Genomic DNA, 57,125 nt, shown 5'->3' on the forward strand with positions numbered 1-57,125 from the left:
GATGTTGGAGGATTTGCAGGAAATGATACTATCTATGGTAATGAAGGTAATGACACTCTGCGAGGTTTCAGAGGAGATGATTATATTGATGGTGGAGAGGGCGATGATTCTATTCTTGGAGGGGGAGATAATGACATTATTTTGGGTGGTGATGGAAATGATACCATTCAAGGGAATGATGACAATGATCTGATTTTCGGTGGTGATGGAAATGATTTAATTTATGGTGATTATGCTAGTGGTCCGAGAGATACCGATGGCAATGACACTATTTTCGGTGGTCAAGGAAATGACACTATTTTTGGGGGTCAAGGAAATGATATTATCGATGGTGGCACTGGACAAGATCTTTTATACGGTGATCAAGGAAATGATATTCTTTCTGGTTTAACAGGAAATGATACTATTTATGGTGGTGATGGTAATGACATCATTGATGGTGGTACTGAAAACGATCTCTTATACGGTGAGGTTGGAAATGACTTTATTTCTGGTGGTTTAACAGGAAATGATACTATCTATGGAGGTATCGGTAATGACACTTTAATCGGTGTTTCAGGAAACAACTTAATTTTCGGTGAGGGGGATGACGACAGCATCTGGGGTGGTATTGGTAATGATACTATTTTTGGAGGCGCGGGTAATGATTTTATCTATGGCGATAGCCCATTACCATTATTAGGAGGTGCGGATATCATTGACGGTGGTAATGGCGACGATACTATCATCGGTGGTGTTGGTAACGACTCTATTTTGGGAGGTGTTGGTAACGACTCTATTTTAGGTGGTAATGGCAATGATACTATTCTTGGTAATAATGGTGACGATTACATAGAAGGTGGTAATGGGGACGATTCCATTGTTGGAGATAATGGAGGATTTTTAGGCAAAGATACTATTTTAGGTGGTAATGGCAATGATACTATTCGGGGTTTCCGAGGAGATGATTTAATCTACGGTGGTAATGGTACTGACTCCATTCTTGGTGGTGGTGATAACGACACCATTTTTGGAGAGAGTGGTAACGATACTCTCTTTGGCAATGACAATGACGACTATATCGAAGGCGGTAATGGTAACGATCTGATCTACGGGGATTATTCCACTGGTCCAAGAGATACGGATGGTAATGACACCATTTTGGGAGGCAATGGCAATGACACCATTTTTGGTGGACAAGGTGACGACTCAATCTTGGGCGGTGACGACAACGATCTTCTAAGCGGAGGAACTGGGAATGATACGATCGATGGTGGTGTCGGTAATGATACGATCGATGGTGGCAATGGCAATAATTTCCTTGACGGTGGTGATGATAATGACATCATTAGCTTTGGTGATGGTAACAATATTGTACTAGGTGGAGCTGGTAACGATACCATTGACGGCGGTAACGGTAATAACCTCATTAGTGGCAATGACGGAAATGATATTATTGTCGCTGGTTTGGGACGGGATACTATTACTGGGGGAGTTGGTGCTGATTTGATTAGTTTAGCCACTAATAATCTGGAAGATGTTGTAGTCTATAATCTCGGTGATGGTGGAGATACTATCTTTGGTTTTGAAACCGCCTTTGATAAGTTAGAATTTGTTGGTATTACTAATGTTTTTGCGTCAAGCTTTGGTGGTATTACCAACATCTATGAAGGTACGAACAATACTGGCGAACTATTTGCTACTTTATTGGGTGCTTCAGGTTTGACTCAGGCAAATATCATCGGTGGTGCTATCCTTAACACCTAATTTCTCTAAGGCGTTTTCTAAGAAAGAATTTATCAATCTTCTTTATAATTCCCCCTTTAGTTAAGGGGGGTTAGGGGGGATCATTCAGGTATATTTATTAATAGAAATCATCTAAGAATTAGGAATTGTCTATAACTACATTTTTTCTCTGGTAATTCAGGTTTTACCCTTGATTGCCAGAGAAAATTTTTGCTCAAAATCTGCTACAATACCTTTCGATAATTTCCTGATGATCGATCAAAATCTTAAATTCTGTGGCTGTAAAAACTAACTTATTAATCGCCGCCAGTGGCACTGGAGGGCATTTATTTCCTGCTTTAGCTGTTGCGCAACAACTACCCGATTACAATATTTGTTGGTTAGGAGTGCCTCATCGTCTCGAAACTACCTTAGTGCCTAAGTCTTTCCCTCTTTTAACGGTTAATATTGACGGTTTTCAAACCAGTTTCGGCATTAAAACCATTATTGTTATGGTGAAGATGATTAAAGCTATCTTTCAAACCTATCGATCGATCAAAAGCAGAAAAATTGATATAGTGTTTACAACGGGGGGATATATCGCCGCCCCTGCTATCATTGCTGGAAAATTAGCCAAAATTCCCGTTATTTTGCACGAATCCAACTACATACCGGGTAAAGTGACTAAACTATTGGGAGGATGGTGCAACGTTGTCGCTATTGGTTTTACAGGCACAAGTCAATATTTACCGAAGGCAAAAACTCAATGGGTAAGCACCCCCGTCAGAGATGAATTTTTATCACCCCAACCTTTAAACTTAGACATCCCAGAGGATAAGCCCTTAATCGTTGCTATGGGTGGCTCTCAAGGGGCTGTAGGGCTTAACAAATTAGTTAGACAATCAGCACCTCGTTTACTGGAAACAGGAGCTTATATCGTCCATTTAACGGGAAATCAGGACGAAGAAATTGGTACATTTAAACATGATCGATACTTAGAGATGCCTTTTTATGATAACATGGCAGGGTTACTACAAAGAGCCGATTTAGCCATCAGTCGATCGGGTGCAGGTGCATTAACAGAATTAGCAATTACAAAAACACCATCAATACTTATACCTTATCCTTTCGCAGCCGAAGATCATCAATTTTACAATGCGCTAGAATTTGCTAATGCCGAGGCTTCCGAATTATTTAGACAACCTGAATTAACCTCAGATTTATTAACTAAAACTGTCTTAAACTTGTTAAATAATCCCGATAAATTAAAAGATATGGCAGAAAAAGCAGGAAATCTCGCCCTCAAAGATAGTGCTAAAATCCTAGCAAAAATGATTAGGGAAATTCAATAAATGAAGTTTTTTTGTTAATTGACAATAATATCTAATATTAGATTTGATTAAATAATGATAATAAAATCTCACGCAAAGACGCAAAAACGCCAAGATACAAAGTTTTATTATAAGTAATTATCCAACGAAAATGAATAAAAAAATAGAATAATCGAGACTTAAATTTATCAATATACCCATCAGGAATCATTTATGAGAAATTTAAACTAGATTCCCCCTTTATTTAAGCAGGGCTTTTTCATTCTCAAAATTTGATTTAATTAGAAACTATAATTGACAAGAAATGTAGCCTTTTTTTCTGATTAGAAAATCAATTATTATTAAAAATCATGATATTTTGGTAAAAATTAAGTTCAATTTATTGAACGGCATCTATTAGACGTGTAATTTATTACACGTTGGGATAAGGGTTTAGACTCATAACTCGCTGTGTAATAAATTCTACAGCTAACAGTTTTCGTTCCATGAATTGAACTAATAAAAAGCAATTTTACCCCGACTTTGAAAAAACCCTGTTATTTAAGGGGAGTTAGGGGGATCAAATTCTCACAACTCATAACGGAATGCTATAACACGGATTTAATATTTCTACTTTAGACTAATGTTATAGGTAGTGTTTTTTAGCGAAAATTTATCATTTAGATACACTACTGATAGTGTAATTTTTCATTTAGTCTAAAGTACAGTAATATAGTTTATTTATTGTCATCAAAGGAGATGATTGATTAGAATAGGTCAATCTTTGAATTAAGAAAAATATGATGGTAAAAAATTCTTTAATAATGCAATCCCTAAAGTTAATTCCCTCTCTATCTATGGGGGTGATGATTGCCTTTTTTGGTTTTAATCAACCTGTCAAAGCGGAAGTTACGGAAGTCAAAATCAATGCTTTTGTGGATGCTTTGAAATTATCAGCACCCCCTAATCGCCCTAATGATGGAATGTATAGCGCTTGGCAAATTTTACCCTCTATTATACCTAGTTGGACAAAACAATGTCTAGGCAAAGAGTTAACTCCTACTGCTTTTGATGCGGATGAGGTAGCCGCCCGAAAAACCGTCACTTGTATCGTCAAGAGAGAATTAAATAAGCAATGGCAACAAACTAATAAAAATGAAGCCCAAGCCGTGCGCAATACTGCTTGTTGGTGGATGACTGGTAATTATAATGGTTGTCAAAGTGGCAATACTGCTGAATATGTTAAAAGGGTAGAAAAAAATTACCAAAAATAGTCAGTAAAACGGGCATCTTGCCCGTGTCTAATTATAAATGTTTGTAGTAATTGCTTTAAGGATTTAAAAGACTAACTATAAACAATTTTTATGGGATAGTTATATTTTATTATTCTTATTTATCATTATAAGATATTCAATTTTTAGATTGAAAGAGTTTAAAATTTATGGTAGCTATTATATCAGAATTAGAGTTAAAAGAAATATACGATCGAGACTTTCATCAATGGTTAGAAATAACGGCAAATCTTCTCAAAGAAAAAAAATTTAGTGAGTTAGATTTAGCTAATTTAATTATTGAAATTGAAGCTATGGGAAAAAACAATCAAAGAGAGTTAACGAGTCGTTTAATTATCTTAATAATGCACTTATTAAAATGGAAATATCAACCACAAAAACAATCTAAAAGTAGGTTAAAAACTATCAATGAGCAACGTTTACAACTAGAACTTTTATTAGAGGATAATCCTAGTTTAAAAAATCAAATACTAGATATTAGTGATAAATGTTATAGCAAAGCCAGAAAAATGGCTTCTCAAGAAACCACACTAAATTTAACAGTATTTCCATCAGATAATCCCTTTATTATTACAGAAATTTTAGACTCAGATTTTTTTCCTGAAAATAAACAATAAATTGAGAAAAATTCAAAAATATTTAGATAATTATGGTAGCCATTATCTCAGAATTAGAACTTAAAAAAAAATACGATCGAGACTTTAATCAATGGTTAGAAATAACGGCAAATCTGCTCAAAGAAAAAAAATTTACTGAGTTAGATTTAGCTAATTTAATTATTGAAATTGAGGCGATGGGGAAAAGCAATCAACGAGAATTAAAAAATCGTTTAGTGGTGTTAATAATGCACCTACTAAAATGGAAATATCAACCCAAAAAAAGAACTAATAGTTGGGTTAAAACTATCAATGAACAACGCCGTCAATTATTATTTTTATTAGAAGATAATCCTAGTTTAAATCATAAAATTGAAGATATTATTAATCAATATTATTATCTAGCACGAAAAGAAGCAAGTCAAGAAACTAAATTAAATTTAGCCATATTTCCTCAAGATAATCCCTTTACTTTAAGTCAAGTTTTTGACTCAGATTTTTTCCCAGAAAGTTAATTTCAAAAAGGATAAATTATGCCTAAAATACCATTATTAAATATACCCCAAGGCTATCGATCGCAATCAAGAGATACCAGTAGAGAAATGGACTATTTACAATGCTCTATCTGGCAAAAAATGCCCCTATATCAAAAAGCAGAATTAACTATCGGAATTACGCAAGGTTCAAGAAAATTAACCTTACAAGGAATTAAAAATAAATATCCTCGATCGACTCCTCAAGAACAAAGATTTTTATATAGTAAAATAGTTTTAGGTGATAATGTAAATAATATTATTTCTAATAAAATAGAAGAACCTATTATGATCGGAAATCCCATCGAATTAGCTTTATTAATGGCAGAAATTTTAGACAGTTTAAATATAGTTTATTTTGTCGGTGGTTCGGTTGCTAGTTCTTTATGGGGTGAAACTCGTGCTACTTTAGATATTGATATAGTCGCAGATTTAACATTAGAAAAAATTGAGGATTTTATTACTAAAGTTGAGCCTTTATTTTATGTCAGTGAAGAAGCTATAAAAGAGGCGATTATTTATCAATCTTCTTTTAATTTAATTCATTTTAATACCAGTGAAAAAATTGATATTTTTATCCCTAATCAAAGCTATTTAATTCAAACAGAGATACAACGAAAAATTTTACAGCAAGTAGAAGAAAATGGACGTTTTTTATATTTAGCAACTCCCGAAGATATTATTTTAGAAAAGTTAATTTTGTCTCGGCAGGGCAATAAAATTTCCGAACGTCAATGGAGAGATGTTTTAGGGGTTTTAAAAGTACAGTCAAATAGTTTAGATTTTGATTATTTAACTTATTGGGCAAAGGAAGAAAATTTATCTACTTTATTAAATCAAGCCCTTTTTGAATCTGGTTTATCTAAGTCAATATAAAAATATATGAATAGAATTTTAGTACATTTTTTATGAGCCGTAGGGGTTGAATAACATTCAACCCTTCTCCATCGTTATTTTAATGAATAAAAAGACTTACTTTAGAGTGATAATAATATGGCATAATAGTCATAAAAAATATTAAGAAAAAATATAAATTAATTGTATTTTATTTTTTTTAATTAAATCATTACCATCATAAAAAATATGAATTATTCCACCTTTAATCCCCATCAAATTAGTATCAAAAATAATTGCTTTTTCGGTTTACCAACCTCGATCGAACAGAGTAAAATAGTCTTTTTTAGTGTACCGTGGGATGTCACTGTCTCTTATGGTGAAGGCACATCGGGCGGTGCCCAAGCAATTTTAGAAGCCTCCTATCAACTAGATTGGTATGATTTCGACTTACCCCAAGCGTGGCAAAAGGGTTATGCCACAATCCCTATTGATAACAGTATCAAGATAAAAAATGACTCCATGAGATCGATCGCTCGTAAGGTGATAGATTATTTAGAATCAGGAAATGATCTTAATGATGAAGCTATTGCTCAAGAATTGGCAACTATAAATCAAGCTAGTCGTGATTTGAATGATTGGGTTTATCATCAATGCCACACTTATTTGTCTCAAGGTAAACTTATCGCCTTAATTGGAGGAGATCACAGTAGTCCATTGGGTTACATTAAGGCTTTGACTGAGTATCATCAGGATTTCAGTATTTTACATATCGATGCCCATGCAGATTTACGCAAGGCTTACGAAGGTTTTACTTATTCCCATGCTTCCATTATGTATAATGTGATGGAATTGCCCAATATTAATAAATTAGTGCAAGTAGGAATTAGGGATTTATGTCAAGAAGAAATGGATAAAATTCAAGCAGACGATCGAATTATTTTATTCGATGATTGGCAATTAAAAAATAATATTTATGAAGGAATATCATGGCAAAATCAATGTCAAAATATCATCAAAAATTTATCAGAAAAAGTCTATATTAGCTTCGATATTGACGGTTTAAATCAAACATTTTGCCCGAATACTGGTACACCTGTTGCCGGTGGTTTAGACTTTAATCAGGCTATTTATTTAATGCAAACTTTAGTTAAATCAGGTAGAAAAATTATTGGTTTTGACTTATGTGAAGTTGCCCCCGATAAAGCTAACCCTGATAATCAATGGGATGGAAATATTGGAGCAAGATTGTTATATAAATTAACTAATTTAATGTACCTTTCTAGCTAGGGAATAGTTGATAGTGAATAGTTTTGCCCACTTCTTACTCATTACTCCTTACTCCTTACTCCTTACTCCTTACTCCTTACTCCTTACTCTAACCAATTCTACCTCTTTTTCGTCTCCCGGTTCAAAACGAATAGCTGTACCTGCGGGAATATTTAATCTCATTAAAGTAGCTTTTTCTCGATCGAAATGTAATGCAGAATTAACCTTATGGAAAGGAAAATGTGAACCTACTTGTATAGGACGATCACCTGTATTAGCTACCGTAATTTTGAGAGTTTCTCGCCCCTGATTTAACTCGATTACCCCTTCGGGGGTAAAAATTTCTCCCGGAATCATGACTAATAAAAAATAAAGTGCGCACCCTCGATTATATATTAAAATAATTAGGACTTACGCATTTGTACTAAAAATCAAAGTTATTGAGATTGCTTCAGGTTGCTTCGTTGCCTCGCAACGCTACGCGCCTCACCGCAATGACAGAATATCGTTATGATTGTGTAAGTTTTGATAAATTGAAAATATCAAGGAGAATTTTTGATTTTCTTCTTCATGGAATAACCGATAAGATTATGCAATTATCCCCCCAAGAAAAAGACAAACTATTGATTTTTACTGCTGGTTTATTAGCAGAAAGACGTAAGGCAAAAGGACTCAAATTGAATTATCCAGAATCGATCGCCTACATTTCCTCAGCTATATTAGAAGGTGCAAGGGAAGGGCGCACAGTAGCAGAATTAATGAGTTATGGTACAACCCTATTAACCAAAAATGATGTTATGGAGGGAGTAGCAGAAATGATTGAAGACGTGCAGGTAGAAGCCACTTTTCCCGACGGTACAAAATTAGTTACTGTACATCATCCCATTAGTTAATTAATGTTTAGTAGAAATGATAATTATTTTGACTAAAAAAGTCGTTTTAGAATCTCATCAACCGCCTAATTTAACTCTTTTTTTGACAGCAGAAGAAAGAACAAAAGTCAAGCATTCGATCGAAATTAAAGAACCGAATTATCATAATATTACCTTAGTTAAACTAAATTTAGCAAGAGGTGATTATTTAGAATCAGAAGATATGTTAACCGATGATAACGAGACTTTCTTTGTGAAAATTCAAGCAAAATTAGAGTCTGTTATTACCGTTAAAAGTGAATCAAAATTAGACTTATTAAAAGCCGCTTATCATTTAGGAAATCGTCACGTTAACCTAGAAATAACTGAAAAGTATTTAAGATTTTCCCCTGACAGTGTACTGGAAAATATGCTCATAAAATTAGGTTTAAATATATATGAAGAAAAAGCACCTTTTTTTCCTGAAATTGGAGCTTATAAACACTGATTTTTTTGCTTTTTTACAGTTTGCCTATTACTTATTATCTATTACTTTTCCTAACTTCTTTTATTTACCCCAATAACACTACCTCTAAAGTTATAGTTACTACCATCAAGTTCTAATACTGTACCAATTTTGATTTTTTGATTAGCTAATACCGCACCATCATTTGTCATTTGCCCTTTACCCGTAGTTAACATTAACATATCGGTACTAAATGCTACAATAGGACGGGGATCGGGTAATGCAATAACACTACCATCGGGTTGACTGGCGATAACATAGTTAGGTAATTCTTCCACAGATTCTATATTTAATGTGCCTGATGGTTCATTTCTGACAATGATTTTGACAGTGGTATCTTTTAATGAATTAAGAAATTCGGGGGCGTTTTTGACGCTCAACCCCCTCACTAATACGTTTAGTTCGATCGTATCACTAGCGCCACTACCTACCTGTGCAATCGAACCCGTGGGACCTGGTACAATAAAGATACCAATTAAAACTAGAACAATAACTGTGATCGCACCTAAATCTAAGATATTTACTTTACCGAATAAGCGACCTTTAGAGTCAATAATCTTCATAGAAATTTAATTAGGAATTAAAAACTATTCACTATTCACTATCAACTATACACTATTCACTATACTGTTTCGAGAATTAATTTCGATCGTTTGACATCATCGGGAATATCTATGGGATAATGACCATTAAAACAGGCAGTACAGAAACTCTGAGGATTTTCATTCGTTACTTTTAACATCCCCTCTTGAGATAAATAAGTCAAAGTATCCACTTCGATTTGTTTAGCGATGTCGTCAACAGTTTTCGTAGCGGCGATCAAATGATCTTGACTATCGGTGTCGATACCGTAAAAACAAGGATGAGTCACAGGAGGGGAAGAAATTTTCATGTGTACTTCTTTTGCCCCTGCATCCCTTAAGGCACGAACTATTTTACGACTTGTTGTACCTCGCACGATCGAATCATCGATAATAATAATACGCTTTCCTGCTAAAACGTCCTTGAGAGGGTTAAGTTTCATTTTGATCCCATGTTCTCTCATGTGTTGAGTAGGTTGTATAAAAGTTCTACCCACATAGCGATTTTTGATTAAACCTTCTTGATAAGTAATCCCCGTATAACGAGAGTAACCGATGGCGGCGGGAATACCCGAATCAGGTACACCCATTACCATATCGGCATCAATTAAAGACTCTTTCGCTAATTGTTCACCCAATCTTAAACGATAAGCGTAAAGACTATCATTGCCCATGATACTATCAGGACGGGCAAAATAGATCATCTCGAACACACATAATTTATGTTGTGCTTTTTCTTCCCATTGAATAGAAGATAAGCCTTCTTCGGTAATCCAAACTAATTCCCCCGGTTCAACATCTCGGATATAATCAGCACCAATAATGTCGAGGGCGCAGGTTTCGGAGGCTAAAACGTAGCGAATGGGGTTGCCTTCCTCCTCCATTTTACCAATTACTAAAGGACGAATACCATGAGGATCTCTTGCTCCAATTATACCAATAGGAGTACCAATGACCAAACTATAAGCTCCTTGACACCATTTAAAAGCACTGATGGAGGCTTCTACCCAATCTTTACCCCTATCTACTTCTTTCCCTATCATTAGGGCAATCATTTCTGAGTCAGTAGTAGTGATAAACTCGCATTGACGTTTATTTAATTCTTCTCGTAACTCTACAGTATTAACTAAATTACCGTTGTGAGCAAGAGCCAGTTTTCCTAGTCGTGTGGTGATGACGGCTGGTTGTGCATTTGCTTGTAAACTAGAGCCTGTGGTAGAGTAACGGGTATGCCCTACGGCAATTTTACCCCCTAAATTACTTAAAATAGATTCGTTGAAAACCTGAGACACTAAACCCATATTTTTGTAACAATAACAGGCTTCTCCGTCAAAAGTGGCGATTCCTGCGGATTCTTGCCCTCGATGTTGCAAGGCATATAAAGCAAAATAAGCTAGTTTAGCTACATCTTCTTCGGGCGCATACACTCCAAATACTCCACAGGCTTCTTCGGGCTTGTCTCCTTTGGGGATAGGGAAATTTCGATCGATTACATTGTATTGATTGTCCTTCATATTATGTCCGAGATTTTACTCTACCTGCTCAGAATATTTTTATTTTGCACAAGGTCAATTTTAACAGACTTTAAGGACATTCTTTTTCTTTTTTTAACCAATTCTTAATCATCTCAGTTCGGTTATTACCTAAGAGGGAGAAAATGGGGTATTGGGGTATTGGGGTATTGGGGTATTGGGGAGTAATTGTTGCCTTTCTTAATTCTTAATTCTTAATTCTTATGATTCGATCGAGCAGCGCCGCAGAACAGCGATCGATTTAGTCTAAATTTTATCTCGAACTGAGGTTAATATATAGCAATTTTCGTTATGGTGAGGTACAAAACTTATCGGGAATAGGGAATAGGGAATGGGCAATAGGCAATGGAAAGTTGTATAAAAAACTGTACCTCATCGTTTTAATAAACGCTATATAATAACTCCAAAATTATTACCTATTACCTATTAACTATTACCTACCCTCATCAAAAAACTTTTTCATAACCCCCTAATTATCAATTCAAAAGTACAATAGGAATAACATCTTTTGAATGAGAGAAAATAGTTATGACCCAATCTTCCGAAAGACAGAAAAAACAACCCTTACCCGTACCCCCTTTGATTCCTCAAACGAGACCACAAGGGACTACAAGTATAGATGAAGAAACTAGAGTGAGTGCTAATAGTCCTTTTCCATCGCTACAAAAAGGTAATATTCCTCCTTTGAATAAGGGTTCTGATCCTGTTTTTGATTTACCTGATGTACCTGATTTTGATGATGATGACGATGATGATTTTGAACCCGAAGGAGAAACTCAAATTAATTTAGAAGGTGGGATGCCTCCCCTTGGCAAAATCCCTCCTTTGACTCCTCCTCCTTTAACCACTAAAAAAACCCCTTCACCATCAGCGCCTACAGTACCAATAGGAGCAAAACGAACCCTCACACCTCCCCCTTTAACCCCCAGAGGTAAACCCGGGGAAACAGATGTACGTCGTGGTACTGCTATGGATCGCCCCCCCATCGATCGAGGTACTTCTCCGGGCATCCCCCCCTTAAGAACAGGTCCACAAACCCCTCCTCGTCCTTCTTCTATGCCGGGTAGAGCGGCAGGACAACCCCCCCTCAATGATTTAGTTAAGTTAGCCTATGATAATGGTTATTCTGATGTTCATTTGGGAGTAGGCGAAATACCCCGAATGCGCGATCGAGGTGAGATGATTATTTTAGATCAATATCCCGAAATCGATCTCAATACCTTTATGAGTTGGTTGCGAGAAATTATGCGAGAGGAGGAAATCCAAAAATTCAAGAAAGAATTAGAGTTTGACGGGGCGACTCAATACGACTTTGCGAGGGTTCGGATCAACGTTTTTGATGCTTTAAATGGACCTGCGTTAGTATTGCGGTTAATTCCTATTAAAATCTTAACTATGGAACAGTTACGACTTCCCCCCGTGTTTAAGGATGTGTGTGACGCTCATAAGGGATTGATTTTGGTAACGGGACCCACAGGTTCAGGTAAATCCACCACTTTGGCGGCGATGATTGACTATATCAACAGTGAACAGGCTAAACATATTATCACGATCGAAGACCCTGTCGAATTTGTCCATAAGAGTCGCCGTGCTTTAATTAAACAAAGGGAAGTGGGCATGAATACCCTCAAATTTGACAACGCCCTCAAAGCAGCATTACGGGAAGACCCAGACATCATTCTGGTAGGGGAAATGCGGGATAAGGAAACCGTAAATACTGCCCTCAAAGCGGCTCAAACGGGTCACTTAGTTATGGGTACTCTCCATACAAATAGTGCGATTAAAACCTTAGAGCGTATTTTTACCCTCTATACCGCCGAAGAACAAGTGGCAATTCGATCGGCTTTAGCAGAGTCTTTAGTAGCGATTATCGCTCAAGGATTGTGTCGTACTACTGATGGAAAACGTGCCGCTTACCATGATATTCTAGTGAATACGGAAACAGTAAAAGATTACATTCTCGGCAACAAATACGAAGAAATCGGGATGTTGATGGCTGACGGTGAATTTGACGGTATGATGACCATGAATAAATCTTTATTCAATCTCTATCAAGATGGACGCATTACGGAAGAAACAGCTTTAGAAAGATCACCTACTCGTAATGAAATGGCGATGATGTTAAGAGGGCGAATGTAAGATTTTGCAACAGGTTATGAAGACAAGAGGACAGGTGGACTAGGAGACTAATTAGGATTTGCTGAAAAAGTCTGAGGAAAAGGTAGGGCAATGGGCAAAGGTTTTAATAGTTTTGATTCTTAGAATCAGAGTAAGACTTTCAGTCATTTTTACTGATTTATTTCCACAAACATCTTTTGCCTTAAACACTTGTTGAATACTATGGGTTCTTTCCTCCTATTCGACTTTCCTACCTTGTCCTCCTTGTCTTGTCAACATCAGTTCGTTAAAAAAACCTACCCCTGTGAGCCTCTCTCCACTATTCACTATTCACTATTCACTATTCACTTTTTCATGATTCGTCCTCCATTTTTACAAAAAGGTGATACACTAATTGCGATCGCGCCAAGTGGCACATTAAGAGACAAAGAAAAGCCAAAATTTGAACAGGGAATCGAAATTTGGCGTAAAAACGGTTATAACATTGTTTTAGATGAAAATTATCACGCCCAAGAAGGGTATTTAGCAGGAAAAGATGACATTCGCCGTCAAGCCTTAAAACAAGCATGGCTTAACCCAGAATATAAAGGGATTGTCTGTGTGAGGGGAGGTTATGGCGGTGCAAGATTATTAGAAAATTGGCAATGGGAGGATATTTCACCTCCAAAATGGTTAATTGGTTTTTCCGATGTGACTAGCTTATTATGGAGTTTGTACAATCATAATATTATCAGTATTCATGGAGCGGTGTTAACTACTCTTGTAGAAGAATCAGAATCATCTTTACAGCGATTATTTGACTACCTAGAAGGAAAATCTCTCCCGCCTCTTATGGGTAAAGGTTGGGGTAAAGGTAAAGCGAAGGGAAGACTCTTGGCTGGTAATTTGACTGTTGCCACTAATGTATTAGGCACTCATCTTTGTCCATCATTTGAGAATATTATTTTAGCCTTAGAAGATGTACAAGAAGCACCCTATCGTCTCGATCGAATGTTAACTCAATGGCGTTTAATGGGTATATTCCAACGAGTAAAAGGCATTCTTTTAGGTAGATTTAGCGGTTGTAATCCCCCTGAGAATATTCCTAGTTGGAACGTTGATGAAGTACTGCTCGATCGACTCTCAGATTTTAATATACCTATTATCAGCGATTTGCCTTTTGGTCATGACGGCGTTAATAATTGTTTACCTGTAGGAGAATTTGTGGAAATTGATGGGGATACGGGAGAGGTTTTAATTGGGAATGAGGAATGAGGAATGAGGAATGAGGAATGAGGAATGCAGAATGCAGAATGGATAATATGTCTTTATCTCTAATGTTTGTTGTATCTAATTTTTAATGAAAAATAACTAAAACTAAGTGAATCTATTTGTTTTTTGATTTATTGGCTACATAGGAAAAAAATGACAAGCCACCTCCCCCCTATCTCCCTCTCTCCCCTTCTTACCTTCATCATTTTTCTTATGATTCACTCAGATTCTCAATGAGTAAACTTAGATGCTTTCTAGCTTATAATAGAAAGTTTGTATGACTTTGTTGGTTAGTCGAAAAACTGTATATTAAAGATTGGTATAAAAAATAACTTATTTATGAGAAGTAATTATTGTGGGGAATTACGCCCTAAAGATATTGATAAAATTGTAACTCTTTTTGGTTGGGTCGATCGAAGACGAGATCATGGTGGCGTTATTTTTATTGACTTGCGCGATCGAACTGGAGTAGTACAAATAGTCAGTGATCCGCAACGCACTCCAGAGTCGTATAATAATGCTGAAAGTTTGCGCAGTGAATATGTGGTAAAAATCACGGGGAAAGTGTCTCAACGCCCAAGTGAATCCCTCAATCCCAAGTTACCGACGGGAGAAATTGAGATTTATGCCACAGAGATAACCTTACTTAACGCCGTTGGTAAGCAGTTACCTTTCCAAGTTTCCACCATTGAAGAGGAAAACGTCAGGGAAGATTTAAGACTCAAATATCGTTACCTTGACTTAAGACGTGAGCGCATGAGTCGTAACTTACAATTACGTCATCAAGTGGTTAAGGCAATGCGCCGTTATCTTGAAGATGAACAACATTTCATGGAAATTGAAACACCAGTACTAACTCGATCGACTCCTGAAGGAGCGAGAGATTACCTTGTACCCTCAAGAGTAAATGAAGGGCAATGGTATGCCTTACCCCAATCACCTCAGTTGTTTAAACAGTTATTGATGGTGTCGGGTTTTGATAGATATTATCAAATTGCTCGATGTTTTAGGGATGAAGACTTACGCGCGGATAGACAACCAGAGTTTACTCAACTTGATATGGAAATGAGTTTCATGTCAGAAAATGAAATAATTGAGCTTAACGAGGGCTTAATTTGTCATATCTTCAAAAGTGTCAAAAATATTGATTTACCTTGCCCCTTCCCCCGTATAACCTACGCAGAAGCCATGAATAAGTACGGTTCAGATCGCCCTGATACCCGTTTTGGCTTAGAATTGGTGGATGTGTCGGATATTATGAAGGATTCGGGATTCAAAGTGTTTTCTTCTGCTGTTGCCAATGGAGGAAAAGTCAAGGTTTTACCCATTCCCGAAGGTAACGATAAAATTTCTAACGTGAGAATTAAACCGGGAGGAGACTTATTTACCGAAGCCACCATTGCAGGGGCGAAGGGTATCGCCTATATTAGAGTGAGAGAAAATGGCGAAATTGACACCATCGGTGCGATTAAAGATAACCTTTCTCCTGAGCAAAAACAGACGTTATTAGAGCAAACTGGGGCAAAAGCGGGGCATTTACTGTTATTTAGTGCAGGAGACACCGCCACTGTCAATAAATCTCTCGATCGATTAAGATTAGTCATAGGTGAACAACTAGGGTTAATTGATGAAGATAAAATCAACCTAGTGTGGGTGACAGAATTTCCGATGTTTGAGTGGAATGCCGATGAAAAGCGCCTCGAAGCCTTACACCATCCCTTCACTGCACCGAATCCAGAGGATTTAGAAGATTTAGCCAATGCGCGCGCTTTAGCCTACGATTTAGTGATGAATGGGGTAGAAATTGGCGGCGGTAGTTTAAGAATCTATCAACGGGATGTACAAGAAAAAGTGTTTTCTACCATTGGCTTATCGGAGGAAGAAGCGAAAAACAAATTCGGCTTTTTACTAGAGGCTTTTGAATATGGCACTCCTCCTCACGGCGGTATTGCCTACGGACTCGATCGAATGGTAATGTTGTTAGCTAAAGAGGATTCGATTCGGGATGTTATTGCCTTCCCGAAAACTCAACAAGCCAGTTGTTTACTTACTGAAGCACCCGCAGAAGTTGACATTAAACAATTAAAAGAGTTGCATATTTCTTCCCTCAAAAAAAGTTAAAAATAACTAACCTCCTTTGTTTCAATAGGATTTGCTGAAAAAAATTTTCTAAAACTGCGCACTTTTTTGCAAATGTAGGGGTTGAAAACTGTTCAACCCTTCTAAACCTTTTATTTTATGTCGAACTCAGTTAATATCAATTTGAGTAATGTTTAACTCAATTCTTTTCACTTTTGCCGATGCCCCGATGCCTACTTTCACCTAGAATTTTATATCAAACGGAGGTTAACTTATATCACTCTTTAGGCATAGCGGCAAATATTGCATCAGCATCGATCGTAACTACTATATCACCATTGTCCTTAATCCAATAACCTCTTAAAAAAGGAGCTAAGTCAGGAGTAACCGCCGAAGCAGGAGGAGAGTGCAGTTCATTAGTGTTGCACAATTCAATGTCATTAACATCGCTTACCACTAAACCGACTAAATCTCCTGCGGTTCTATTTTTGCGATCTTGTGTACTAGGGTGAATAACAACGGCTTTATGATGAGAAGCAACCCCAGATTGTTGATACCAAGGGGTAAAACCGAGTAATTGTCCTAAATCAATCATCCAGACGATTTCCCCACGCCAGTTATAAACTCCCATTACCCATGAGGGCATTTCGGGAATGGGGATAATTTGCCCAAAAGGTATTTTTAAGACGGCAGCAATTTCTGAGAGTGAAACCATTAAGTTTGTATCTGGTAAGAGAACAAATCTTAAAAACTGTTGTCTTTCGACTATATTCTTTTTTTGTTGAAATTGAGATAAAGAAAGGGTTGTTTGTTCACTCATAAGAAATGAAGAATGCAGAATGAATAATAAAAAACTATTCACTATTCACTATTCACTATTCACTATTCACTATTCACTATTCACTATTCACTATTCACTATTCACTATTCACTATTCACTATTCACTATTCACTATTTAATGAGCCTTTTTACAGTAGAAAAAAATTCTTCTTTATCAACGGGTTTTGGGATATAAGCGTCTGCACCTTGTTTCATGCCCCAAAATTTGTCCATTTCACTACCTTTTGTGGAACAAATAATAACGGGTACTTTGCCAGTGGCTGTATCAGCTTTGATTTCTCTACATATCTCAAAACCACTTTTACCCGGTAATACGACATCGAGAATAATTATGTCAGGAATACTGCCTTTTAATTTGTCTAAGGCTTCTTCTCCGCTTTCGGCGGTGGTGACGGTAATACCTAATTCTTGTAAGTAACCTAATAAAATTTTTCTTTCTGTAGAAGAATCATCTACAATTAACGCATTTCCCATAATTTTAACCTTTATTTATTTTCTATATTTTCTTAGCAATAGTTATGATATAACAATCTTTTCTTTTATTTTTGACGAATTGTTATTCATTTATATCAATTATTGATTCTTATGATACCGTTAGTTTAAGATGTTTTCTAATAGTTTCTAATACTAATGCTGTGTCCACTGGTTTACTAATAAAATCGGTTGAGCCTACCATTTTCGCTCTCACTCGATCGACCAACCCGTCATTACCCGTTAAAATCACGATGGGGGTATGTTTGAAAAAGGTGAGTTTGCGTAGTTGACTGCAAATTTCATAACCGTTAGCGTTAGGCATAATCAAATCCAAAAAGATTAAATCAGGTTTTTTGGACAATAAAATGGCGATCGCCCTTAAAGCATCATTAATGCCTACAAAATTATAACCTGCGCCACCGATAATTTTTTCCATCGTTTGACAAATTAATGGACTATCATCCACACAGGCGATAGTTATTTTCTGATTATTGATAGCATCACTGTCAAAATCGTTGTTATGAGGTAGTTTAGGCGGATCAATATCGGGAATTTCGATCAAACGCACTAAACCCCTTTGTACATAGGGCAAAAGAGAGCGGGTGACGGTGACAACATCTCGTTTCATTCTGACGGACAAATCTCGGAGGGTTTGTTGTCCATCCAATAACTGACTTAAAGTCTGGTATATTTGAGGGTTAGTTTGTTGTTCTAACTCTTGGGGTTGAGTGATAATCGGTGCCATATCGGGCGATCGATCGGCGATTTTTGCCGCTTGCCACGCTTGCCAGCCTTTTTGAGCTTCTATGATTACTTGTTCAGCATCGATTAATACTAAACGAGTGGAGAAAGGCAAGTTTTTATCTTGTTTCAATTCACAAGTAACCTGCATTGCTTGAGTAACATCAAAGAGTACCTCGACAATATTTTGGCGGATCATTTTTGCCGCTTGTTCGAGGCTAATTTTTTGCTCATCCACCCATAGGCATAATAATTCGTATTCCCAACAGTTATTCTGATCATCAAGTTGTAGTCGATCGACATCTGCTTGGATCGCATTCATGTGAGAAGGAATATTAGACAAATGGGCAACTAAATTACGGCGCCATCTTCTGACAGGATGATTACCCCCAGTAGCATAGACAAGACGACCTAAGTAGAGATAAAATACCCATTTAGTTTTTCTCGGACCAGTTAGTAATAGTTGACCACTAAAACGAGGTTGTTTTAAATTTTCAAAAAACCCTGTTTGTTTTGTCGCTGTAAACTCTTTAAAAGGTATAGGATTTGAGGGATTTTGATTAGAAGTCATGGATTCCTAGTTGATGATATGTACTCACAGCTCAATCTCATTATTTTAGGTTATCACAATTCGAGATAAACCGTTACAATTTTTTAAGAAGCCTTTTTAACAACTAGAACATCACTGAGATGATTGGTAAAATTCAACCCCAATTTATTAGGGAAATAAAGTATAAATACTCTATCCCCTAACAACAAAGAGAAAAAATTAATTAGTATAATTCTTCTTCTTTATGGGTTTCGATTTTACAGTCAGAGGTAGGATAAGCTACGCAGGTTAAAACGTATCCTGCTTCGATTTGATCATCATCTAAGAAAGATTGATCGGATTGATCTACAGTACCAGAAATGATTTTACCAGCACAAGTAGAACAAGCACCAGCACGGCAGGAGTAAGGTAAGTCAATACCTTGTTCTTCAGCAACGTCAAGGATATACTCATCATCGGGTACTTCGATCGTTTGTTCGCCGTCTTCGGTTACTAAAGTTACGTTATAAGTTGCCATGTTTTTTTCCTTTTGATTTGTGATTTACAAAAAACTAACTGTTACTTACTATTTAAGCAAGTCTAATATGAATATTAAAGTATAAATGCCAATATTGATTTACACATTAGAAATGAAATTGTTTAGCTTATTTTAAATAATCTTTACTTATATTATAAGTTTAGCCTAAATCACTGTTTCAAAAGATTTATATTTGTTATTACTACCACAAAATCAAGGTTTGCTAGGGGGTTTGCGTCTTAAAGTATTAAAATAGAAACATTTTATTATCCCTATTGCATTTACTTATAAATTACACGATTAAGTTATTGTAGATTATCGATTTTTTAAACACCTTAAATGGCATTAATCTGATATTTCTATTCCTGAATTTTTGAGTAATTCTTTTAACTTAGCTATTTCTGATAAGGCACTTTCAGCACGTTGTTTTTCAGTTTCGGCAAGTTGTTGGGCTTCCTCCGCACGTTTTTTCTCAGCTTCGGCAAGTTGTTGGGCTTCCTCCGCACGTTGTTTCTCAGCTTCGGCAAGTTGTTGAGCTTCATCAGCGCGTTGTTTTTCTACTTCGCTAATTTCTTTATCTGTAGGTAACAAATCCCCTTCTAAAGTTTGCCAACGTAACCAGATTGTATCAATACCACGATAAACTCCTTGCCAACGAACTAAAGCCAGTTGTAGTTGTTCACTAATATAGCGATCGAACTCATCAAGTTTCAGTGGTTGATAAACACCTTTGACAAGAGAAAAACCAGCCCAATCATCAGGGGTGAAAGGATCATACCAGAAGTATTCAGGAACGCGCATTTTATTTTGATAAATGCTTTTTTTGTCGTTTTTATCGTAGGATGCGGTACTATCTGATAGTAATTCAATCACTACATCGGGAGCTTTTCCTTCTTCCCAAACAACCCAACTTTTACGCTCTTTTTGCTCTACATCTAAAACACAAAAAAAATCAGGTCCTTTATAATCTTTATTTTTCACTTGGGAGAGGCTAAAATAAATGAACATATTACCCCCGGCATAGCCATTTTGACGTTTTTCTAACCAAGGATAAATAGTTTCTAGGAGTAAATCCATTTGATATTTATGGCGTGAAGTTTCCATTTTGTCGTCGTCATCACTAGGTAAATCATCTTGAGTAGGAATATAAATCGGGGGATTTGAAGACTCGGTGAGGGCTATCATAATTTTCCTCGAATTTTATAGTACATTTATTTTAGTATAGCTGTTGATCTCTGAAAATGTCTTTATTTCAAGGCACTAATTTTCATGGTGAAATTATTTATACTTAGCAAGGGTATAATTTGACTTAGTTGAGCAGTGGTATAAACTTATGCCAAAACAAGAATTATTTACTAAGCCATTTATATCCTAAAAATGAGGTGATGATAAATGTGATTATCAACCAATCACCCCATTTTACATAAGGTGTAAGGCTATCACGGCGATAAATTTCTCCTGCGTAGGTTTGATATTGGTTTATCTGTGAAATCCAAGTTGTATTGCCATGAGGGTTTATTATAGCAGATAGCCCTGTATTGGTAGCTCGTGCCATGTATCTGTCGGTTTCGATCGATCTCATCACATCTTGAGCGTGGTGTTGTTCGGGCATGGTATCATCATAATGGGCATTATTAGACGCTGTAACGATAAATTCTCCTCCTTGTAAGGCTTGATAACGGAAGATTTCCGAGAAAGCAGAATCATAACAAATCCCCACAATAGCTTTCCCAAAAGGGGTGTTTAAAAGTTGGTCTTTTTTTCCTGCAATTAATTCTGTATTCAAAGGTGAAAGTCGCCTAATTATATCCCCTAAAATATCTCGAAAAGGGATATATTCCCCCAACGGTACTAATTTAATTTTGTCGTATTTACTCATAACTTTTCCTTCCTTATCTATGGCAAATAAACTATTAGTATATTTGTTTTTATTAATTCGATCGAACGCTCCTAACAATAACGGTATTTGTTGCTGTTTAATAGCTTGAGCAATCACACTATTTTCAGCGATGTCTTGATAGAAAAAAGGTAAAGCTGTTTCAGGAGTTAAAATTATATCCACATCTTGTTGAGCTAAATAATTATAGCCTTTAGTATAGTTAATAAATGCTGTTTTTAGCCCCGCATCAAAAAGTTTAATTTCATTAGGAATATTACCCTGAATAATGCCTATTCTAATTTTATTATCAGGATTATTTACTATGGGGTGTTGATATAAAAAATAGCCGAAGCTGTGAGAGATGATTAAAATTATAACTCCATAAGTAAGATATTTATAAGTTATAAATATTTTTTGAAAACTAAATAAGTTTTTGTTCAAATTATGGTTTTGCCTCCGTAAAACAAGCATCTTGCTTGTATTGTTAAAAATGTCTAAAAATAAATTTTTATTTGAAGGAAAAATGGTGCTAAAATTTTGAGCAAATAAACCATTAACTAAAACTATTAAAGCTGTAATTGTTGTTGTACCAGAAAACTTTAATAACTGTAAAATTGCTAAATTATAAGGACTTTGGGTAAAAGATAAAGAAGTCCACCAAAGAGGACTAAAACTCCAAATTTTTTCTAACAAACACCAAAGAGTTACCCCCCATAAAATATTAATAATAGTGGAGTATTTTTTTTGAATAAAACCATGAATAATATAAGCCCATATTGTAACTAAAATTGCACCCCATAAAGTAATAAAAACCCAACAAAAAATCGCAATCATTAAACTGTTTAACCATGATACTCCCATCCACGTCATGGGATGAATGCCAGTAATCCAAAATAAAGCGAATCCGTGATAACCTAACCCCCAACAAAAACCACTTAATATAGCTGTTAAATTCGATCGAAACACCGCCTTCCAAAGAGGTATTAAGGCTATCCATGCTAGAAAATATAGGTTAGTAGGAGCAACACTTAACCCCATTAATAAACCACCAAAAAAACAAAATATTATATCTTTTAATGAAAGTTTTTTGATGTACTTTAACAAGTCAATATTCATTATTTGAAGTTTGAAATTGGGCATAATTAGGGGATGATAAAAAAGGCTTTTGATGAGGAGAAGTATCAGATATCAGGTTAAATGCTAACTGCTATAGCAATCAGGAATAATTTATGAGAAATCAATTATTAGAAAAAAATATAGAAAATAGTATCACTATTGCCCATTCCCTATTCCCTTTTAGGATAAGATAATTCTTACAACTCATAACTGACTGCTATATAAACCTTATCACCTATAGCTTTGATTATTTTTAACATGAAATTGCTATCAATTAACAGTTTGAATTTAACCTAATACCCGCTACCTGATACCTAACACCTTTTTTTATGTGATAGATTTAACAAAAAAAAATCTTAATATTTTCTTAAGAATTGCCTCTAATTGTCATCAAAAAAAGATTAAAAAGAAAATAAAATGAAATTGGTAATCATCTTTACAACTAATTGGGATCAAGGAATGTTAGCTTATAGGGTGTAAATATCAATCTTAAATTTAAAAACATCTTATCATCATGGCTCAAATACTAGACCCTATTCCTAACAATGAAAATGATGCTATTTTATGTTGTTATGTTAATGCGACAAGCCAAATTCAAGTAGCTAGGATAACAAATATTAGTAATTGGTATTTTGAAAGGGTGGTTTTCCCCGGACAAAGATTAGTGTTTGAGGCATTACCCGAAGCCTTGTTAGAAATTCACTCTGGCATGATGGCTAGTGCAATTTTATCAGATACTATTCCTTGTAAGCAATTATCCGTTAGTGAAGAAAAACCCGATGAGGATAATCATATTTCGATCGAACCTCCTAAAAAAAAGACATCTTCTGATTTAGAAGTGGTGTTAGCTTAAAGTTTATTTTATACTAATTTAGTTATCATTTATTTAATATATTTCAAGTAAACTTTTTATTATTTTCATTATATTTATCTATTAAAAATTAGAGGGTTTTTTGCCCTTTTTTTATTGTTAAAAAATATCATATAGTATTATACAAATCCTATTTTGAGAATGAAAACATCCTGTTGTTTAAGGGAGGTTAGGGGGAATCAAAGTCTTACAACTCATTCTCGATTTTCACAATTCTTTCATCATATTTTCATAATCTTCTCATTTTTTGTTATAATAGCCTTAGTCGATCGAATAATGGTAAATAGAACTATGGGAAATTTGGGTTGTCTAAAGGTAGAAAATTTGACGGTGAGTTATCGCAACGTGGAGGCATTAAGAAATGTCTCTTTTCAAGTTTTCCCTCAACGAGTGACAGGAATTATTGGACCCAATGGTGCTGGAAAAAGTACTATGATTAAAGCTATGTTAGGCTTGATCCCTTATCAGTTTGGCTCAATTCTACTGGATAATCAACCTTTAGCTCAACAAAAACACCGCATTGCTTATGTACCACAACGATCGCAAATAGACTGGACATATCCCGCTACAGTATGGGATGTAGTGATGATGGGGAGGGTGAAAAAAACAGGATGGTTTAAACCTTTTTCGAGGATGAGTCGAGAAATGGCAAAAACTGCCTTAGAAAAAGTGGGAATGTATGACTATTGCCATCGCCCCATCGGACAACTTTCAGGAGGACAACAACAAAGAGTATTTTTAGCTCGATCGTTAGCGCAATCTGCTGATATATTTTTCTTTGATGAGCCTTTTGTGGGAGTTGATCAAAAAACAGAAGCAATCATCTTTAATATTTTTCAAGAATTAGCTCAAGAAGGTAAAATAATTCTCGTGGTAAATCACGATTTAGGGGAATCAATTAATAACTTTGATGACTTAATTTTATTGAATAAAACCCTCATTGCTAAAGGTACAAGAAACGAAGTTTTAAGAGAAGAAAACTTATATCACGCCTATAATGGTAGAGTCTCTTTTTATTCTGAGTTCGATCGATTATCCGCTTAACAAAAATTCTAATTTTTATGCAGTGATACAGGCATCTTACCTGTATTTTTATAATTTTTATTCATAAGAAATGCTCGATTTTTTAATTGAACCTTTACAGTATGCCTTCATGCAACGCTCGTTAATGATTGCCGTAGTGGTGGGCATAATTTGTGCCGTAGTCGGTAGTTATTTAATGGTGCAAAGATTGGCATTATTAGGGGATGCTATTAGTCATTCTGTCTTGCCGGGGTTAGCTATTGCCTTTATCTTAGAGATTAATATTTTTATCGGTGCATTTGTGGCAGGATTAATTAGTACCGTTTGTATTAACATTATTAGAAATAACTCAAAAATTAAAGAAGATGCCGCTATGGGCATTGTTTTTTCCGCTTTTTTTGCCCTAGGCATTACTCTCATTACAGTAGTGCAAAAAGAGAATAAAATTGATCTTAATCACTTTCTTTTTGGCAATATTTTAGGAGTTACTTTTTCCGAAGTTAGAGACACCATAATTATTGCTATTTTTGTTTTATTGGTTGTCTTTTTATTTTATAAAGAATTACTCTTTTATACCTTTGATAAATTAGGAGCAGAATCGATCGGTTTACCCGTAAAATGGTTAGATACAGGATTAATGATTTTAATTGGTTTAACCATTATTGCTAGTTTAAAAGCGGTGGGAGTTATTCTAGTTTTGTCGTTATTAATTACCCCCCCTTCTACAGCTTATTTATTAGTCGATCGACTTTATCAAGTAATGTTAATAGGAGTATTAATTGGGGTTATTTCTAGTATTAGTGGAATGTATTTAAGTTATTATTTTAACTTACCATCAGGACCTTCGATCGTGTTAGTCGCTACAGGATTATTTATTTTAAGTTTTTTATTCAGTCCTAGTCAAGGATTAATTACTCAATATTTTCGCCTCAAATTCACCTCAACTAAACATCATTAAACTTTTGTGTTGATATATAATAGGTTTAGGATTTTAAAAATACAAATATTATAAATTTACAGTTTTAATTTAACCTAACACCTGCCACCTGATACCTTTTTTTAGACATAATTTATCATACTCAAAATTGAAGAGCCAAAAAACTAGAAAGACTAGATATTTTAAAAAGCATAATTAGCATATTTTAATAAACTTGAAAAAAGTAGTAGGGCGATGCACACCCCACAAAAAAAAGATTAGGATAAAGTCTCAATTAATTTGCTTTTAGCAATAGTTAAAGCCTCATCAACTTTACTAGCATCTCTACCACCAGCTTGGGCAAGATTTGGTTTTCCACCGCCTCCACCACCGCAAATTTTGGCAATTTCACCGATAAATTTACCTGCTTGAAGTTGTTTTTCTTTATAAACTTTCTCCCCAAAAGCCGCCACTAAACTAACTTTGTTAGCTTCAGGGGTAGAGGCTAAAATCACCGCAGAATTACCTAATTTTTGTTGTAACTTTTCTCCTGCGGATTGCAAAGATTTTGCGTCTAAATTACCTAAATTAGCCACTAAAATTTTAAATTCTCCCACCGATTCAGCATTATTAATTAAACTTTCAGACTTTAATAAAGCTAACTCTTGTTTGATATTTTCTAACTCTTTTTGAGTCACTTTTAACTCACTTTGAAGGTTAGAAAATCGATCGACAATTTCTTCTGGTTTAGCTTTTAATTTATCTGATAATTGCTTGACGACATCATCTCTCACTTTGAGATATTCTAAAACAGATGCACCAGCAACCGCTTCGATACGGCGAATACCAGAAGCAACCCCTGTTTCGGAAATAATCTTAAACAAGCCAATTTCTGCTGTATTGTTAACATGAGTGCCTCCGCATAACTCCATAGAAACGCTAGGAATATCGATAACACGCACTTGGGTTCCGTATTTTTCCCCAAACATGGCGATCGCACCTTTAGCTTTAGCCTCATCAATACCCATAATACTAATATCCGCAGGATGGGCTTCTGCTATCCAAGTATTGATTAAATCTTCTAATAATTAGTTAAATTTTTAATGTTATTTACAAGGCGATTAGTTTTCTTTTTAATGCTTCCATACACAAAGCTACACGCTGATTAGTTGTATCTTTATTCAATAAATCTAGTCTCAATTTAACTTTGATATTTTCTATATGCTTTTGAATAGTTCTCGGACTAATATTTAGTTGTAAAGCTATTTCTTTATCTTGTAAAGACTCTTTACATAATAACTGAACAATTTGCAATTCTACAGAATTTAATTGTAAATTATCTCGTAAGTCTGGGGGTAAACTTAATAAACCTTGTAAAGCATTATTTATTCCCTCCAAAAAAGCACTTCTTAATGATATTTTAGGCACAACTGCAAAACCTCCTTGATGATGACTGATTTTAGATAAATAGGGACGTAAATAACTATGCTCACTACTATAAATCAGTATATTTAAGTTGGGATATTGTCGAAACAGAATCTCTAAAGTGTCTAAGGTGCAAGTTGTGGATTGAACACCATTTATATTGCCAAATTGTAGATCTAAAACGATTAAAGATGGAATTTCTAACTTTAGTCTTTCTAATAATTTTTGAGGATGATTTAAAATTAGACAGTAAGCAGAAGGATATTTTTTTCTAATAAAAATACAGTTATTTTCTGCTACTTCTGGATGATCTTCTACTATATAAAAGATATAATTTTTTTCATTACTTATTTCAGTCATATTTGATAATTTTAAATTCAAGATAATTTTTTATGTCAAAGGCTATTTTCGTTCCTCTTATTTGTATTGCTATATTTTTATGTTTTATAAAAGCCATAAAGGTTAATCAATGTTTAACGGGATATACGAATAAACCGATCGAGTTTTACAGTGAAAATTCCCCAGAAAATATTTTTTTATGGTGTTTTAATCAGTAAAATATGACATTTGATCCAAAATATCAATTACTCTTTCAAAGGTAGAATATAGGTACTATTGTAATTACCAATCGCTAAATAACGACCATCATTACTTAAAGCTAATTCTCCTGTCAAAGAAGATACAGTTTTTTCTAATTCACCAGTACTTGTATTCCAAAATCCAATGGTTAGAGGAGGATATTTTATCAGATTAGCATCTTGGGTATCAGCGTAGGCAGGGTCTTCGATCGAATTAACTAGATAACGTCCATCAGGGCTAAAGACTATACTATTAGTTATGTTTCCATCAAAGGTAGTTTTCAGGGTATGTTGTAATTGACCATTAGGATTACTCACATCCCAAATTTTGATAGTGCCATCACTTTTGCTTTCTATGGCAAGATAACGACTGTCAGGGCTAAATGCTAAACCATAATTACTGTAATTAGCACCCAAAAATGTTCGTTCTAATTGTCCACTATTCACATTCCAAACTTTAACTTCTTTACCATCCACACTAGCAAGATGTTGATTATTGGGACTGAGAACTAACTTTTTAACAGGATTTTCATTAGTAAACGTCTGCTGTTTTTCACTGCTATTTATATCCCAAAAGGCAATTTTACCATCTTCGCCACCAATGGCGAGGAGTTGTGCATCATGGTTAAGTGCAATACTATTTACTGATTTTGTATCATGAGTAATGGTTTTATGCAATCCCCCACTATTGACATCCCATATATTAACAACATTTTCTGTGGCGGTAGCAAAATAATCACCATTGGGGCTGAATACTGACGCTAGGGGAGGCTCATTAACTAGGGTAATAGTTTTATGTAATTTTTTACTGTTTACTTCCCAAATTGTCATTTCACTGCCGTTACTTCGCACTAGATAAAGATTATCAGGAGTAAAAGCCACTGGATGAGAAAAGTCATAGTTGTCTGAAAGTTTGGTATGAGCAGAGTTATCACCGAAAATTGATGTGATTCCTGTGGGGAAGGTTTTATATTTCAGATAGCCATAGATTTGACTGGTTGTGATGAGAATAATTGTGCCTAAGAGTAAAGATTTTTTGGTTACAAGATGATTCATGAATTTTTATTGTTCTGGTAATAATTCTATAGGGGAGTGCTTCGATCGAATAGGGATAATTTAGTTTATGTAATATAAAAATTAGTAAAAATGTATAATTGAGAGATTACAGCACTTTTAAATTGAGAAAAACTTATTTTCAAATGATATTTATATCATTAATTAACATTGATTGTTCAATTTTTGATAATTATATGAGTCATTATAATCATGTAAAGTCAGTACCCAATTCAGCTCAGTTAAGTTAGTAATTTTAATCATCGATTTAGGTATTGTTTTTTTTTTTAATCTAAACCAAGATAAATTAAGTTAGTTAAATTAACTATAGATTTAGGTAATTCTTCTAATTTATTATCGGATAAATCAAGATAAGTTAAATTATGAAGATTAACAATCGATTCTGGTAATATTTTAAATTTGTTATAGGATAAATCAAGATAAATTAAATTAGTAAATTTAGCAAGAGATTCAGGTAATTCAAATAAATGATAAGAATTAAGGTAAAGATGAGTTAAATTTGTGAATTGAGTTATCCATTCAGGAAAAGGTGAATTTTTATTATCTGTCAAATAGAGGCTTGTTAAATAAGGTAATTCAGATAATATATTATTAATTTCATCGATAGATAAATCTATGTCATTGATTTCTAAAAAGTTGTCTATTTTTGCTACTTCTATTTTCATTTTTAGTTCTTCTCTAATTGTCATATCTTATTTTTTAAGATTCTAAAAAAGAGGGAAAAATATTTACCCCTGACACAGTTAAGATGCTAGTTAATCCGAAGGTGAGTAAAAAATTTCGTGGTTTCATATCATTATCTATTTTTTGCTTAGTAATTTAAAGTATGCACAATTAATTTAGTAAAATGTTGCGATCACTCGCACACCTTTAGGAATTTCATTTGTTAGACTAACGAAAAACAAAATATTTATCTTTAGGAATATCACTAAATACAAAAAAAGATAGGTTCGATCGAACTTTACGTCATAAATTCCAAGGATTGATAATCTCAATCTGGCAGTTGATAAAATCATTCACATTACGGGTAGCTAAAATTGCTTTATGAGTACGACAAATAGAAGCTATTTGGGCATCAAATTGAGAAATAGGTTTCCCTTCTTGTCGGCGTTCGGAGGCGATAATAGCATAATAATAAGCTGATGTAGTGTCAAAATCAAGTATTTTCTCCTTAAAGTCTTCCGTGAACATGATTTGAGCCGTTTCCATCAGTCCTTGCTTTCGTCTTCCTTCTGGTATTATGGAAATACCATAAAGAATTTCAGCTTGAGTGATAGTAGTAATAAAAAGTTCAGCTCGTATTTGTTGAGCAACCCATGTCTTAATTTTTGGAAAGCCTTGGGGCTTCATTAATTCTGACAATACATTTGTATCAAGAATAATCATCTATCTTAAAAAGTAGGAGCTTCTCTAATGGCTTCTCTTGGTGTTTCGGGGATGTCAAATTCTCCAAAAGGAGCAAAACGTTGAGCAATTTGTTTTGTTAAGTCATCATTAGAATTAGTAGATATATCAGAAAGTAAGACGATCGATAAAATAGATGTAATTTCAGCCTCAATAGTATGTCCGTTTCTCATCGCTCGTTGTTGTAAACGTTGTTTCAATTCGGGTTCAAGTTCTTCTAAAATGATATTACTCATAGTATTAGTAGTTTAGCTAGTTTTTGTGTTTAAAATATTTAAAAGATATACTAAATAACCTGTCTATTGCTATATATTATAGTTTTTAAAGTTGAAAGCAATAATTAACGAGAATCAGGTAAACGCCACAGTTGCACATTTCCCTCATAACCATTAGTAGTAGCGAAAACTTTGCCTTGAGGATGAATGGCAAGATGAGAGGCATTAGTTAACCAAGAGGTAATCAATTTACCCGAAGTAACATCCCAAATTTGCAGTTTATTATCATCACTGACGGTAATTAAAGTATTGTCATGGATAGCAATTTGATAAATCCATGAAAAACCATTTCCCGCACTAAAATTATTTAAAATCTCTCCCGTATCAATATTAATCAAATGAATTTCGTTGGTATCGGTACTATAGGCTAATATTTTTTTATTGTAATCTAGCCATACTGCTGAAATATCTTGATTAACAGCATAAGTCTTTAAAATTTGCTTGGATTCTGGATTATAAATTTTCAGTAAACGTTTATCTTCCTCATGTTGATATTCATAAATTACTAACAAAACTTCTTCTTTTCCTTCTGTATTGGTAATGATTTGGGATGTGCCGATAGTTTTATCTCCCTCTGTTAAAAACGAGGTTAAGTCTAAATAGTCTTGATTGTTATTACCTTGCCATGGTTGAATTTTACCTGACTTGACATCCCATTTTATTAACTTCAATTCTGATAAAGTTAAGATAACATCTTGCTCACTAACTGCTATAGGAGTCAAAATCCGATCTTTTCCTAAAATACCTTGAGATTCTCCCTTTTGCCAATGCCATAATTGTAAACCTCGATCGAACAAAGCCCAAATTAAAGTATCTCCATTGTTACTAAAAAATAAGCCTCCTTCTCCTTCAGTGGAAACCCCTTGAGGGGTAGTAATAGATTGAATTAAATGATCAATAATGGTGGAGTTAGGTATATATCCTGCAACCTGCAAAAAGTTTTCGAGGGATGTAAAAAATTCTTGCTTATCTTTCCCTTGATATATTTGTTCTAAGGTTTGCCATCCTTCTTCTAATTCATCCAGTAAAGATTTCACCGCCAAATAACCCGATAAAACACCACCAATGCCACTGGCATTATGACTATTAATTAAGTCTAGTTGCCCGTCTTCGGTTAAGGTTGCCAATAATTGTTCATATTCTGTTAATAAATCATTTGCCTGTTTTTGCAATAATTGGGGATATTGACGAGTAATATCCGTCATTTTTCCTTGATGATATTGCCAAATTTGTAGGGGAAAACGGGAATGGGCAAAACTACTGAAACGATAAGCAAAACGATTATCATAACTAGAAAATTCGGGTAAACCAGTAGTTAAATTGATTTTGAGATGATAACCAGTGTGAAACCAAGGTTGAGTAATGGATGTATAGGTTAAATTCTTGTCGTTAAAGGAGGAAAAACGAAAGATTTGGGAGGAAAGACAACAGTGCGCACCGCCACTAAAATAGTCAATAATAATTTCGGGGATGTTATCTCCATCTAAATCAATGATTCTAACGGGTAATCTTTGCCCCGGATAAGGTTGAAAATCTGGTGCTAAAGTGAGGGGAATTGTGATATTTTCAGTATCATTTTTCTTCGTGAGGGTGACGATAATTTGATGGTTAGATTGCTCTTTTTCTGACTCTTTTATTTTTAAAGATACAAAAATATCATCATATTTAGCTAATATTTCGTTCCCTTTATTGATGGTTACTCCTATTTTTAATAAATTGTCAATATCTTCTGATTTTAAGTTATCGATACCTAATAAAATTGCTCCTTTAAGGTTAGTTTTGAGGAGTGAGGTTCGATCGACTTTGATACTTTCTAAATCAGCACCCCTAAAATTTGTATTAGTTAAATCTGCTCCTATTAAGTCAGCAATAAAGAGTTTAGTATAACTTAAATTAGCATTTTTAAGTTGAGTATTACTTAAATTACTGAAGCGTAAATTAGAATTTGTTAAGTTTGCTCCCGTGAGATTACTACCTGTTAAATTCGCATCTTGTAAGTCTAAATCAATTAAATTTGCTTCTGTTAAATCACAGTCAATACATTCTTTAGTAGTTAGTAATTTTTGCAAATGTTCGGGATTAAAGGCTAGGGCTATTTTAGGAATAAAGAGGGAATTAAAACCTAAAAATATAAGGTAAATAATGGAAGTAAGATAGTTTTTCATTAAGTTATTATTATTTAATTCATCTTTTTTCCTTATCGTAATTCAATAACTTAAACACCACTTACGCATTAAAAAAAATCAAATGTTTAAAATTCTTTTCTATAGAAATTTTTTAGTTGGCGTAAGTTCAATTTAAAATCAGAGAATTAGCCAAGACAAGATTCTGCTGCTTTTTGAGTGGCGGTTTGAGGATGCCATGCTTGTTTAAACGCCTGATAAGATTGAGTTAAACAAGAACCTGTACCACCCTTGAGACAAAATTCCTGTGCTTTCTGGGTAGCGGTTTGAGGATGCCATGCCTGAGTATATACTTGATAAGATTGCCCTAAACAGGTAGAGTTACCACCCTTAGAACAAAATTCTTGTGCTTTTTGAGTGGCAGTTTGTGGATGCCATGCTTGTAGGATTTTGCCACACAATCCCCTCTATTCTCTCTTGATTGACTGGGAAAACCTACTGTTTGACATTGCTCTAAGGCTTTATCCGTAGAAATGCCGGGTAATGAATTTTGCCAAGCTCTAACACAGTCTTGAAGACTTCTACCCTGAGACAAGGCAGTATCGTAAAAACCGTAGGAAAGGGAAAAAATGGAACTAGAAAATAAAATTGTTGCTGTTCTTGCAAAGTTCATAAAAATCTCCTTGGAAAATAATTAATTAAGTACAAGTATAGTTAGCTTTTTAAGTAAAAGATGCGATCAAAATGCTTTGTGAGAATATTCTATGCTGGAATTTGAACTAACAAACCGAAAATTATGGACAGGTTAGATTCAATTTGCCATGATCTCCATTATTCGTTTCTTTCCTCATATTCAATGTTCTACCATCATAGGAAACTTTATTATCCTGTCCAGACCATGACAATCCAGTATTATTGGTTGACTCGGCATAATAATACCAGACACCATTATCCGAAGCTAAAAGAGTTCCGTTATTATTACCTAAAGATATAGATTTCCCCGGTGTCAAATTCCACCAGCCCTGAGTAACCCATTGTTGTTGGATATTTCTATAACGAATAGCAACTCGAATGGGATGACGGCAACTGTTTGTAACTTGATAGTTATATATTCGTTGAATAGGACTGATTAAGTTTAATTGTCTTTCAATCTCATTAACAGTTCTAACGGGACTATCACCGACATATACTAAATTAACCCTGACATATCCTTTCCCTCTATTACCGTATCCATCCAGACACTGACCAATAGCTCTGACTGTACAAGTATATTCTGCTCTTGCCCGTAATTTAAAAATATCGGTATTTGACTCAGTAGAACTAACATAACGACTGGCTTCTCTTAATTGTTGCAATTCACGCTGATACATTTCTAGCTTTGCTCTTACGGGAACTACGGTTTGGGGATCTTGATAGAGAGCATTAATTTTTCCTTCAAACTCAGATAATCGGGAAGAGACAGAATCAAATTCTCTTTTCAAATTCGATCTTTGTCCACGGGAAACATTACTGACAAGAAATTGACCTCCTCGTGTACTTTCATTGACTTCCTGAAAATTGACGACTACATAACCAGAAGGTACTGCTCTCTCCAATTCACCTGTATCTTTTGGATCTCGAGTGCTACCTGCATGACCAGAATCAGCTCTAAAAATTATATGACATCTTTCTCCAATTACTCTTTGGGAACAATTACCTTCTTGAGATAAAACTTTTTGGGGAGTAAAAAATATTGGAAATAAAATGGAAATAATAAAAAAAATGCTAGAAGATGACAACAATGGAATTAATCCCGTCAAAAATGTGGGAGTACTAATGATAGATGTAATAAAATTATTTTTTTTCATAACATTACTCTTTCAATTACTGTTAAAGATTTGAACAATTCATATAACTACTATAAAAAACTGAATCAGTAAAATGCTGCGGTAACTCGCACACTTTTTTGAATTTTATTTGTTATCCTAGTAAGGATGACTATTTACTTTCAAGAATATCTATCACAAGGGAAAATATGAGTTCGATCGAACCTCCATCGATAAAAGTACGATCGCCCTCTTGACTAAAATTATCTTAATTGTGACACGGGAATATCAACGCTTCTTCCATATTGTTTTTTGATTAAAACTGCACCAAAAACAACACCTTGTCCATAGTCTGCTTGGTGAAAGTTAGGAAACGCCCCTGCATAACCTCTACGAGTTGCCCAATTATTAATTGCTCGAAAGCGCTCTTCACTACTGTTGGGAAATCCTAACTCTTGGGCTGGAATATCCATTCTTACTACCGCATCGGCAGGAAAAAGAATAGCACCATAAAACAGCCCTTTTCCTCTATCTAATTGATGAAAATTAGGATAGCCAGTCGCCCATCTGTTTTTCCCTGCCCAATCATTAACGGCACGAAATCTTTGATCATGGGATTGAGGATAACCTAAGTCAACAGCATATAAAGATTCAGATTTAATGCCTCCACCTTTTAAACAAATAGCACCAAAAACCACTCCTCGTCCATAGTTTGCCTGATGAAAATTGGGAAAACAACTAACATAGCCGTTTCTTGTACCCCAGTCATTAACTTGACGAAATCGACCTTCAATAGTTCGATAATCTTGAGCATTAGCTTTTGATACTTCCATTTTGGGAAAAATAAAAGTCGGCAAAGTGCTGACGGCTAAACTAATACTTGCGACTATACTGACAAATTTAGAAACTTTCATTGTATTGCGTTACTTTTCCTTTGATTCATATATATATAATCTATCGGAAAAATTTAAGAAAATGTTGCGAGAACTCGCACACTTTTTTGATTTTATTTGTTACCCTAGCAAGGATAACTATTGAGGACAGAGCAAGAACTCAATAATTTTTTAGGACGATAATTATAAAAAATGTTTATTCAATATTTGAGATTAAATTAGGAGTATTTATAGTGTTAGTAAGGATTAATTTTTATTTTTTGACGCTATTAGGTATAAGCACTTTGTCTTTGTCTCTGTTAAGTGATTTTGCCAAAGCACAATTTATTTGTAATGATCCAAGTTTAGGTACTGATATAAGAGAAGTTATTAATTCCGAAGAAACTAGAACAGGTAGCAACGTGGTTATAGGAACTAATTGTAATAATGCTAATTTCTATGAACATCAAGATCGTCAAAAAGAAAAGGATGTTGATATTCAGGAACTACTCTGGGAAAGACATCTTCAAAAAATAGAAGACTCGTTTAGCGGAGGAACTACATTTCAGGAGAGAACTAACCATAACTTTCATAAGTGTCACCTTTTAGGTACTGATCCTCGTTTGTGCAATCATGCTGAATAATTTCAAATTATGGTTATTTTAACCTCAAAAGAATTAACAGTATAACTATTATGAATTTGACAGCTTAAAGCATAAACAATATATTGATTTAATGATACCCCTTCACTTTTGGCTAAATTTGCTAATTTATGATGTAATGTTTCTGGTAATCTTAAAGTTAAACGACTCATAATTTTTCTAATTAATTCTAATTTTCAGCTAGTTTAATAATTAATTCTTTTGGTGTCATGATTTGTAATCCTAGTGTTATTTTAGCTGTTTGAAAATCTTTAATATTGAAAGTAACAACAATAGCATTAGCATTCATCGCACAATCAATAACTAAATCATCTCCCGCATCTGGTGATGTTGGTCGCCAAGAATAATATATTGGTGTAAACTGTACCTTAGTTAAGAGTGTTCCCAATTCAGTTTCCGTTGTTTCCTATCATTAATATTTTTCGTAATCGTGGGATATAAAAGGAGACTAACCAAATCTCTCTAATCATTATTTTCATCATCATAAATATCCTCTTCGGGTTCATCCCATTCTGAAAAGCCTGTTTCAGCTAATTTCATAAAGTCTTTTGTGATTATCTCTTCATTTATTTCTTTTAATAATTGGTTTATTTCTGTTGTGGGCAGTTCAAAAATCATCTTTTTTATTTCTGCTAATTTTGTACTCATATTTAAAACCTCTTTTTTACTTATATTCTAATCCTAACAAACATTCAGAAGTTACATTATTAAAATACACAGTTCGATCGAACTTTTAACTATTTTTCCAGTCTTTTAAAAGTTTGATATTGGGAATATGTTGATGAATAGCATTGTATAGTTTTTCATCCGCAGAAATGAATCTACAATTTTCTCTAACACTCAAAACAACATAAAGACTATCATAAATACTTCTTTGATATTTGATAGCAAATTTATAGGCATCTTGAAGTAATTGATTGCCAGAAATTATCTGGAGAGGTATTTTTTGAAACACATTAAGGATATTTTCTGCATCTTCCTGGTTTAAACCTTGAAATCGCTGTATTTTCCAGATAATGTTTCCCATTTCTGCATAAATTAAATCTGGGGCAATTAAACTTAATTTATTAGTTTTGTAAGTTTCAAGTATTTGATTGGCTTCAAAAGAATAGTTTTGAGAAATAAACCATTTAATCGCAACACTACTATCAACCACAATTTTACTATTATTCATCTGATTCTGTCTTCCTGAATTAAGTAGGTAGAGTCAGGAAATTTTCCATATTTTTTTTCAATTCTTTCCCTTAAATTGTCTATCTGTCTAACAATATCTGTTTTGTCTAAATTATCTTGTTCTTTCAAGTTAAGATTATTTAGTTTTCCCTCAACAATTTTATCAATTAAAGATTCTAAATCTTTGATGCTCATGGTGGCAAGTGACTTGTGTTTCATTTTTATAATTTTCTTTTTTATTTTATTATAATCCTAACAAAAATTCAGAAGTTACATTATTCAAAATATACAGTTCGATCGAACTTACAATATCGCTTAATTTTTATTTAAAAATCTCAAGTCTTCATTTTATCTGATAATAAAAAACCTTCACTGTAGAGTGGGCAATGTTCACTAAATTCTTGTTAATATAAACTGGTAACTTTCTCAATCATATTGTTTAGAGATAAAATAGTAGAAACTTTTTTGATAACAACCAGAGAATTTATGAGACAAGTTTTATTGTATAGAGATGAAGACGGGTATTGGATAGCAGAATGTCCAAGTTTAAAAGGTTGCGTTTCTCAAGGTAAGACAAAAGAAATTGCCCTCATTAATATTAAAGAAGCCATTAACGGTTATATAAAAGCCTTAGAAGAAGATAATATACCTATACCTGTGGAAAATTTTGATGCGTTGTTAGTAGCAATATGACAAAACTTCCAAATATTTCAGGGCAAGTTTGTATCAAGGCGTTTGCAAAAATTGACTATTATCAAAAACGTCAAGAAGGAAGTCATATCATATTAAGAAAAGATAATCCTTTTTCTCAAATTGTCGTACCAAATCACAAAAACATCGCTAAAGGTACATTAAGAACAATAATAAAAAGTGCAGGTTTAACAGTCGATGAATTTGTCAATTTATTATAAATAATACAATCAACTTTTTTTGGGAGTGGGAAATGCGATCGTATCTTAAATTTCACAGATTATGGCAACAAATAAATTAATGATTTTAGGGTTCATTTATAATTATTGTCGATGGGCAGTGCTTCGCACTATAATTTTAATTCCCACGTTAATTCTACTGTAAAACTATTTTCATCATTGGTAACTTGAAATTTACCTTCAGGTAAATCATTAGCTATAGTAGCCATAATTTTTGTCCCAAAGCCCCCTTTTTTGTGATTATTTTCTTCATCACAATTTCCATCATTAATAATAACTAATTTACACTTTTCATCCTCTTGTTTTAAAATAATTTCTACTTGGGTAGCATTACCATTAGGCAGTTGAGCATGATCTATTAAATTATTAATACATTCTTTGAAAAAATCATAAATATCCTCTCGTATATCAAACCAAATACTATTAGCGATTGGTTCTTTGATAATATCAATTTTATCGATAACTTTTAAAGTTAATTTTCCTGATTTTATTAATTGCTCCAGATGATTTTTTAGCCCTAAACTTAAATTTTGCTCAAGAAAAGGATTAATTTCTAATTTACTAGCAATACTATTTATTTCTGTAAGATGATTGCGAATGTCAATACCCAATTCTTGTAATTGACTTAAAATTAATTGTGGATTTTCTGATAATTCTAGCTCATCCATTACCAATTTTAATTGCTGTAATGCACCGTCATGAATATCTCTAGCAGTACGTTTTAATATTTTTCTAGTATTAATTAAAATTGCTTCTTTTTCTGCTTTTTTAAGATTAAGAATTTCTATTTCTCGATTTTTAATTTCTTCCTGTGACCGAATATATTTGAGACAAACAAAACTTGGTAATCCCGTTAATAACCATGTTAATAATGGTATAACAATTGGCATAAAAATCTGAAGATTTAAACCAATGATAATTAAAATAGAATAAATTATAGCCAACTCAATATAATTTAAGAAAAAACTAGCTAAATTAAAATCTTTTTTGAGATTATTATTAGGGATAATAATTAATATATTAAAGACGATCGAACCGAAAACTAAAATTATCAAATTTGCCCAATCTGGGATGACCAGATAATAAGATTTTGTTAATAAGTTATTAATAATATTTGCCTGAATTTCTATGGCAGGAATCATCTCATTAAAGGGCGATCGACTTGGTAAAGTATTTAAGTCAATACCTTCTGTAAAACCAATAATAACTATTTTATTTTTAACATAACTTTGGAGATCAATATTCGGTTGACATTTGATAATAGAATCTAAATATTCTTGATAGAAAATAGTCGATAATTTATCAATATCTAGTATCGGACATATATCTTGAATATCTAACTTTAAAAAGTCATTTGATTGCGGTAAATACTTTATTCTTATTTGTTTATTTAATTTAGGGGTAACAAACTTATCTTTTTTTTGTAAATAATTATAATATTTATTAACCGTTAAAATACCAAAAGAGTGAAAAGATTTTTTAACAGTAATTTGATCTTTTAATAAAAATTCACTTTCTAAATTAATAGTTCGAGCAGGATTGAACAAACTATTAACATATTTATCATTAATATTATAATCAAAAAAACCTTGTATTTCAGATGGATCAATTATTAACTGATTTTCATTATTTTTTGGTAAAAAGTGATGATAAATATTAATTTGCGAAAGTTCTGTATCAGAACTCAATAAACTCAACTCTGTGGGATTTACTAATACTAATCGATCAGGATATTGATTTATTAAAGTTCTTAAATCGGTATTAAAAGTATCCACTTCTGTCCAATCATCATCAGGTTTTTCACGCCAATGATGCCTAAAATTTAAGACTATAACCCCAGCTTGAGCTTCTAATAAATGTCTTACTAAACTGGCATAAAACACCCTTTCTTTGAATTGAATACTTTTAAATCTATCTTCTAAAAATCGATGATTAATTTGTATTAAAACAATATCATTAGCAGTATTTTTATTTTTATGAATGGTCGTAATTTTGTCAAATACTTTAACTCTTATTTTATCAATAAAATTAATTTGATTTAAAATATTACTCATAATTAAGGGAGCGATAACTCCCTGTACAAATATCAAAGTAAAAATAATTTTAATATTAATAAAACCCATATCATCATCTAATTATTGGACATTAATTGCCTAAGATTGAGCCTTTAAAATATAACGAATTAATCGATAAGGATTTTCTTGAGCAAGGGTGACACCAATGGTTTTTTCTTCGGTTTGTAAAACTTGCCATGAACCTGCTTTTGTTTTACCCTCACCTATTAAGGGAGATGCACTTCTCAGGATTATTCTTTCATTTTGGGATGGACCTGACAAAAAAGTAACTTCATTATTTACAATTCTTAATGTTAATTCCACAGTGCTTCCTTCTCCTGCACCGTTAATAATCCTGCCTGTGCCTTGCCAAATATGATTTCCTGCCACCGCAGAAAGATTTGAACTACTAATTAGATTTAGTGCGATCGAACTTATACCGATAATTCCTTGAATTACAGTTTTCATGGGAGTTTTGAGGAATAAATAGTTAACTCTACTAGATTATCAAGTTCGATCGAGATTTTGTTGCGATAACTCGCATAATCGATCGGAGCAAAATATAATTATAATGGAGTTGCTGAATTAAAATGTAGTCTAAAAAAACTACCCCTGACTAAGTATCTGTAGTTGTATCTTTTATGTTTGTATTTTATCAATATTTATTAATAATCTTTCGGCATAATTGCCCCCTCTAAATTAGTATCTTGTAAGTCAGTACTTTTTAAATTAACATTTTCTAAATTAGCATTCTGTAAATTAGCACTATCTAAATCAGCATTTTCTAAGTTAGCATTTTTTAAAAAAGCCCCACTTAAATTTCCATAAATTAAGTTAGCATCTGTCAAATCAGCATTTTCTAAACAAGCCTGAGATAAATTTGCTCTTTTTAAATTAGAATTAATCAAATTAGCATTTGTTAAATTTGCTTTTATAAAACTAGCTCTTGTTAATTTAGCTTCCATAAAATAACAACCTTTTAAATCAGTTTGATTAAGATTTGCCTCTCGTAAATCAGCGTAACTAAAAATAGCACCTTTAATAGTAGAATTACTTAAATCAGCTTCTTTTAAATTGCTATATTCTATATTTGTTCCTGATAAATTAGAATATGTTAAAATACTTTTTTCTAAGTTAGCACAGTCTAAATAGGCATTTTCTAAATTAACATTTTGTAAGTTAGCTTGCTCTAAATTAGCACTGGATAAAATAGCACCTGATAAATTAACATTTCTTAAATTATATCCTGATAAATTAATTCGATATAAGTCAGCACCCGATAAATCAATGATTGCGTTGGGGTTATTTTTTATAAAATTATTCCATTCTTCTTTAGATGATTTCAACAATGCCAATAAATCCTCTTTTGTCAAAGAATTACTTTTTTTCGATTGGTTTTTCTTTTTCATTTAACGCAAGTTGTTATTCAGTAAATCTTACTTATAAATATTTTTATCAAAATTATAAACAAATAGGGCGATCGCACCGCCCCGTAAAACATTAAGATAAATCCTCAATTAATTTGCTTTTAGCAATAGTTAAAGCCTCATCAACTTTACTAGCATCTCTACCACCAGCTTGGGCAAGATTTGGTTTTCCACCGCCTCCACCACCGCAAATTTTGGCAATTTCACCGATAAATTTACCTGCTTGAAGTTGTTTTTCTTTATAAACTTTCTCCCCAAAAGCCGCCACTAAACTAACTTTGTTAGCTTCAGGGGTAGAGGCTAAAATCACCGCAGAATTACCTAATTTTTGTTGTAACTTTTCTCCTGCGGATTGCAAAGATTTTGCGTCTAAATTACCTAAATTAGCCACTAAAATTTTAAATTCTCCCACCGATTCAGCATTATTAATTAAACTTTCAGACTTTAATAAAGCTAACTCTTGTTTGATATTTTCTAACTCTTTTTGAGTCACTTTTAACTCACTTTGAAGGTTAGAAAATCGATCGACAATTTCTTCTGGTTTAGCTTTTAATTTATCTGATAATTGCTTGACGACATCATCTCTCACTTTGAGATATTCTAAAACAGATGCACCAGCAACCGCTTCGATACGGCGAATACCAGAAGCAACCCCTGTTTCGGAAATAATCTTAAACAAGCCAATTTCTGCTGTATTGTTAACATGAGTGCCTCCGCATAACTCCATAGAAACGCTAGGAATATCGATAACACGCACTTGGGTTCCGTATTTTTCCCCAAACATGGCGATCGCACCCTTTGCCTTAGCCTCATCAATACCCATAATACTAATATCTGTAGGATGAGCTTCCGCAATCCAAGTGTTGATTAAATCTTCAACTTGTTGTAATTGTTGCTTTGTAATTGGTTGAGGAGAATTAAAGTCGAATCTTAACTTATCAAAGGATACCAAAGAACCAGCTTGAGAGATGTTTTCATCGACAACTTTTTTCAAAGCTGACTGTAACAAATGAGTTGCTGTATGATTCGCTCTGACACGGTTACGACAGGCTTTATCAATAGTAGCGCGTAACTTTTGCCCAATTTGAATTGTACCCCTTTCTACTGTGCCATAGTGAACGAAAAAGCCCGATTCTTTCTGCACATCTTCGATCGATACTAACACATCTTCTCCGGCTAAATAACCTCGATCTCCAATTTGTCCGCCAGATTCCGCATAAAATGGGGTTTTATTTAAGATTAGCTGAACTTTACGCCCTGTTTCCGCTTTTTCCACCGATTTACCCTCAACTAATAACGCCTCGATGTGACTGATTAACTGATATTCGTGATAACCTAGAAACTCAGTGGGGTGGATATGCTCTGCTAACTTATCTATGCTACCCTGTACAGTTAAATCGATCGTTTCATGGGCAGACTGCGATCGAACCCTTTGAGCTTCCATTTCCGCTTCAAAACCAGACACATCAACGGTTAAACCTTCTTCCTCCGCAATTTCTTGAGTCAATTCAAGGGGGAAACCGAATGTATCATAAAGGGTAAAAGCATCCTCCCCAGAGATAACAGTTTTTTGCTGACTTTTGAGCTTAATAATCACCTCATTTAAGAGTTTTTCTCCCCTTTCGAGGGTTGCCAAGAATGCCGATTCTTCCCTTTGTAACTCGGTTTTAATTACTTTCGCTCTTTCTCTAGTATTGCTGTAAACCCCTTCTAAGAGCTGTATCGCCGTTTCTGCTACCTCAGTGATAAAATTGCCATCGATACCGATTAAACGCCCGTGACGAACAACTCTGCGGATTAGACGACGCAAAATATACCCCCTTCCTATATTCGATGCAGAAATACCATCAGCAATCATTTGTACAACTGAGCGAACATGATCACCGATAACTTTCAGAGATACCTTAGTATTTTCCGAAGCGGTTTTATAGTCAATATTTGCCAACTTTCCTGCGGTGGCAATGATAGGGAAAATCAAGTCAGTTTCGTAGTTATTAGGCACTTGTTGCAGAATTTGCGCCATTCTTTCTAACCCCATGCCTGTATCGATGTTTTTGTTTTGCAGGGGAGTTAAATTGCCTTGCGCATCTCGGTTATACTGCATAAACACCAAGTTGTAAAACTCGATGAAGCGAGTATCATCTTCCAAGTCGATGTTATCATCTCCCAATTCGGGCTTAAAATCATAGTATAACTCGGAACAAGGACCACAAGGACCTGTCACCCCCGATTTCCAGAAGTTATCTTCTTCTCCCATGCGAATAATCCGTTTTTCGGAGATTCCCACTTCATCACGCCAGATAGCAAAAGCCTCATCGTCTTCCCTAAACACACTGACAACGATTCTTTCTGGTGGTAATTGAAACACCTGAGTTGACAATTCCCAACCCCATTCGATCGCCTGTGACTTAAAGTAATCACCGAAGCTAAAGTTACCCAACATCTCGAAAAAAGTATGATGCCTAGCAGTGCGCCCTACGTTTTCAATATCATTAGTACGAATGCACTTTTGAGAAGTGGTAGCACGAGGATAGTCAGAGGTTTTTTGTCCTAAGAAAATGGGCTTAAAGGGAAGCATTCCTGCGATCGTCAGTAAAACAGTGGGATCTTCTGGCACTAATGAGGCACTAGGAAGGATTTTGTGTTGTTTTTGGGCGAAAAAGTTTAAAAATTTCTCTCTGATTTCGTTTCCCGTGAGGGAGGGGGGGATATTAGTCATAAAATATTATCAATAATGGTCTATATCCTATTATTGCTGATTTTTGTTGCTATCATAAGAAAGTGTTTCTAAGAGTCTTAGCTTACTGCGCAAATATGGAATTTGAGTATGATAAAACTTTAACGAAAATATAGACAAATATAAACAAATAATGTCAAGTATTAGCGGAAAATCTGATAAAAAAAGAGAATTGTTCTTAATCTCCTTCATTTTATACTAACATTAAATTATCATTACTCCCCTTAATTGGATTATGCAGTTAGTCGAAAGACACATTATTACGAAAACTCACTCTTTTTGGTCATCACTAGATCAAGTGTGTTTTGCTTCTAAAAATCTGTATAATAAAGCTAACTATAATATCCGACAAAGTCTGATTTTTTGTGGAGAATTTTCGAGCTATAATCTCCTTGATAAAGTCTTAAAATCAACTCCTGAATATAGAGCATTACCGGCTAAAGTCGCTCAACAAACTCTGAGAAACTTAGAACAAAATTGGAGTTCTTTTTTTGCTGGTATAAAAGAGTATAAATCACATCCAGAAAAGTTTTTAGGAAAACCTAAATTACCTAAATATAAGGACAAAAATGGACGACATTTAGTGATTTATACCGCTCAAGCAGTGAGTAAAAAGACCTTAAAACAAGGTTTAATCAAATTATCAGGTTTAGATTTTTCTTTTCCTACTAAAATTCAGGGAGAAAAGTTACATCAAGTGAGAGTAATTCCCAAAAATAATTACTATATCATAGAGGTAATTTATGAAAAAGAGGAGGTAAAAGCAAAAGATAAAATAGAAAAAATAGCCGCTATAGATTTAGGCATAAACAATTTAATAGCGTTAACATCAAATCAGCAAGGATTCACCCCAATTCTGATTAACGGGCGTATATTAAAGAGCATAAATCAATTTTATAATCTCAAAAAAGCTAAATTACAAAAACAACTGCCATTGGGACAATATTGGTCAAATCGTCTAAGTTTGTTAACAAGAAAAAGAGAGGAAAAAATAAATGATTACTTTCATAAAGTAAGTAGTTATTTAGTAAATATGTTATTAGAGTCAGGAATAGATACTTTAGTAATAGGCAAAAATAAAAACTGGAAACAAGAGGTAAATTTAGGAAAAAGAAATAATCAAAATTTTACGAGTATTCCGCATAATAAATTGATAGAAAAAATAAAATATAAGTGTCAATTAGTGGGAATAAAAGTAATAGAAAGAGAGGAATCCTATACAAGTGTAGCCAGTTTTTTAGACTTAGATGAAATGCCGACTTATGGGGTTGTAAGAGAGGAAGAAAAAGTAAAATTTAGTGGCAGAAGAATAAACAGAGGTTTATATCGTAGTAGCAGTGGAAAACTGATCAATGCTGATGTAAATGCCAGTTATAATATATTGAGAAAAGCATTCCCTAAAGCATTTGTGGAAGGGATAGAGAGGTGTGTAGTTCACCCCCGGTTGGTAACACCAACGAAACAAAAGATGAAGGGGAGTACCTGAAATGGACTTCAAGTCAATGTGATATTTGACTATATTTTTTGGAACTATGATGAGAATAAAAGTAATATCAATAAAGAAAAACACGGCATTGATTTTGAAGAAGCCTAATTATTATGGTTAGATAATAATCGTAATAGTATTGGATAAACATTTAACAGAATACCTAGAAGATTTAAAGGAGGACAATTAATTATGAAATATAGGATCGTTATTCAATGGAGTGATGAAGATAATTGTTTTGTGGTTTTTTACCTGACTTTAGTAAGAATGTGATGCAACCTGTTACTCATGGCGAAACTTATGAAGAAGCCTTAAAAAATGGGCAAGAAGTTTTAGAGTTAATTATAGAAGAATATCAAGAAGATAGTAAAACTTTACCTCAACCTAAAACCTTTATTTTTGCTTAAATTTTATTAAGAAAGTATAAATTACTAAATATTTCCAAATTAGGATAATGAAAAAAAGAGAATTTTATGTAGTAATTGAAAGAGATGAAGATGGTTTTTATGTGGGAGAAGTGCCACAATTAAAAGCCTGTTATTCCCAAGGAGAAACCATTGATGAATTAATGGAAAACATGAAGGACGTTATCACTATGTGTTTAGAAGAATTAGAAGAAAATAACAATTTAGTGAGTCTTAATGAATTTGTAGGAGTACAAAAAATTAGAGTCTAATGCCCAAATTACCTAGTGTTACTGCCAATGAAATTATTAAAGCATTGAAAAAAATCGGTTTTGTTGAAATCAGACAAAAAGGAAGTCATCTCCGACTAAAACATCCAGATAACAGAATTGTTACTATACCTGTACATAGTGGTAAAATTATAGGAAAAGGGTTGTTAAAAAAAATTTTACGAGATTCTGAATTATCGATCGAACAATTAATAGAGTTGTTATAAGTTATTCTTTATCAAAGAATAAGAACTATATCAGTTAGACGATCGAGAAAACAAGAGGTGAATTTTTATGAAAGCTGAAGAATTAGATTTATTATTTGATGAAGGAAAGGAAGATATTTTAGAATATTTCGATTTATCAACAGCAAAACGTCCTGCTTTAGAAAAGACAAAAATTGACTTAGATTTACCCCAATGGATGATTATTGCCTTAGATAAAGAAGCAAAAAGATTAGGTATTGAGTCTCAATCTTTAATTAAAGTCTGGATTGCTCAACATTTAGATTCTGTTAAAATATAATGGTTGAATATCTATAAAAATTCAATTATTACAAGAATAAAATATAGAAAATAATATTGATTGTTCATATATTGTTTTTTTTACAAATATTTAAAGATTTTACTTTACTAATTATTCTAAAGATTGAAAAGCCTTTTTCATTGCTGTTTCTCCTCCCCACGCCCTTCTTACATTATTGGGATCAAGAATTCGACAATTACCAAATATAATATTTTGTTGTAAACGCCATCCCTTAACATTAGCTATATTTCTCCAAAAAACAGTTCCCCCCATTGTTGCAGTAGGAATATTGGGCATTGCTCCAATTTGCTCAACTAATCTACCAATACATTGGGGATCTTCTGCAATACGAGTCAATACTTTAATGGCTAAAACTGTTGTAATCATAGCTTGAATATATTAGAAAGTAAATAATCTAATTTAGATTGTAAAGTATTTAAGTAACAATTTATGAACCAAAAAAAGCATGATCTTAGTTTGTGTCAAAGTAAGTACTAAATATGGTACTATTTCAGATAGGTTTAAACCCAATATTTATTAGAAATTTATATAAAAATCTAACAAATATCGTGTGCTTCGGCACTATCTAGCCGACCTTTCCATGGGGAAAGGGTTTTAAAGGCAATGTTAATCGCCCCATTCCAATCTCGTAACACTTTATGGCTACAATGAGGGCATTTAAAGATTTTATTACTACCTAATTTTGAGACATTAAATTTTCTTTGCTTAGTAATTGTTAATTGTTAATTTTGTGTTTCCAGTTGATGTTGTACCAAGGGGCGTAAACTATTTAAACCAGCGACGATGGCAGTGCCATTATGAATTATAGTAGCCAGTAAGGGGTTTAAACCGATGGTAGAAGCAAAACCTAAGCCGATGAGATTAGGGGCGACAACTAACATGGTATTCTGTTCAATGAGATTTTGAGTTTGTTTAGCGATCGAAATTGCTTCTAAAATACTACTAAGATCATTATTCATTAAGACGACATCCGCCGTTTCCCGTGCTATATCTGAACCATCAGCGAAAGAAATAGAAACATCAGCGTAGGCTAAGGCAACAGAATCATTTAAACCATCCCCCACAAAAGCCACCGTTTTACCGCCTCTACTCAAGTTTCTGATAATTTTCGCCTTATCTTCTGGAAAAGCGTCAGCATGAACTTGATTTGTGGGTATATTGAGGGTTTTTGCCACCTGATGCGCTCTTGTTTGATTATCTCCCGTGAGTAAGTGTACTTCTAAACCGTAAAGATTTTGCAACTCATACAACAAACTAGCACTTTCAGGGCGTAAAGGATCGGTATATTCGAGATAACCCATTAATTCACAATCACAGGCAACATAAACAAAAGATAAACCCTCAATAACGTCTGATTTAGCTTCATTTTCAGGAATATTAGCAAAATTTACTCCCTGAGAGCGTAAAAACTTTTCACTCCCCACAGTTACCATTAAACCGTCAATTTCTGCCGTCATGCCCGAACCTACGCTATAATCCCAACTATTACGGGGTAAAATGTCAATTTTCTCTTGTTTACCATAATTAACGATAGCTTCCGCTACGGGGTGGGTTATTCGTTGTTCGGCTGACACCGCTAACTGTAATAATCTATCAGGGGTAATATTTTCATTGACGGTGGTAACTCCTACCACTTTGATATTTCCTTCTGTAAGAGTGCCAGTTTTATCGAAAACGATAGTATCAATTTCTCCTAATAATTCCATCGTGCGCCCACTTCTGACTAAAATACCGTGACGGGTAGTGTGATTTAACGCACCTAAAAAAGCCGTTGGCATAGAAACACGGATACCAGTAACGAAATCAAGGGTTAAAATGGAGGCTGTACGAGTCGGGTCTTTGGTGGTAGCGAAAACAATACCTGCTAAAATCATGGAGGGGATAATTAACTTATCAGCAAGTTGTGCCGCATAGTTCGCCATTCTGGTATCATGGACAGGTGCTTTTTCTAATAACTCAATACTAGCCGCCGCCCTTGTTTGAGTGCCTATCCTTTCTGATTGTATCTTTATTTTACCCGATCGAAGTAAAGTAGAGGCATAGACATAAGTACCGATTTGGGCAACAATGGGCATGGATTCCCCTGTGAGTTGTTGTTGGTCAACGGTAGCCTCTCCAGATGTTACTATACCATCAACGGGGATGCGTTCCCCCGGATAGACGATGACGGTTTCCCCTGTTATTACCTCATCACTTTTAATCTGTATAACTTCCCCTTCCCTTTCTACCCATGCAAAACGCCCGATGGTATCCAATAGATTAGCGGTTTTTTGTTCCGTCGATCGAGCGGTATATTCTCTAATCAAATCCCCTAACTCATGAAGGGTAATCACAAGGGAGGGAGTTAATAACTTGCCCTGTAAACCACTCAACACCAACGCCATTAAATCAAGACAGTCAATATTGAGTTTACGATGGACAAAGATGCTTTCCATTGCCCTAGTAGTAACGGGCAAACTAGCCGTAATTAAGGCACTTCTAGCTAAAAAAGTGATTAAACTGGAGGGAAAACCATTGGCAACTATAGCTAAACCTGTGGAGATTAAAGGTAAAGTTAAACTTGACCAAGAGGCTCGATCGTCTTCCTTACTTGGGCTATTATCATTACTGTTATACTCATCAATATCATTATTTTTGCTAGGATTAACAAGGGAAGTTTCAAATTTTGACAAAATTATCCCATTGTGATCCAGATTATACCCTAAAAAGAGATCATTTAAAAACAAATCAAGAGATATTTCTTCTCGATAATGAATAACGATACAAGACGCAGACACATTAAAACGATAACTCTTAACTCTCTCCATCACTCCTAAACGTTTTTCCCAATCATCTTGTAAAGCCTTTGTTAAAAGGGGAGTGCGAAGGCGGATTCTTCCCTTAACAGCATGAAGAAGAGAATATTCAGCGTCTTGAAGGGAAATCGAATTAAGGGTTGTATAGTCAGTTAATAGCATGGAAACCGTGATAATATGTTATTATGATTAAATCTTTTAAAAATCTTGCAACAGAAGATATTTTTAATGGGAAAAATAGTAAATTAGCCCGAAAAATTTGTCCTCAAAATCTTTGGCAAATAGCAAGAAGAAAATTAGAACAATTAGACTCTATTATTTCTTTAAATGAATTAAAAATACCTCTGGGTAATCAACTAGAATCATTAAAAGGCGATCGAAATGGACAATATAGTATTAGAATTAATCAACAATACCGCATCTGTTTTATTTGGCAAAATAATCATATTTGGGAAGTAGAAATAATTGATTATCATTAACAATTAATTAAATACTTCTTTCTCTTGCTTAGACAACACCGATAATATGTGATTAACTCCTTTGCGTCTTTGCGAGATAAACTCATAATCAAACTAGCTTAGAATCAACATGATTAACATTCCCACTCATAGACAACCAACCCATCCCGGAGAAATGCTACTGAAAGAGTTTTTAGAGCCTATGGGTATAACACAAAAAGAATTAGCGGATAAAATTCATGTGCCTTATCAAAGAGTCAATGAAATAATAAACCATCGTCGAGGAATTACGCCTAGTACAGCTTTACGCCTAGCCAAATTTTTTGGGATGTCACCAGACTTTTGGCTTAATCTTCAGTTACGGTGGGATTTATACCATATCCAAGCTAAAGAAAAAGAAATACTTGCCGAAATAAAAGAACATATCGCCTGTTAAAATATCTTTTATCTTGTTACCTCTCACCTTTCAAGGGGAGGATAAAGAGGAGTAGCCTACCTTCATCAAAAGATTTTTTTTCTACAACTCCTACTAACTATTTTCTCCCTTTGCCATCTCAATAATATTCATTAATTTAAAGCCTAAATCCAAATCCGAGAGGCTTCCCGCATCGTAGTTAATAACAACAGAAGCCGTTGTTTGATTAACCCTCACACTGATAACGTTATCATCGTTGTTGAGTAGTCTTTCCAATCGTTTCGCAAATAAAGCATCCTCTTTTACTTGGAGAATCCTTAATCTTACTCTACCATTAACGGAATGGACGATCGACATTTCCTCCTCTTTTTTAGCCGTTGAGGATGACTGAGATTTTTCCTGTTTTGCTTCCAAAGACGAGGTTTTTTTCAACTCTCGAAATAATTGGCGAAATACCGTTGCGACTCCTAAATTGACTAATAAGGCATTTGCACCACGCAACTGAAACCTACTGGTTACGAATAAACCAAACATCACAGGAATAATCATTTCAACTTCTTCATGTTCTTTCAAAAAAGTAGCAATTTGCTCTTTATTTACTGATTCTGAATTAGTTAAATTTTCTGCACTTAAAGTTGCACTATCCATGATTTTATTTTCTCCCTATCATTAGCTATATTTTAAAAATTTAACCATAATCTATATTTAAAAAACTTAGTAAATTATGGAGAGTCAATATTAATCAGAAGGAGTACTTGAAACAGTAATCGTATCCTGTTTTTTTTCTGCTTCTGCTAAAACTTCGGCTTTGGCTTCTGCTACCAAGTCGCCAATTTGTTCGCTAGTTTCGGCGATGGTTTCTTTAGTTTTTTGATATAAAATTACCCCCGTTTTAATAGTAGCTTTTGCCACTGGTTTGACCAGAGATGCTATAGTAGGAGCGAGAATAATAGCACCAACACCGATAGCAATAGTTTTAATGGGATCATCTTGATACATATTTCTGATTTTGTCTAACATTGGCTTTTACTCCATAATTAATTAATAGTTAATAGATGATATTTATTGATAGTCAATCACAAAAAATAGTTTAATTTATGGTTGACTAACATAGATAATTTGAGCCGTTTCTTTATCTAATGCCGCCCGACTTTTGCCCACTTGCACAACATAAGAAGGAAAGCGACTTTCTAATAAAATATCTACTCCTTGAATAACGCCCATCGCCATCAAATGACGAATCATTCCTTCGTCTTGGGTTTCAATTTTAGCTACTATAGCTTTACTGCCCACTTTTAAATCTGGTAAAGGAAAAGAATCGGACATGAAAAACCCCTATTTTGTAAATTAAATGGTTAATTACTCCTAAATAAACAATGACAATTTTTAATTATCTTCTCTTTATTTTAGCAATATTTTTATATTAGATCAATTCTTATTTTCTAGACTATTAAATATTTTTTGCACTAAAAAAATGTCACTTTACTTAATTTGAAAAAATGACTTTACAGATTCTTTTAGCAAGAAAAAATTTAAAGATGTCATTTTCAAGGTTACTGCATCTGGTGAAAAGTTATTTATGAAATGACTTTAAATAATGTGACAAAATCTATAATCAATATTATTATGATATTTTAGATACATTCACTCTTTTAACCAGTTTTCTAGCTGTAAATTAGGAATGTTAATAAAATGCTTTGTATTATCGGTGACGAGAATATCTTGTCTTACTCTTGCCATTGCTCCTAATAAAGCATCCATAACACCAGTGGGTTTTCCTATTTTTCTCAACTCTCCTTGTATTTTTCCAAACTCGAAGGCATCTTCGTTGTTAAATTCTACTATTGGTAGTTTATTCGCAAATTGGTTGACGATATTTAGATTATAGGGAATTTTAGTTGAACAATATACACCTTTATATAATTCTGCTAAGATTAAAGAACTTAAATAAGAGTCTTGATATTTTTATTTGAAATGATTGATAGTAATAGGATTATTTTTGATAATAGCAATACAAATATTGGTGTCAATTAGGTATATTTATAAATTAACCTCCCTTCCTAAATCTTTATGTCTTTGTTGATCTATTTCTTTGAATACTTCTGTTATATTTTCATCCTCAGTCCAAGCACCAATTACTTCTTGAAAGTCATCCCAAGTAATTGATGATTTTGAATTTTGTAATTGATAATCACTTATAGAAATAACTATTTCTTCACCGTCTGCTAAGTTTAATTTTTCTGTTATTTTTAAACTATAGCCTTCTTTAATTGCTTTTAATTTCATTGTTTTTACCTCATTAAATTTTGGTTTTAACTGAATAACTAAATGTCAACTTTTTATCGTTTATTTTCTAATTGTTTACTTAAATTGTCAATTATAATTGTTTAAGTTTACACAACAATTATTTTACCTTATTTCTCACTCTTTCCAATGAATAACTATGTTTTAGAATATTAGATGAGAAAAAAAGAGGTAACTTCAACCATTGACATCGATCGAAATTACCTCTTATCATTGAAAGAGAATCATTAATAAATTAGCTATGGACTATTCCCAAATTTGTCCTTAGTGTAGTAGTTAAATATCGAGAAGAGGGGTTAATATATTCCCAGTATATTAATCCTTTCTATACCTCGATCGAATCTAAAGCCTTCTCCACACGGCGAAAATCGAACCCTAAAGCGCGTAAAGCGTGCCATAAATGTCCTTGTAAGAAGAAGAAAGCAAGGAAGAAATGAGCATTAGCCAACCAAGCGCGGGCGGTATGTTGCCCTAAAGGTAAATCAATGGTATCTGCAAAATAAGGAGTGATGCCCAATTTCACTTCTAAAGCAGGACCATAAAATTCCACCGGATAGGCTAAAGTATTAACAGCACAGAAATAAGCCGCCACAAATCCAGCTAAAGCAATCCCCCCCAAAGAATAGGATAAAATCGCCTCTCCAGAAAACATAAGTACCTTTCTTGCCCATTTTAAAGGAGGTACAACAATATGCCAGATGCCCCCTGCTATCAACATGATACCGACAAAAATATGTCCGCCTACCAAATCTTCTAAGCTATTGATACTAGCAAAGTGAGTTTGATAGCCATAAATAGTAGCAAAATCGAGAGTAGGATTTTCCACAACACGCACCGCTTGAATAGTGCTATCGTATAAACCGCCCCAATACATGGCTTTAGCCACTAATAATAAAGCACCCATACCCAAAAAGAGGAGGTGATGCCCTAAAATTAAGCCCAACTTAGCAGGGTTATCCCATTCAAAATGGAACATTTTAGCCTGTCCTTGAGCTTCTTTCAAGTCTTCAGGAGCTTTGAAGGTATGATATAACGCCCCAGCACCTAAAAAAGCAGAGGAGATTAAATGAATCGCACCCACCACAAAATAAGGATAAGTATCGACAATTTGCCCTCCTTCACCGACACCCCAACCTAATGTCGCTAAATGGGGTAACAGGATTAAACCTTGCTCACCCATTGGTAAAGAGGGGTTAAAACGAGAGATTTCAAAGAGGGTGAAACCACCAGCCCAAAAGGTTGTGAGGGCGGCTTGTCCAACATGAGCGGCGACAAATAAGCCACTTTTGTTGGCAAATCGGGCGTTTCCTGCCCACCAATCGTATTTTACTTCTGTGTTATCGTAAGTCTGCATATTATCTTGTTTTCTTGTACTAGACTTATTGCTATTTATTTTTAATAAGTCTATAAATAATTTATCTTAGTTGCTATTATTTTGCAATAATTTTGTATAAAGTTTTGTTAACTTTAGAGACCAAATTCATTTTTAATTTGAGCAACCCAAGATTTGATACGACTTTCGGTTAAGTCTGATTGGTTATCTTCATCGATGGCTAAACCGACAAATTTACCATTATGCACTGCTTTTGATTCGTTGAAATCATAACCATCAGTGTTGGTGTAACCAACGGTTTTACCACCCAAAGAGGATATTTTTTCTTCTAAAATGCCCATAGCATCCTGAAAGTTATCGGCATAACTAACTTGATCTCCAGCCCCAAAATAGGCGATTTTCTTGCCTGAGAAGTCAATTTCGTCTAAATCATCGTATAATCCTTCCCAATCGCTCTGTAAATCGCCAATATTCCACGTTGGGCAACCGATAATTAAGTAATCGTATTCTTGCAAGTCTTCTACTTGGGCATCCGCTACATCGTTTAAATCCGCTACGGCATCCCCTCCTAATTCTTGATGAATTGTTTGGGCGATCGATTCTGTATTACCCGTTTGAGTACCAAAAAATAAGCCAATTTTTGCCATATTCCTCCTTAATGTTAATGATAGGTTTATATTAGATCACTAATCACTTATTAATAATCTATAGCAATAAACTATTGACTAGGTTAACCTACTTGATTATTTTTAGCAATAGTTAAGGAAAAAAAGTTCGATCGAGATAAAGGCTACTTTTTATTTAGGATATAAACTTATTAATACAAAGCCTCAAAACCTCGATTTTTGTAACTTATTCACTTTTCCCAAATCCGCTCTTCCCTACCCTCATCAAAAGACTTTTTCAGCAAACCCTACTTATGAAAAATGACGACATTTACCTCGATTTCGATGACGGCAACCTCTTTGATTTCCTCTGCCAAAATTGGATGAAATTTCTTCTGAATAATGAGCATTTTTTTGAGCACCTCTCATAAAGGCTGGTAAATGACTTTGTTGTGATGCCCGTTGTAGGTTTAAAAATACTCTTTGCACATCAGAATATTCTCTCGTTAAATTTAATAATCGATCGTACATTTCGCCATTTTCAATTTCAGCTTTGACACCTTCTTCACAGGCTTCTTGTAAAGATTTGGGAGCAGAAATTTTGCCACCCCAAGTATTAATAGGAATCGGTATTTGATACTTTCTAAATAATCTAATTAAGGCTTGAATATGTCTTTTTTCTGACTCAATAATATTGCTAAAAGGACGCACATAACCAAACTTTTCCATCACCACTTGATAGGTTTCACAGGCTTTATACTCATCTTGTATCGCTTCATTTAAAGCAATTTCTAAATTTTTTAACATAGGTATTTTTAAAATAAATAGATTTTTTAATAAATAGTAATTTTATTTGGTAAGAATATATTTAAGTTTTCTTTTAACTAAATAATAAACCACATCATAACTAACCCCTAATTCAAATTCTTGATTTAACCAAATTTGAATCTCTTTATAACTTTGAAAATCATTATTATTATCAAGTTTATCTCGCAATTTATCGATAATTTGAGGGGGAATAAAAGGCTTTCTTCCTCCCCCTTTTTTCTCTTGTAATAATCCTTCGATTCCCTCTTGTTGATAAGACTTTAACCAATATTGAATCGTAACTCGATGCTTACCGATTATTGATGCTATTTCCGTGATAGTTTTTACCTGTTGACTTTTGAGAAGATACAATACTTGAATTTTCTGAAAATTGTCCGATGTTTTCTGCTCACTTAACAGGGTTTTTAATAATTCGATCGACTCTATAATTTTAACTTGGGAAACTCCTGCCATGAGACTATCTGTAAAAACGATTTAACAAAAACTCTTTAACTTTCCACAAAGTTGTTTTAATACCTCCTTCTAACTGCAAAAAATTAACAATTAATTTGTTACAAAACTTAATAATAAGTTGGTAATGAAGGGGTAAAATAGGCATCTTGTCTGTAAGAAGCAATAAAACCCCTAAAAGAGTAATAACAAACTAAATGGAAAGGTTAAGAATATTTAAGCCTTGATTGACTAAAAAACCGACAAAAAATGCAAAGGGAAAGATAAAAGATACCATGACTAAAGTGGTTTTCCAACCTCTCTCTTTTAACATCACTTGAAATTGAGCAATACAGGGCAAAAAGAGAGTTAAAACGATGGCACAAATGACTAATTGATTTCCTGTTAAACCTGCATTTTCTTGAATATCAAATAAACCAGCTGCCCCATAATCACGACGGAAAAAGCCATATAAAAAGATGGGAGAAACCTCTTGAGGTAAACCTAATAAATGAGTAATCGGATTTATCCAAGTAATAATTAAATCAAATAATCCTGTTAATTTACCAAGCCAAATTAAGATAGATGCGTAGATAAATAAAGGGATAATTTCCCAAAAATACCACTTCATTCTAATCCATGTTTTAGTGATAATATTTTCAATTTTAGGTAATCTTAATGGCGGTACTTCCATATAAAAATTAGCTACTTTACCCGGTAATAAACGAGAAGTTAAAAACCCCGCTAAGAGAAAAATTGTTAAGACTACCACCGCCCATAAAAATAAGGCTACTGGTTTTTGTGCTAGTAACCCCAAAATAACTCCCCATTGTGCGGCACAAGGAATGGCTAATGCTAGTAAAAAAGTAGCAATAATGCGCTCTCTTTTTGTCTCTAAAGTGCGAGTTACTACCGTTGCCATGGTATCACATCCTAATCCCAAAACAATGGGAATAACTGCCCTTCCTGATAAGCCCATGGTTTTAAAAACTCTGTCTAACATCAGGGATAATCTTGGTAAATATCCCGTGTCTTCTAATAAAGAAAACATTAAAAAATAAGTGGCAACAATAGGCAAAATAATTGCCGTGGCATAACGAATGCCTAAAGTGATAATTCCATAGTCATTAGCAAATAAATCTTGAATGACTGTCCAAGGAAATATTGAGGCAACTATATCATTAACAAAAGGATTAATATTTTCTTCAAAAAAACCCTCAATTAAGTCCACTAATGTACCCGCACCAAAGTTGCCGACAAACTGATAAATTCCATAGTATAAAATCACAGCTAAAATAGGAAAACCCGTGA

General features: G+C 34.0%; 63 protein-coding genes and 3 pseudogenes (1 of these 66 running past the window's edge). 25 read left to right on the forward strand and 41 right to left on the reverse strand.

Going from position 1 to position 57,125, the window contains the following annotated elements; genetic code table 11:
* From ACN4EE_RS06015 to ACN4EE_RS06045, 7 genes are all read left to right on the forward strand, one after another.
* On the forward strand, window positions 1-1,746 hold a 1,746-nt coding region (locus tag ACN4EE_RS06015; protein ID WP_431705507.1), incomplete at its 5' end, for a calcium-binding protein.
* Between the two features lie 254 nt (window positions 1,747-2,000).
* The gene (murG, locus tag ACN4EE_RS06020; protein ID WP_431705508.1) at window positions 2,001-3,056 is read left to right on the forward strand and encodes an undecaprenyldiphospho-muramoylpentapeptide beta-N-acetylglucosaminyltransferase; all 1,056 of its coding nucleotides are present in this window, start codon (window positions 2,001-2,003) and stop codon (window positions 3,054-3,056) included.
* A 782-nt stretch (window positions 3,057-3,838) separates the two neighbouring features.
* Window positions 3,839-4,288, forward strand: a complete 450-nt coding sequence (locus ACN4EE_RS06025; RefSeq protein ID WP_431705509.1) for a hypothetical protein — start codon at window positions 3,839-3,841, stop codon at window positions 4,286-4,288.
* Between the two features lie 167 nt (window positions 4,289-4,455).
* Complete coding sequence (locus tag ACN4EE_RS06030) at window positions 4,456-4,923, forward strand: DUF29 domain-containing protein (RefSeq protein WP_431705510.1); 468 nt, start codon at window positions 4,456-4,458, stop codon at window positions 4,921-4,923.
* Between the two features lie 32 nt (window positions 4,924-4,955).
* On the forward strand, window positions 4,956-5,417 hold the full coding sequence (locus ACN4EE_RS06035) for a DUF29 domain-containing protein (RefSeq protein WP_431705511.1): 462 nt from the start codon (window positions 4,956-4,958) through the stop codon (window positions 5,415-5,417).
* 18 nt (window positions 5,418-5,435) lie between these two features.
* A complete protein-coding gene (locus tag ACN4EE_RS06040) occupies window positions 5,436-6,311 on the forward strand; it encodes a hypothetical protein (RefSeq protein ID WP_431705512.1) in 876 nt (291 codons plus the stop codon).
* A gap of 207 nt (window positions 6,312-6,518) precedes the next feature.
* Window positions 6,519-7,559, forward strand: a complete 1,041-nt coding sequence (locus tag ACN4EE_RS06045) for an agmatinase family protein (RefSeq protein WP_431705513.1) — start codon at window positions 6,519-6,521, stop codon at window positions 7,557-7,559.
* Window positions 7,560-7,628: 69 nt separating this feature from the next.
* On the opposite strand, the gene ACN4EE_RS06050 is transcribed toward ACN4EE_RS06045, so the two are convergent.
* Window positions 7,629-7,895 (reverse strand): urease subunit beta, encoded by a 267-nt coding sequence (locus ACN4EE_RS06050; protein ID WP_431705514.1) that lies wholly within the window; start codon window positions 7,893-7,895, stop codon window positions 7,629-7,631.
* A gap of 233 nt (window positions 7,896-8,128) precedes the next feature.
* On the opposite strand from ACN4EE_RS06050, the gene ureA reads away from it, so the two are divergent.
* On the forward strand, window positions 8,129-8,431 hold the full coding sequence (gene ureA, locus ACN4EE_RS06055) for an urease subunit gamma (protein ID WP_431705570.1): 303 nt from the start codon (window positions 8,129-8,131) through the stop codon (window positions 8,429-8,431).
* Window positions 8,432-8,447: 16 nt separating this feature from the next.
* Window positions 8,448-8,897, forward strand: a complete 450-nt coding sequence (gene ureE / locus ACN4EE_RS06060) for an urease accessory protein UreE (protein WP_431705515.1) — start codon at window positions 8,448-8,450, stop codon at window positions 8,895-8,897.
* A gap of 50 nt (window positions 8,898-8,947) precedes the next feature.
* On the opposite strand, the gene ACN4EE_RS06065 is transcribed toward ureE, so the two are convergent.
* Both ACN4EE_RS06065 and purF read right to left on the reverse strand, forming a co-directional pair.
* A complete protein-coding gene (locus ACN4EE_RS06065; RefSeq protein WP_431705516.1) occupies window positions 8,948-9,478 on the reverse strand; it encodes a DUF4330 domain-containing protein in 531 nt (176 codons plus the stop codon).
* A 59-nt stretch (window positions 9,479-9,537) separates the two neighbouring features.
* Window positions 9,538-11,010 carry an amidophosphoribosyltransferase gene (purF, locus tag ACN4EE_RS06070; RefSeq protein ID WP_431705517.1) on the reverse strand — a complete coding sequence of 491 codons (1,473 nt, stop codon included), beginning with the start codon at window positions 11,008-11,010 and terminating at the stop codon, window positions 9,538-9,540.
* 546 nt (window positions 11,011-11,556) lie between these two features.
* Between purF and ACN4EE_RS06075 the strand changes: the two genes are divergently transcribed.
* From ACN4EE_RS06075 to aspS, 3 genes are all read left to right on the forward strand, one after another.
* Entirely contained in the window at window positions 11,557-13,167 is a 1,611-nt protein-coding gene (locus ACN4EE_RS06075) for a type IV pilus twitching motility protein PilT (RefSeq protein WP_431705518.1), read from the forward strand.
* A 333-nt stretch (window positions 13,168-13,500) separates the two neighbouring features.
* Window positions 13,501-14,400: a S66 peptidase family protein gene (locus ACN4EE_RS06080; protein WP_431705519.1), complete on the forward strand. Its 900-nt coding sequence runs from the start codon at window positions 13,501-13,503 to the stop codon at window positions 14,398-14,400.
* A gap of 336 nt (window positions 14,401-14,736) precedes the next feature.
* On the forward strand, window positions 14,737-16,518 hold the full coding sequence (gene aspS, locus ACN4EE_RS06085; RefSeq protein ID WP_431705520.1) for an aspartate--tRNA ligase: 1,782 nt from the start codon (window positions 14,737-14,739) through the stop codon (window positions 16,516-16,518).
* Window positions 16,519-16,753: 235 nt separating this feature from the next.
* Here the strand turns inward: aspS and ACN4EE_RS06090 are convergent, their stop codons facing one another.
* The 6 genes from ACN4EE_RS06090 to lnt all read right to left on the reverse strand — a co-directional run bounded on the left by ACN4EE_RS06090 (window position 16,754) and on the right by lnt (window position 22,516).
* Window positions 16,754-17,296, reverse strand: a complete 543-nt coding sequence (locus tag ACN4EE_RS06090) for a chemotaxis protein CheW (RefSeq protein ID WP_431705521.1) — start codon at window positions 17,294-17,296, stop codon at window positions 16,754-16,756.
* A gap of 132 nt (window positions 17,297-17,428) precedes the next feature.
* Window positions 17,429-17,791 (reverse strand): response regulator transcription factor, encoded by a 363-nt coding sequence (locus ACN4EE_RS06095; RefSeq protein WP_431705522.1) that lies wholly within the window; start codon window positions 17,789-17,791, stop codon window positions 17,429-17,431.
* A gap of 109 nt (window positions 17,792-17,900) precedes the next feature.
* A complete protein-coding gene (locus ACN4EE_RS06100; RefSeq protein WP_431705523.1) occupies window positions 17,901-19,103 on the reverse strand; it encodes a response regulator in 1,203 nt (400 codons plus the stop codon).
* 202 nt (window positions 19,104-19,305) lie between these two features.
* A complete protein-coding gene (locus ACN4EE_RS06105) occupies window positions 19,306-19,599 on the reverse strand; it encodes a ferredoxin (RefSeq protein ID WP_431705524.1) in 294 nt (97 codons plus the stop codon).
* Between the two features lie 345 nt (window positions 19,600-19,944).
* The gene (locus ACN4EE_RS06110; RefSeq protein ID WP_431705525.1) at window positions 19,945-20,784 is read right to left on the reverse strand and encodes a Uma2 family endonuclease; all 840 of its coding nucleotides are present in this window, start codon (window positions 20,782-20,784) and stop codon (window positions 19,945-19,947) included.
* Window positions 20,785-20,947: 163 nt separating this feature from the next.
* On the reverse strand, window positions 20,948-22,516 hold the full coding sequence (lnt, locus tag ACN4EE_RS06115) for an apolipoprotein N-acyltransferase (protein WP_431705571.1): 1,569 nt from the start codon (window positions 22,514-22,516) through the stop codon (window positions 20,948-20,950).
* 592 nt (window positions 22,517-23,108) lie between these two features.
* Between lnt and ACN4EE_RS06120 the strand changes: the two genes are divergently transcribed.
* The 3 genes from ACN4EE_RS06120 to ACN4EE_RS06130 all read left to right on the forward strand — a co-directional run bounded on the left by ACN4EE_RS06120 (window position 23,109) and on the right by ACN4EE_RS06130 (window position 25,446).
* Entirely contained in the window at window positions 23,109-23,447 is a 339-nt protein-coding gene (locus ACN4EE_RS06120) for a DUF1830 domain-containing protein (RefSeq protein ID WP_431705526.1), read from the forward strand.
* A gap of 309 nt (window positions 23,448-23,756) precedes the next feature.
* Window positions 23,757-24,509 (forward strand): metal ABC transporter ATP-binding protein, encoded by a 753-nt coding sequence (locus ACN4EE_RS06125; RefSeq protein ID WP_431705572.1) that lies wholly within the window; start codon window positions 23,757-23,759, stop codon window positions 24,507-24,509.
* Between the two features lie 70 nt (window positions 24,510-24,579).
* Complete coding sequence (locus tag ACN4EE_RS06130) at window positions 24,580-25,446, forward strand: metal ABC transporter permease (RefSeq protein ID WP_431705527.1); 867 nt, start codon at window positions 24,580-24,582, stop codon at window positions 25,444-25,446.
* Between the two features lie 236 nt (window positions 25,447-25,682).
* On the opposite strand, the pseudogene ACN4EE_RS06135 reads toward ACN4EE_RS06130, so the two are convergent.
* The 10 genes and pseudogenes from ACN4EE_RS06135 to ACN4EE_RS06180 all read right to left on the reverse strand — a co-directional run.
* Window positions 25,683-26,489 (reverse strand): annotated as a pseudogene (locus ACN4EE_RS06135) (DHHA1 domain-containing protein); the annotation flags it as partial.
* A 25-nt stretch (window positions 26,490-26,514) separates the two neighbouring features.
* The gene (locus ACN4EE_RS06140; RefSeq protein ID WP_431705528.1) at window positions 26,515-27,189 is read right to left on the reverse strand and encodes a DNA-binding response regulator; all 675 of its coding nucleotides are present in this window, start codon (window positions 27,187-27,189) and stop codon (window positions 26,515-26,517) included.
* 224 nt (window positions 27,190-27,413) lie between these two features.
* Window positions 27,414-28,463, reverse strand: a complete 1,050-nt coding sequence (locus tag ACN4EE_RS06145; protein WP_431705529.1) for a WD40 repeat domain-containing protein — start codon at window positions 28,461-28,463, stop codon at window positions 27,414-27,416.
* 284 nt (window positions 28,464-28,747) lie between these two features.
* Window positions 28,748-29,170, reverse strand: coding sequence for a leucine-rich repeat domain-containing protein (locus tag ACN4EE_RS06150; protein ID WP_431705530.1), 423 nt, complete (start codon window positions 29,168-29,170; stop codon window positions 28,748-28,750).
* Between the two features lie 277 nt (window positions 29,171-29,447).
* Complete coding sequence (locus tag ACN4EE_RS06155) at window positions 29,448-29,867, reverse strand: type II toxin-antitoxin system VapC family toxin (protein ID WP_431705531.1); 420 nt, start codon at window positions 29,865-29,867, stop codon at window positions 29,448-29,450.
* 5 nt (window positions 29,868-29,872) lie between these two features.
* A complete protein-coding gene (locus ACN4EE_RS06160) occupies window positions 29,873-30,121 on the reverse strand; it encodes a FitA-like ribbon-helix-helix domain-containing protein (RefSeq protein WP_431705532.1) in 249 nt (82 codons plus the stop codon).
* 104 nt (window positions 30,122-30,225) lie between these two features.
* Window positions 30,226-32,325 carry a WD40 repeat domain-containing protein gene (locus tag ACN4EE_RS06165; RefSeq protein ID WP_431705533.1) on the reverse strand — a complete coding sequence of 700 codons (2,100 nt, stop codon included), beginning with the start codon at window positions 32,323-32,325 and terminating at the stop codon, window positions 30,226-30,228.
* Between the two features lie 146 nt (window positions 32,326-32,471).
* On the reverse strand, window positions 32,472-32,744 hold the full coding sequence (locus tag ACN4EE_RS06170; RefSeq protein ID WP_431705534.1) for a hypothetical protein: 273 nt from the start codon (window positions 32,742-32,744) through the stop codon (window positions 32,472-32,474).
* Between the two features lie 333 nt (window positions 32,745-33,077).
* Window positions 33,078-34,130, reverse strand: coding sequence for a DUF1036 domain-containing protein (locus ACN4EE_RS06175; protein WP_431705535.1), 1,053 nt, complete (start codon window positions 34,128-34,130; stop codon window positions 33,078-33,080).
* A 221-nt stretch (window positions 34,131-34,351) separates the two neighbouring features.
* Window positions 34,352-35,002, reverse strand: coding sequence for a hypothetical protein (locus ACN4EE_RS06180; RefSeq protein WP_431705536.1), 651 nt, complete (start codon window positions 35,000-35,002; stop codon window positions 34,352-34,354).
* A gap of 263 nt (window positions 35,003-35,265) precedes the next feature.
* On the opposite strand from ACN4EE_RS06180, the gene ACN4EE_RS06185 reads away from it, so the two are divergent.
* Window positions 35,266-35,604 (forward strand): hypothetical protein, encoded by a 339-nt coding sequence (locus ACN4EE_RS06185; RefSeq protein ID WP_431705537.1) that lies wholly within the window; start codon window positions 35,266-35,268, stop codon window positions 35,602-35,604.
* Between the two features lie 2 nt (window positions 35,605-35,606).
* Here ACN4EE_RS06185 and ACN4EE_RS06190 read toward each other — a convergent pair whose 3' ends face one another.
* From ACN4EE_RS06190 to ACN4EE_RS06210, 5 genes are all read right to left on the reverse strand, one after another.
* Window positions 35,607-35,774, reverse strand: a complete 168-nt coding sequence (locus ACN4EE_RS06190; RefSeq protein ID WP_431705538.1) for a YlcI/YnfO family protein — start codon at window positions 35,772-35,774, stop codon at window positions 35,607-35,609.
* Between the two features lie 17 nt (window positions 35,775-35,791).
* Entirely contained in the window at window positions 35,792-36,010 is a 219-nt protein-coding gene (locus tag ACN4EE_RS06195; RefSeq protein WP_431705539.1) for a PIN domain-containing protein, read from the reverse strand.
* 74 nt (window positions 36,011-36,084) lie between these two features.
* Entirely contained in the window at window positions 36,085-36,270 is a 186-nt protein-coding gene (locus ACN4EE_RS06200; protein ID WP_431705540.1) for a hypothetical protein, read from the reverse strand.
* An 85-nt stretch (window positions 36,271-36,355) separates the two neighbouring features.
* Window positions 36,356-36,796, reverse strand: coding sequence for a type II toxin-antitoxin system VapC family toxin (locus ACN4EE_RS06205; protein WP_431705541.1), 441 nt, complete (start codon window positions 36,794-36,796; stop codon window positions 36,356-36,358).
* Window positions 36,793-37,014 (reverse strand): hypothetical protein, encoded by a 222-nt coding sequence (locus ACN4EE_RS06210; RefSeq protein WP_431705542.1) that lies wholly within the window; start codon window positions 37,012-37,014, stop codon window positions 36,793-36,795. Before ACN4EE_RS06210 ends, ACN4EE_RS06205 begins: the two co-directional genes overlap by 4 nt.
* A gap of 267 nt (window positions 37,015-37,281) precedes the next feature.
* Between ACN4EE_RS06210 and ACN4EE_RS06215 the strand changes: the two genes are divergently transcribed.
* Both ACN4EE_RS06215 and ACN4EE_RS06220 read left to right on the forward strand, forming a co-directional pair.
* A complete protein-coding gene (locus ACN4EE_RS06215) occupies window positions 37,282-37,488 on the forward strand; it encodes a type II toxin-antitoxin system HicB family antitoxin (RefSeq protein WP_431705543.1) in 207 nt (68 codons plus the stop codon).
* Window positions 37,485-37,706, forward strand: a complete 222-nt coding sequence (locus ACN4EE_RS06220) for a type II toxin-antitoxin system HicA family toxin (RefSeq protein WP_431705544.1) — start codon at window positions 37,485-37,487, stop codon at window positions 37,704-37,706. Before ACN4EE_RS06215 ends, ACN4EE_RS06220 begins: the two co-directional genes overlap by 4 nt.
* Window positions 37,707-37,834: 128 nt before the next feature.
* On the opposite strand, the gene ACN4EE_RS06225 is transcribed toward ACN4EE_RS06220, so the two are convergent.
* From ACN4EE_RS06225 to alaS, 4 genes are all read right to left on the reverse strand, one after another.
* On the reverse strand, window positions 37,835-39,778 hold the full coding sequence (locus tag ACN4EE_RS06225) for a sensor histidine kinase (protein WP_431705545.1): 1,944 nt from the start codon (window positions 39,776-39,778) through the stop codon (window positions 37,835-37,837).
* A 99-nt stretch (window positions 39,779-39,877) separates the two neighbouring features.
* Window positions 39,878-40,246 (reverse strand): hypothetical protein, encoded by a 369-nt coding sequence (locus tag ACN4EE_RS06230; RefSeq protein WP_431705546.1) that lies wholly within the window; start codon window positions 40,244-40,246, stop codon window positions 39,878-39,880.
* Window positions 40,247-40,443: 197 nt separating this feature from the next.
* Window positions 40,444-41,187 (reverse strand): pentapeptide repeat-containing protein, encoded by a 744-nt coding sequence (locus ACN4EE_RS06235; RefSeq protein WP_431705547.1) that lies wholly within the window; start codon window positions 41,185-41,187, stop codon window positions 40,444-40,446.
* A gap of 91 nt (window positions 41,188-41,278) precedes the next feature.
* Entirely contained in the window at window positions 41,279-43,924 is a 2,646-nt protein-coding gene (gene alaS, locus ACN4EE_RS06240) for an alanine--tRNA ligase (protein ID WP_431705548.1), read from the reverse strand.
* A gap of 253 nt (window positions 43,925-44,177) precedes the next feature.
* Between alaS and ACN4EE_RS06245 the strand changes: the two genes are divergently transcribed.
* From ACN4EE_RS06245 to brnA, 5 genes and pseudogenes are all read left to right on the forward strand, one after another.
* Window positions 44,178-45,428 (forward strand): RNA-guided endonuclease InsQ/TnpB family protein, encoded by a 1,251-nt coding sequence (locus ACN4EE_RS06245; protein WP_431705549.1) that lies wholly within the window; start codon window positions 44,178-44,180, stop codon window positions 45,426-45,428.
* Window positions 45,429-45,620: 192 nt separating this feature from the next.
* Window positions 45,621-45,835, forward strand: a pseudogene (locus ACN4EE_RS06250) (type II toxin-antitoxin system HicB family antitoxin).
* Between the two features lie 44 nt (window positions 45,836-45,879).
* A complete protein-coding gene (locus ACN4EE_RS06255) occupies window positions 45,880-46,104 on the forward strand; it encodes a type II toxin-antitoxin system HicB family antitoxin (RefSeq protein WP_431705573.1) in 225 nt (74 codons plus the stop codon).
* Window positions 46,104-46,328: a type II toxin-antitoxin system HicA family toxin gene (locus tag ACN4EE_RS06260; protein WP_431705550.1), complete on the forward strand. Its 225-nt coding sequence runs from the start codon at window positions 46,104-46,106 to the stop codon at window positions 46,326-46,328. The genes ACN4EE_RS06255 and ACN4EE_RS06260 overlap by 1 nt, the downstream gene beginning before the upstream one ends.
* Before the next feature lie 67 nt (window positions 46,329-46,395).
* Complete coding sequence (brnA, locus tag ACN4EE_RS06265) at window positions 46,396-46,626, forward strand: type II toxin-antitoxin system BrnA family antitoxin (protein ID WP_017294716.1); 231 nt, start codon at window positions 46,396-46,398, stop codon at window positions 46,624-46,626.
* Between the two features lie 111 nt (window positions 46,627-46,737).
* On the opposite strand, the gene ACN4EE_RS06270 is transcribed toward brnA, so the two are convergent.
* The 3 genes from ACN4EE_RS06270 to ACN4EE_RS06280 all read right to left on the reverse strand — a co-directional run bounded on the left by ACN4EE_RS06270 (window position 46,738) and on the right by ACN4EE_RS06280 (window position 49,604).
* On the reverse strand, window positions 46,738-47,013 hold the full coding sequence (locus ACN4EE_RS06270) for a hypothetical protein (RefSeq protein ID WP_431705551.1): 276 nt from the start codon (window positions 47,011-47,013) through the stop codon (window positions 46,738-46,740).
* A gap of 170 nt (window positions 47,014-47,183) precedes the next feature.
* The gene (locus ACN4EE_RS06275) at window positions 47,184-47,360 is read right to left on the reverse strand and encodes a zinc ribbon domain-containing protein (RefSeq protein ID WP_431705574.1); all 177 of its coding nucleotides are present in this window, start codon (window positions 47,358-47,360) and stop codon (window positions 47,184-47,186) included.
* A gap of 9 nt (window positions 47,361-47,369) precedes the next feature.
* Window positions 47,370-49,604: a heavy metal translocating P-type ATPase gene (locus ACN4EE_RS06280; protein WP_431705553.1), complete on the reverse strand. Its 2,235-nt coding sequence runs from the start codon at window positions 49,602-49,604 to the stop codon at window positions 47,370-47,372.
* Between the two features lie 23 nt (window positions 49,605-49,627).
* Here ACN4EE_RS06280 and ACN4EE_RS06285 point away from each other — a divergent pair, with 23 nt between their 5' ends.
* Together ACN4EE_RS06285 and ACN4EE_RS06290 are read left to right on the forward strand one after the other, a co-directional pair.
* Window positions 49,628-49,921: a type II toxin-antitoxin system RelE/ParE family toxin gene (locus ACN4EE_RS06285; RefSeq protein ID WP_431705554.1), complete on the forward strand. Its 294-nt coding sequence runs from the start codon at window positions 49,628-49,630 to the stop codon at window positions 49,919-49,921.
* A gap of 109 nt (window positions 49,922-50,030) precedes the next feature.
* On the forward strand, window positions 50,031-50,336 hold the full coding sequence (locus ACN4EE_RS06290; RefSeq protein ID WP_431705555.1) for a HigA family addiction module antitoxin: 306 nt from the start codon (window positions 50,031-50,033) through the stop codon (window positions 50,334-50,336).
* Between the two features lie 93 nt (window positions 50,337-50,429).
* On the opposite strand, the gene ACN4EE_RS06295 is transcribed toward ACN4EE_RS06290, so the two are convergent.
* The 10 genes and pseudogenes from ACN4EE_RS06295 to ACN4EE_RS06340 form a co-directional block, all read right to left on the reverse strand.
* Window positions 50,430-50,963 (reverse strand): HMA2 domain-containing protein, encoded by a 534-nt coding sequence (locus ACN4EE_RS06295; protein ID WP_431705556.1) that lies wholly within the window; start codon window positions 50,961-50,963, stop codon window positions 50,430-50,432.
* A gap of 90 nt (window positions 50,964-51,053) precedes the next feature.
* Entirely contained in the window at window positions 51,054-51,335 is a 282-nt protein-coding gene (locus ACN4EE_RS06300; RefSeq protein WP_431705557.1) for a DUF5132 domain-containing protein, read from the reverse strand.
* Between the two features lie 75 nt (window positions 51,336-51,410).
* Window positions 51,411-51,641: a FeoA family protein gene (locus ACN4EE_RS06305; RefSeq protein ID WP_431705558.1), complete on the reverse strand. Its 231-nt coding sequence runs from the start codon at window positions 51,639-51,641 to the stop codon at window positions 51,411-51,413.
* A gap of 318 nt (window positions 51,642-51,959) precedes the next feature.
* Window positions 51,960-52,253 (reverse strand): annotated as a pseudogene (locus ACN4EE_RS06310) (type II toxin-antitoxin system VapC family toxin); the annotation flags it as partial.
* 102 nt (window positions 52,254-52,355) lie between these two features.
* Entirely contained in the window at window positions 52,356-52,601 is a 246-nt protein-coding gene (locus tag ACN4EE_RS06315; protein WP_431705559.1) for a hypothetical protein, read from the reverse strand.
* 343 nt (window positions 52,602-52,944) lie between these two features.
* Window positions 52,945-53,973, reverse strand: a complete 1,029-nt coding sequence (locus ACN4EE_RS06320; RefSeq protein WP_431705560.1) for a chlorophyll a/b binding light-harvesting protein — start codon at window positions 53,971-53,973, stop codon at window positions 52,945-52,947.
* Window positions 53,974-54,086: 113 nt separating this feature from the next.
* A complete protein-coding gene (gene fldA / locus ACN4EE_RS06325; protein ID WP_431705561.1) occupies window positions 54,087-54,599 on the reverse strand; it encodes a flavodoxin FldA in 513 nt (170 codons plus the stop codon).
* 270 nt (window positions 54,600-54,869) lie between these two features.
* Complete coding sequence (locus tag ACN4EE_RS06330) at window positions 54,870-55,364, reverse strand: ferritin-like domain-containing protein (protein ID WP_431705562.1); 495 nt, start codon at window positions 55,362-55,364, stop codon at window positions 54,870-54,872.
* A gap of 42 nt (window positions 55,365-55,406) precedes the next feature.
* Window positions 55,407-55,838 (reverse strand): helix-turn-helix domain-containing protein, encoded by a 432-nt coding sequence (locus ACN4EE_RS06335; protein ID WP_431705563.1) that lies wholly within the window; start codon window positions 55,836-55,838, stop codon window positions 55,407-55,409.
* 190 nt (window positions 55,839-56,028) lie between these two features.
* A protein-coding gene (locus tag ACN4EE_RS06340) for a nucleoside recognition domain-containing protein (RefSeq protein WP_431705564.1) crosses the window boundary here: on the reverse strand, window positions 56,029-57,125 show its 3' portion. The gene runs 367 nt beyond the window's last position; the window shows 1,097 of its 1,464 coding nt (coding positions 368-1,464); its start codon lies off the right edge, out of view — the gene reads right to left on this strand; its stop codon occupies window positions 56,029-56,031.

The organism is Geminocystis sp. CENA526 (assembly GCF_050753365.1).
GTDB lineage: Bacteria > Cyanobacteriota > Cyanobacteriia > Cyanobacteriales > Cyanobacteriaceae > Geminocystis.

What these genes read in the sequence shown, in the direction of transcription:
- ACN4EE_RS06285 (WP_431705554.1), top strand. Translation starts at nt 49,628, where the DNA reads ATGATTAAATCTTTTAAAAATCTTGCAACAGAAGATATTTTTAATGGG.
- ACN4EE_RS06315 (WP_431705559.1), bottom strand. Translation starts at nt 52,601, where the DNA reads ATGAAATTAAAAGCAATTAAAGAAGGCTATAGTTTAAAAATAACAGAA.
- ACN4EE_RS06075 (WP_431705518.1), top strand. Translation starts at nt 11,557, where the DNA reads ATGACCCAATCTTCCGAAAGACAGAAAAAACAACCCTTACCCGTACCC.
- ureE (WP_431705515.1), top strand. Translation starts at nt 8,448, where the DNA reads ATGATAATTATTTTGACTAAAAAAGTCGTTTTAGAATCTCATCAACCG.
- ACN4EE_RS06035 (WP_431705511.1), top strand. Translation starts at nt 4,956, where the DNA reads ATGGTAGCCATTATCTCAGAATTAGAACTTAAAAAAAAATACGATCGA.
- ACN4EE_RS06110 (WP_431705525.1), bottom strand. Translation starts at nt 20,784, where the DNA reads ATGATAGCCCTCACCGAGTCTTCAAATCCCCCGATTTATATTCCTACT.
- ACN4EE_RS06080 (WP_431705519.1), top strand. Translation starts at nt 13,501, where the DNA reads ATGATTCGTCCTCCATTTTTACAAAAAGGTGATACACTAATTGCGATC.
- ACN4EE_RS06190 (WP_431705538.1), bottom strand. Translation starts at nt 35,774, where the DNA reads ATGAGTCGTTTAACTTTAAGATTACCAGAAACATTACATCATAAATTA.
- ACN4EE_RS06165 (WP_431705533.1), bottom strand. Translation starts at nt 32,325, where the DNA reads ATGAAAAACTATCTTACTTCCATTATTTACCTTATATTTTTAGGTTTT.
- ACN4EE_RS06295 (WP_431705556.1), bottom strand. Translation starts at nt 50,963, where the DNA reads ATGGATAGTGCAACTTTAAGTGCAGAAAATTTAACTAATTCAGAATCA.
- ACN4EE_RS06205 (WP_431705541.1), bottom strand. Translation starts at nt 36,796, where the DNA reads ATGAATAATAGTAAAATTGTGGTTGATAGTAGTGTTGCGATTAAATGG.
- ACN4EE_RS06050 (WP_431705514.1), bottom strand. Translation starts at nt 7,895, where the DNA reads ATGATTCCGGGAGAAATTTTTACCCCCGAAGGGGTAATCGAGTTAAAT.
- ACN4EE_RS06290 (WP_431705555.1), top strand. Translation starts at nt 50,031, where the DNA reads ATGATTAACATTCCCACTCATAGACAACCAACCCATCCCGGAGAAATG.
- ACN4EE_RS06220 (WP_431705544.1), top strand. Translation starts at nt 37,485, where the DNA reads ATGACAAAACTTCCAAATATTTCAGGGCAAGTTTGTATCAAGGCGTTT.
- purF (WP_431705517.1), bottom strand. Translation starts at nt 11,010, where the DNA reads ATGAAGGACAATCAATACAATGTAATCGATCGAAATTTCCCTATCCCC.
- ACN4EE_RS06025 (WP_431705509.1), top strand. Translation starts at nt 3,839, where the DNA reads ATGCAATCCCTAAAGTTAATTCCCTCTCTATCTATGGGGGTGATGATT.
- aspS (WP_431705520.1), top strand. Translation starts at nt 14,737, where the DNA reads ATGAGAAGTAATTATTGTGGGGAATTACGCCCTAAAGATATTGATAAA.
- ACN4EE_RS06150 (WP_431705530.1), bottom strand. Translation starts at nt 29,170, where the DNA reads ATGACAATTAGAGAAGAACTAAAAATGAAAATAGAAGTAGCAAAAATA.
- ACN4EE_RS06200 (WP_431705540.1), bottom strand. Translation starts at nt 36,270, where the DNA reads ATGAGTACAAAATTAGCAGAAATAAAAAAGATGATTTTTGAACTGCCC.
- ACN4EE_RS06270 (WP_431705551.1), bottom strand. Translation starts at nt 47,013, where the DNA reads ATGATTACAACAGTTTTAGCCATTAAAGTATTGACTCGTATTGCAGAA.
- fldA (WP_431705561.1), bottom strand. Translation starts at nt 54,599, where the DNA reads ATGGCAAAAATTGGCTTATTTTTTGGTACTCAAACGGGTAATACAGAA.
- ACN4EE_RS06140 (WP_431705528.1), bottom strand. Translation starts at nt 27,189, where the DNA reads ATGACTGAAATAAGTAATGAAAAAAATTATATCTTTTATATAGTAGAA.
- ureA (WP_431705570.1), top strand. Translation starts at nt 8,129, where the DNA reads ATGCAATTATCCCCCCAAGAAAAAGACAAACTATTGATTTTTACTGCT.
- ACN4EE_RS06030 (WP_431705510.1), top strand. Translation starts at nt 4,456, where the DNA reads ATGGTAGCTATTATATCAGAATTAGAGTTAAAAGAAATATACGATCGA.
- ACN4EE_RS06145 (WP_431705529.1), bottom strand. Translation starts at nt 28,463, where the DNA reads ATGAATCATCTTGTAACCAAAAAATCTTTACTCTTAGGCACAATTATT.
- ACN4EE_RS06155 (WP_431705531.1), bottom strand. Translation starts at nt 29,867, where the DNA reads ATGATTATTCTTGATACAAATGTATTGTCAGAATTAATGAAGCCCCAA.
- brnA (WP_017294716.1), top strand. Translation starts at nt 46,396, where the DNA reads ATGAAAGCTGAAGAATTAGATTTATTATTTGATGAAGGAAAGGAAGAT.
- ACN4EE_RS06160 (WP_431705532.1), bottom strand. Translation starts at nt 30,121, where the DNA reads ATGAGTAATATCATTTTAGAAGAACTTGAACCCGAATTGAAACAACGT.
- ACN4EE_RS06045 (WP_431705513.1), top strand. Translation starts at nt 6,519, where the DNA reads ATGAATTATTCCACCTTTAATCCCCATCAAATTAGTATCAAAAATAAT.
- ACN4EE_RS06210 (WP_431705542.1), bottom strand. Translation starts at nt 37,014, where the DNA reads ATGAAACACAAGTCACTTGCCACCATGAGCATCAAAGATTTAGAATCT.
- ACN4EE_RS06280 (WP_431705553.1), bottom strand. Translation starts at nt 49,604, where the DNA reads ATGCTATTAACTGACTATACAACCCTTAATTCGATTTCCCTTCAAGAC.
- ACN4EE_RS06330 (WP_431705562.1), bottom strand. Translation starts at nt 55,364, where the DNA reads ATGTTAAAAAATTTAGAAATTGCTTTAAATGAAGCGATACAAGATGAG.
- lnt (WP_431705571.1), bottom strand. Translation starts at nt 22,516, where the DNA reads ATGGGGTTAAGTGTTGCTCCTACTAACCTATATTTTCTAGCATGGATA.
- ACN4EE_RS06320 (WP_431705560.1), bottom strand. Translation starts at nt 53,973, where the DNA reads ATGCAGACTTACGATAACACAGAAGTAAAATACGATTGGTGGGCAGGA.
- ACN4EE_RS06235 (WP_431705547.1), bottom strand. Translation starts at nt 41,187, where the DNA reads ATGAAAAAGAAAAACCAATCGAAAAAAAGTAATTCTTTGACAAAAGAG.
- ACN4EE_RS06230 (WP_431705546.1), bottom strand. Translation starts at nt 40,246, where the DNA reads ATGAAAACTGTAATTCAAGGAATTATCGGTATAAGTTCGATCGCACTA.
- ACN4EE_RS06100 (WP_431705523.1), bottom strand. Translation starts at nt 19,103, where the DNA reads ATGACTTCTAATCAAAATCCCTCAAATCCTATACCTTTTAAAGAGTTT.
- ACN4EE_RS06180 (WP_431705536.1), bottom strand. Translation starts at nt 35,002, where the DNA reads ATGAAAGTTTCTAAATTTGTCAGTATAGTCGCAAGTATTAGTTTAGCC.
- ACN4EE_RS06095 (WP_431705522.1), bottom strand. Translation starts at nt 17,791, where the DNA reads ATGGGAAATGCGTTAATTGTAGATGATTCTTCTACAGAAAGAAAAATT.
- ACN4EE_RS06105 (WP_431705524.1), bottom strand. Translation starts at nt 19,599, where the DNA reads ATGGCAACTTATAACGTAACTTTAGTAACCGAAGACGGCGAACAAACG.
- ACN4EE_RS06335 (WP_431705563.1), bottom strand. Translation starts at nt 55,838, where the DNA reads ATGGCAGGAGTTTCCCAAGTTAAAATTATAGAGTCGATCGAATTATTA.
- ACN4EE_RS06120 (WP_431705526.1), top strand. Translation starts at nt 23,109, where the DNA reads ATGGCTCAAATACTAGACCCTATTCCTAACAATGAAAATGATGCTATT.
- ACN4EE_RS06130 (WP_431705527.1), top strand. Translation starts at nt 24,580, where the DNA reads ATGCTCGATTTTTTAATTGAACCTTTACAGTATGCCTTCATGCAACGC.
- ACN4EE_RS06225 (WP_431705545.1), bottom strand. Translation starts at nt 39,778, where the DNA reads ATGAGTAATATTTTAAATCAAATTAATTTTATTGATAAAATAAGAGTT.
- ACN4EE_RS06260 (WP_431705550.1), top strand. Translation starts at nt 46,104, where the DNA reads ATGCCCAAATTACCTAGTGTTACTGCCAATGAAATTATTAAAGCATTG.
- ACN4EE_RS06245 (WP_431705549.1), top strand. Translation starts at nt 44,178, where the DNA reads ATGCAGTTAGTCGAAAGACACATTATTACGAAAACTCACTCTTTTTGG.
- ACN4EE_RS06090 (WP_431705521.1), bottom strand. Translation starts at nt 17,296, where the DNA reads ATGAGTGAACAAACAACCCTTTCTTTATCTCAATTTCAACAAAAAAAG.
- ACN4EE_RS06305 (WP_431705558.1), bottom strand. Translation starts at nt 51,641, where the DNA reads ATGTCCGATTCTTTTCCTTTACCAGATTTAAAAGTGGGCAGTAAAGCT.
- ACN4EE_RS06125 (WP_431705572.1), top strand. Translation starts at nt 23,757, where the DNA reads ATGGGAAATTTGGGTTGTCTAAAGGTAGAAAATTTGACGGTGAGTTAT.
- ACN4EE_RS06300 (WP_431705557.1), bottom strand. Translation starts at nt 51,335, where the DNA reads ATGTTAGACAAAATCAGAAATATGTATCAAGATGATCCCATTAAAACT.
- ACN4EE_RS06040 (WP_431705512.1), top strand. Translation starts at nt 5,436, where the DNA reads ATGCCTAAAATACCATTATTAAATATACCCCAAGGCTATCGATCGCAA.
- alaS (WP_431705548.1), bottom strand. Translation starts at nt 43,924, where the DNA reads ATGACTAATATCCCCCCCTCCCTCACGGGAAACGAAATCAGAGAGAAA.
- ACN4EE_RS06175 (WP_431705535.1), bottom strand. Translation starts at nt 34,130, where the DNA reads ATGAAAAAAAATAATTTTATTACATCTATCATTAGTACTCCCACATTT.
- ACN4EE_RS06215 (WP_431705543.1), top strand. Translation starts at nt 37,282, where the DNA reads ATGAGACAAGTTTTATTGTATAGAGATGAAGACGGGTATTGGATAGCA.
- ACN4EE_RS06065 (WP_431705516.1), bottom strand. Translation starts at nt 9,478, where the DNA reads ATGAAGATTATTGACTCTAAAGGTCGCTTATTCGGTAAAGTAAATATC.